The organism is Niveispirillum sp. GW835-FHT14G11 (assembly GCF_058793615.1).
The window spans coordinates 1-41,000 of the sequence record NZ_JBXAFZ010000031.1 but is presented as its reverse complement, the minus strand read 5'-3'; the positions used below and the strand labels follow the sequence as shown (position 1 = coordinate 41,000).

Here is a 41,000-nt window from a genome sequence, read left to right as displayed (position 1 = left end):
TTCGGCGAGAGGTTCACAAAGGCAATGAACGCCTGATTTCAAACCGCCCCGCTAAGCACGGAATTCCCGATAGTCCCCCCACTGCGTGTCCTCCACGTTGCCGCCCGATCGTCCAGGAAATTCCCTCGGCCCGCATGATCCCTGAAACAGGCTGCCCAACATGCCGGTCCAGAACAGGGCGCCATGGTACCAGGGTGAAATCCCGGCTGCGTTCGATCACCGCCACCTTATCGCCGGCCAGGGGAACGATACGGCGCAGCACACCCTCCACCAACTGGCCGGGACGCATCTCGACATAGCCGAGCCCTAACTCGTCGGATAGCTGCCTGACGACGCGCAGCAACTCCCGCCGCCGCAGGATTGCCAGCATATCCGCGCGATAGAAGGTTCCGCCCTGCTCTTCCCAGGCCAGGCCCTGCGCGATCAGCCACTGTCGGCGGCGGGCCTGTGCGTCACGGATGTCTCGTCCGAAACCCGCGTCCCGCACCAACTGGGGGTTGGCGGTCACCAGTTCGCGATCCAGCCAGGTCGCCCCGTCGGCGGCAACCTGTTGCTCCAGCGGCAGTGTGGACAGCATACGCACATTGACGGGGTTGAACCGGGCCTGGGCGCGCTCATAGCTGACAACGTGCTCCAGATGGTTCGGGGCGATGATCCAGGTGCCATCCGGTTCGCGGGTCACGGGATTCGTCAGCCGACGCATTGCCTCCAGCCGCCGGACATGGCTTTCCACGAAGGCCTCGCTGGCAGCGGAGTCGTGGCGCAGGTGAATGTCGATGCTGTACCGGCCCTGATTGGCCGCCGCGATCTCCAGGATGCGGCGGTCGATGGGGCGAGCTTCCAAGAGACGTGGCTCGATACGCAGGATACTGCCGACCGGTGTGGGCTCCGTCGCCTCCCCCTTGCCGATATCGACATAGTGGGTTCGGCCGTCCGTAGCGTCGATGATCAGATAGTGGCGATCATTTACCTCGTCCGACAGACCACGCGCAACGACGCGGCCAATGATGGGGCGGGCACCAGCGGCGCTGGGATCATGGATGATCAGATCGGCCGGCGCGCGTGCCAGATCCTGGGCCGCCATTTCCCGATGCATGGTCTTGATGATATCGCCACGCTCCCCCATCCGCCGCAGAGTGTTTTCCAGGTCGTCGGCCAGCCTCCACAGGCCGGCGCGGATTTCCGCCGCCAGACCCAGGCGCTCCAGCTTGCGCAGCCGGCCCATGCGCAAGGCCTGCTGGAAGGGATCATGGTCGGTCCCTGTCACCAGATGCTCCGAGGATTGATCCCGCAGCAGGCGGCGATCCAGGCTGGTGAGGCGTTCCTGCTCGACCTCTCGGCGCAGCTGGCCCTGCACCTCGGCATCGGTCTTCGGTCCAAGGTCCAGACTGACGATCTCGGCGGCACGCTCGCGCATACCCTTGGTCAGATATTCCCGGGCAATGATCAGATCCTTGCCGCAATCATCCTTGCCCCGGACGATGATGTGGCTGTGGGGATGGCCGGTATTGTGGTGATTGACGGCCACCCAATCCAGCTGCGTATCCAAATCCTGTTCCACCTGCGCCATCAGGCGGCGGACCAGGGGCTTCAAATCATCATACTGGTCGCCATCTTCCGCCGAGACGATGAAGCGGAACTGGTGACGGTCCCCTTCCGCCCGGTCCAGGAAGCGCTTGCCCTCTACCCGATCCTGATCGGCACCATAGAGCTGACCCGCCTGTCCCTCACGGGTGACGCCATCACGCTGGATATAGCGCAGATGGGCACGAGCACCAGCCATGCCTTTGCCGGCCAGCTTGACGATGCGGGATTTGATGATCACGCGGCGCTGCCGCCAGGCGGCGAACTGATCGCGCGATGCCAGTACGCGACCCACACCGGCACCCCGCCCGATCCGGCTGCCATCGAAGCGGGTCTTCCGCGCCCTGAAGCTGACCGGCCCGCCATTAGCCAGAACGGTCGCCGCCAGCACCCGGTTCAGGAAGCGCTTGCCGCGCCGGCCAGAAGCACTGCGCATCCGGCCCAGACGGGGCTGGAAATCATGATCGTCACCTAACATCGCAGCACCTCCCGATCCGAAGCTGAAAAGGGCATCTCGAGGCCATGGCGCCAGAATGGCACCGGCCCAGCCGCCGTGGCGCCACCGCGAAGCCCCAAAAAGGATGTGCAGACAGGGGGTTACGGGGGCGCTGGCGCCACCGCTTCATCTTGCCCTACAGCACCCCTGATCAGCACCCGCGCTTATCCACGCTCTTCTACGCCCTCGTGCTGGAAAGAATGGGAGCGACGGTCGGAGCCGCCGCTCCCGGATCAGCGCCGCCTATCGACCGATGGCACTCTGGAAGGCCATCTCGGCGGCGTCGCGCGTGGCATAGGCCCGCTGGCGGGTCATGGAATGCAGACGCTCATCGCCATCAACAACGCAGCTGGCGACGATGAATTCGCTGCGGAAATGGCTCAGGATGAGGATGCAGTGAAGGCCTTCTGCGCCATCATCATCGCCCATCCATTCGCCCAGATAATGCTCCTGGAAGCGGCCATCCCAGATGAATTCGGGACGTTCGGCACTGATGAAACGCTCGACATTGGCCATCAATCCGTCGCTGCCGAACTCGACGCGGACGTCATCGACCAAGGCAACAAAACGGTCGATTGCGGCCTGCGGATGCGTTGCAATGAAGGACATGGGAACCTCCCTGGCTGGCGTCCCCATCATCGAGGACGGAGTTCCCCCTCAGCCGGAGAGGCGGCGGTCAAGGACGCCGCAGGCGCCGCGGAGCGGGGCGCGGGGGAGCCGAATTGCACAGCAATTCGGGGGGACCGCGCATCCTTGACGGGCGCCTCGGCCTGGCTGATAGGATGGGCCTGACCGAGATGAGAGAACCCCACCCACGCCGGGCATCGGGGACCATCAATGTCGGTTCGATGGCCGGGAAATCGGCACGAACAGGCGCTTGTCCGCCGTGCCCAGGGGCACGAAGAGCCGTTGGATCTCGTGGCGCGCCGCCCCGACAATGTCCAACCTGCCCAGATAGGTGCTGGTTTCGACGGGCAGCGATACGCCATGGCGCAGGTGCGCCTCATAACGGCTGGGACCGGCATTATAGGCCGCGAACAGGCCGGGATAGCCGAAACGGTCCCGCATCTCGGCGAGATAGGCAGTACCCGCCAGGATATTGGCGGCGGGGTCGAACACATCGCCGACAATGCCGTGACGGTCGCGTATTTCCGCCCAGGTATCGGGCATCAGTTGCATCAGGCCCAACGCCCCCTTGGACGAAACGGCACCTGGATTTCCGCCGCTTTCCACCTTGATGACGGCCCTGATCCAGGCCGCCGGCAGATCGAAACGCCCGGCTGCCGCCACGATCTCCGCCTCGTAGGGCGACCGTTCGACCGCCAGGACGGGCGTCACCAGCACCATTGCCAGCAGCACGCCGCCCAATCTCAGCGCCGCCATAACGGCACCAGCCGGCCGATGACATGCACCGATGGGATCGGCCCGAAATAGCGCCCATCCAGGGAGCCTGCGGCCGACATCAACAGCAGGATTTCACCCGCCGACAGGTGGCGACATCCTTCCCACCAGGGGAGCGGGCGGCCCAAACTGTCGGTCTTCAGCCGCCGTGCAACCACATCCCCGTTGATCGACAATTCGTCGCCACGGGCACAAACCCCGTCCCCGCCGACGGCCGCGACCCCCTTGATCAGCGGCACGCCGCGCGGCAGGTAGCCCCGTCGGGCGGCCATATCGGCGATGGCATCGGGCGGGCGGACCAGGACCATGTCGCCAGTGCGTGAACGGGTTTCCGGCAGCACCAGGTAGAGGCCGACAGGGGCCGATGCGCTGCTGTTCCACACCAGGATTGGCGCCGGGCGGCCCAGGCTGGCGAAGCCCAGCGCCGCCAACCCGAGGCCCGCCAGGATCAGCACTTTGCGGCGCATGGCGCGCGGCAGACGACGCCTTCGCGATGGCCGACGGCCGGCTCTCGGGAGGCTGTTCATGACAAGCCCCCCTTGTCCGAGGTGCTGTCGCGACGCTCGCCCTGCGACCATGAATCCAAGTCATCGATATGATAGCGAACGTATCGCCCATGCTTGCGGAAGCGCGGCCCGTCGCCGGTCAGGCGCATCTTTTCCAGGGTCCGGTGCGACAGACCGACATAGAACGCAGCCTGCGCCGTGTTGAGAAAGGGGCTGCCCTTCCTGGCCTGGGCAGCCCGGTTCACCTCGTCTTCCATGCCAATCTCCATCAGCTCAAGCGGCGAATGTCGCCGCAGATGGACCGAGCATGTCGGTCCTGAGCGTGGTTGCGGACGCTCGAAAATCCACCCCCCTTGTTTTCGATCCCCCTGACGATGGACAGACGAAAGCCCCGTCCCGGGCGATCCCGGAACGGGGCTTTGGAAGGCGGATCAGCGGTCGCGGGCCTCCCAGAGAATGATGTGGGTGTGGCCCTCGTCGGCGGGCTGTTCCAGCTTGACCAGGCGGGCATAGAGTGCCGAGGGAGCGATCTCCGGCGCCTCCATCTTGAGGTTCAGGTAGGTCTGACCGCTGGATTTGGCCGTCTGGCTCCAGCCGGCACCGATCTCGTAGCGCTGACCACCGCCGGCATAGACGCGGTGGTCGGGAGCCTCCTCCGACAGCTTGTCCGTCGGCACGATGGCGAGATTGGTGGTGATGTTGAGGGTTTTGAGGACGCCGATGAAGCTGCCGTCATCGGTGCGGGTGAGGGTGCCTAGGGTGCGGGCCATGATCTGTCTCCGTCGCTGTTTCGCGGGACCATCCCCGCGATGTCCCCGGCGTCAGAGCCCGCGTGAGGCGCCCCACGCCACCCGAGCGTCAGCGACGGGCCGAAACGAGAGTGGAGGACCCGAGTGCTGGGAAAATTTGTCTCGCGAGGAATGCCGGCCCGCCCCGGATGGGGTGGGCCGGCAGGGGAAATTTTCTCAAGCCCCGAGGGTTGGCAAGGGCGCCGCGGGCTCTAGCCATCAGGAGGACAGCGGGGATTGGGCTGCGAAAGCAGGGTCTGAAGGAGACGGTAGCGCCAACCTTCTGCCCAACCACGATACGATGCGCGCCCCTCCGGACGGAACCAAGCCCGTTGTCAGCGTCAAGCCACTGCCCCACGGACAGCACCGCAAGGCTTGCACAATCCGGATTGCTGAGACGGGAAGCACCGATGATTGGCTGCCAAAAGGACGGCCAAAGCCGGAACGCCTGGACCTTGAACCCGATGGCGGGCGCGATGTCGGGCGCCAACCCATCGGCCCGCGTCAAAGCGGACTCCACGCCCGTCGGGATCAACCGACACGGGCTTCATCTGCACCCGTGAGCGATCATTGGGCGCAATGCGAACGTGGCGGATAGAGATGGCGCAGTCCACCTCCGTCTTTTGCAATTCCTACCGCCTCATCCGTGCATTAGTTTCGCGCCGCCCAATGACGAGGTTGATGATGGACAGCGACGTGAAATGCCCCGAGTGCGGGTCTGAACATGCATATCAGGACGGCAGCATCTGGGTTTGTCCGGAATGCGCCCACGAATGGAGCCAGCAAGCGACCGTTGGCGAGACCGGCGCACAGGAAGCGGATGGGCTTGGCACCATCCACGATGCCAATGGAAACGCGCTCGCCGATGGTGACAGCGTCACGGTCATCAAGGATCTGAAGGTCAAGGGATCATCTCTGGTCGTCAAAGGCGGAACCAAAGTGAAAAACATCCGCCTTGTGGACGGGGCCGATGGCCACAACATCGCCTGTAAGATCGATGGTATTGGCGCGATGAATTTGAAATCGGAGTTCGTGAAAAAGGCTTAAAAGGGCCGGGGGAACACCCGTCACCCCCCGAACCGCCACACCGGAATGCCCATCTTGCGGGCCTTGTCGGCCAGATTCTGTGAGATACCGGAGCCGGGGAAAGCCACCAGCCCGATGGGCAGCGCCTCCAGCAGCGTGTCATTGCGGCGGAACGGTGCTGCCTTCTTGTGGCGGGTCCAGTCAGGCTTGTAGACGATCTGCGGCACCTGCCGGTGATCCGCCCAGCAGGCGGCGATGCATTCGGCCCCCTTTGGGGTGCCACCATGCAGCAGCACCATGTCGGGGTGCTTGGCATGGACCTTGTCCAGGGCGGACCAGATGCGATCAACGTCGTTGAACTCAACGCCGCCGGCAAAAGCGATCTTGGTGCCGGGCGGTATCAGCATATTTGTGTCGGCGTAGCGGCGGGCGGCGATATGATCGCGGCTGTCGATCACCGCCGCCGTCAGGGTCCGGTGGCTCAATTGGGAGCCCTGGCGGGGGCGCCAGGTGGAGCCGGTCAGGGCCTCATACATCTCGGCGGCGGTGTCGCGGAAGAACTCGAAGGCGTTGCGGCGCTCAATCAGGCCAAGGCCCTCGGCCGTCAGCCGCTCCAGTTCGACGGAGCGGATTTCCGAACCATCCTGCTCATTCTGGCTGCGCTGCTGGGCCTGCTCATTGCTGTCCAGGTCGCGCTCCAGGCCGGCGATGCGGCGGTGGAAGATGTTGACGCAGGCCCATAGCAGGTCGCCCAGGTCGTCCTCCAGCCGGGTGCCGGTCAGCAGGCCGGCCAGGGTTTCCAGGCACGCCCCGATCTCGGCCCGGGCCTGCTCGGCATCGGGCAAGGGGCGCGGGTCTGGCTCATCCTGGAAAGGCCGATATCCGTAGAGCTGCAACGCTTCCAGCAGGTGAGCGGACGCGGCCGATGCGTTTGGCGTTTCATCATCGGGGGACAGGGAATGGGTGGTCAGGCGGGTCATGGCGGCCTCCTGGATCTCCGGTTGGCCGCGCCCTCCGCGGCCTTCACGGGGATCGCCGGCCAGGGCCTCAGGCTGGGTCCGCACCCGCTCTGCGGGCCGGAGCGGCAGCGGAGGATGGGGACCCGCGCTTTCTTGTCCCGCGAGGAGGCCGCCGTCGGGCGGCCGGGGAAGAAAGCAAGCGGGCCGCCATTGCGGACCCGGCCGGCCCTGGCAGATCCCCTCCCCCGAAGGCCGCGGGCGCGGTCCTGACCGCAGAACCACGGGTGCCGGCACCCTGCCGCCAGCCAGGTCCCTGCCCCTCCCCGATGAGGCTGACCATGGCCGGCGGTCGCCTGCTGCTATGGAAGGAAGCGCTCGGCATCTTCGGGATGGAGCTGCCCGACAAGCTGTTTCCGCAGCGCCGACAGGCCGTCGGCCAGCAGGTCGGTGTTGAAATCCTTGCGGTGTGGCCGCAGCGGCTGGATGTCGATGCCGGCGGCCTGGCCGCGCAGGACAAGCCGTTTCAGCGCCCGACTGCCGGCTGCGTCCTTGTCCTGGAGAACGTAGAGACGGCGCAGGTCAGGCGGGAACAGCAGGGCGGCGAGGTGGCCGGCAGACAGGGCAGCGACCAGCGGCAGGCCCGGCACGATCATGCGCATTGTCAACGTGGTTTCGATGCCTTCGCCCGCCGCCATGATGGCACCGGCCGCACCAAAGCGCACGCCGTTGCCCAGCAGGTTCCCCATGGACCGGCGGGGTTCGTCCAGCGCAACCTTGCCACCACCCGGCCCCAGCCAGGTACGGTGCAGGCCGGTCAGGTGACCATCATGATCGGTGACGGCGGCGATCAGGGCCGGCAGGCTGACACGGCCATGAGGCTCCCGCCGGTGGCAGTGCGGATGGAAGCGCAGGGCCGGCGCGGGCTGGGCCAGAATGATGCCACGTCCGGCCAGATAGCGCTCGGCCAAGGTGCCCGGCAACGGCCGGCTGGCCGCGAACAGGCGATGGCAGGCCTGGGGCGAACCGACGCCGGAAGGCACCACGTAGCTGCTGGCGGCGATGGGCAACGGCATGCGCAGGAAAGCTCGGGCCTCATCCATGGCCTCGCGGAGAGACAGGTTGCGGTTCAGGGCGATCAGGTCCAGCAGGTCGCCATGCTGGCCCGTGGCAGCGTCGGCCCACCGACCGGCCCGTAATCCTGTCAGGCGAACATAAAGGCTGCGGCCGGCATGGCCCTGCACATCGCCCACCTGCCAGTAGTTGCCCTGCCGACGGCCATTGGGCAGGAACTGACGGCACACCGCCTCGGCCTCCAGCGCGAGGCGATGTGCAAGGAGGCCGGCATCGCCCATGGTCAGGCACCGGCGCCATCCGGTCCGCCAGGGACATCCGGCGGAAGGTAAGCGTCGTAGGGATTGCCATCGGCGAGATGACCGAAGGGGGTCATGATGATACCGCGCCGATCTCGACCGACGGCACAGATCACGTAGCGGGGCTCGCCGGTGATGGCATCTTTGCATTCCATCAGCGCCAGATTGCCGTCCTGGGCGGCGCGCAGAAGCGTGCTGAAATTGGCGCGGGCATGGTCGGGTATTGCCATGATCCGTCTCCCGAAAAAAGAATGGCCCGGCGCTGAGGCCGGGCCAGGGGTGGAAGGTGAAGGTCGGATCATTCGGCGGCGATCGACTGTGCCACCTCTTGCGGGTCTTCCACCGGCGCCACGTTTTCCGGCTCGATATCGGCAGCCGGCTGTTTCACGGGGTCGGTTTCCCCTTCCGGTGCGGCCATCACCTGCCCCGGCGTGCGCAGCAGCGCGGGCAACCAGTTGCTGCCGGCCAGCATCAGTTCGGCCTGCACCGCCATGTCGGGCTTGCGGAGATGGTCGATCTGGCGGGCGGCAGCCTCGCCCTTGGCCTCGGTCACGGCTTCCAGGATGCGGGCCTTGGTGACGCGACCCAGATAGTTCAGCGCCGTCGGCGCCCAGCCCAAAGCCGCCATGTCGAGATGGACGGCACTCGCCAGCCGGTCGGCGTGATGCCGGCTCTCCGGCCCATACTCGCCGGACGATTGCACGGCATGCACCGTCTGGCCCACACAATGGGCGAACAGCGCCGCCCGGCTGTCGGCATCGAAGCCCACCAGCGTATCCCAGAGATCACGCGGGTCCTGGGGCAACTGCTCCACCCAGTTCGCGTGCCGGGCGTTAATGGACCGGGCCGGAATGCTGTCGGCCAGCACCGGAGGTTCCGCCATGAAACCCAGGCTGCGCGCCGTGATCTGCAGGCAGGAATTGGAGCTGCGATGGTAGAAGAGTTGGAGGCAGAGGACGTGCAAGACGGCGATGAAAGCCGTGTCCGGGTCCTGGGCCAGGGCATCGCGCAGGGCCAGGGTCCGATAGGCCGTCAGTTCCATCACCAGCCGTTCGGGCAGCGGCTTCAGCCCCTCGTCTTCCGGTTCGGGCTCCTGGCTGACGGAACCGCCGGTATGGGCGACATGGGCGGCGGCCGGGATGCGGGCACCCTCCGCATCGCCGCCCTCTTCGGCAGGATCAGCTTCCGGTGCCGCCGGCTCCTCGACGTGCGGTTCATCCTCCGGCCGGACATAGCCGCGTTCAACCCGCAGCAGCCCGTCCGACCCGATGCTGACATAGCAGCCGGCCCGCGCGATCTCTTCCGGATCATAGCGCACGGGCCGCTGTTCCAGCACGGCGATCTCGCCGGAAATGGCCGTCAGGCGCTGATCCACCTCCTCGGAGATTTCGCCATTATCATCATGCTCCTGGGCCAGCCGGTCATATTCATCCTGTAGCGCGGCGTAGCGGGCCTCCTCCTGCGCCGTGCGGGCGATCGCCTCGCCCCGCAAGCGGCGCTGGCCGGCGGCATGGCCGTAGAGGAAGTCGGTATCGACCTCCAGCCATTTCCAGCCCTCCTCCATCACCGTCTCGGCGGCCTTGGCCAGCTTATCCGCCGCCAACCGTTCCAGCAGCGGCACATCGCCCAGCCAGCCGCCATCATCGGGCGTGAACAGGTCGCGCATCACCGGCCCACCGGCGGCGACATAGGCATCCAGCCCCACGAACTGCGCCCGCTTGTCATGGGCCGGGATGCTGCCGGCCGTCAGTGCGCGGCGGATGTGATAGGGTTCCCGCTGCCAGGGCTGGGTCAGGGAGGCCCAAACCTGTTCCTGGTGTTCATGGTTGTTGCTGACGCTGAAAGCCATCACCATCTCCAGCGTCATGCCGTCCTCGGCATAGAGATCCAGCAGCTTCGGCGACACCGAGGCCAGGCGCAGCCGCTGCTTGACCACCGCCGTGGTGATGAAGAACCGGGCGGCAATGTCCTCCTCGCTCAACCCTTTCTCCCGCAGGGTCTGGAAGGTGCGGAACTGGTCGAGCGGGTGCAATGCCACGCGTTGCAGGTTCTCGGCCAAGCTGTCCTCCTCGCCCAGCCCTCCGGTACGGATAACGCAGGGAATGGGTGCGGTACGGGAAAGGCGCTTCTGCTTGACCAGCAGTTCCAGCGCCCGGTAGCGCCGGCCGCCCGGTGCCACTTCGTAGATGCCCGTCTCCTTGCCCTCGGCATCCAGCCGCGGACGGACGGGCAGGCCGTGCAGCAGCGTGCGGTTGGCGATGTCCTCGGCCAAGTCGGCGATGGACACGCCGGCCTTGACCTTGCGGACATTGGCCTGGGACAGAACCAGCTTGTTGAAGGGAATGTCCTGGGACCGGCTCAGGACGATCTTGGCGGTATTGGCAGCCATGGATTTTCTCCACGACGGGTCGGTGGAAGCCTCTCTCCCACCTGGCAGCCCGTCGCAAAGCCCCTGCCCTTCTCTGCCTCGAAACGCCCGGAGCCGCCCCCCGGCCACCGGTCAGGCCACCCGGTCCAGCAGCTTCTTGGCCCGCCCCTCCATCTCCAATCTGGCATCCTGGTGGGGTTTGTCGCGGGCCACGGCCGTAATGCCCTGCACGAAATCGAAGATGCTCGCCGGCTTGCGGCCCTCCTCGGCCAGTACCGTCTCGATGATCTTCGACGTCTCCGCCTTGGAGAAGCCGCGCTTGCGCAGGAATTCCGACCGGTCGTCATCATCGCGGGCAACAATTTGTTCCCGCGCCGCCTTGATGCCGTTGATGAAGGGCATGGGCGAGGAGTCGGCGAAACGTGTCAGCGCCGGTGCGGCCTCATGGGCAAAGCGGGAGGGGGCATATTTGGAATGCCGGATGGCAATCTCCTGGAAATCCTCGGCGCCCCAGATATTCCGATTCTGACACACAGCCCGCAGATAGAAGCTGGCCATGCCGAGGGTCTTGGCGCCCACCTCGCTGTTCCAGCAATAGAAGCCGCGGAAATAAAGATCCGGCGAACCGTCCGGCAGCCTTCCCGCCTCGATCGGATTCAGATCGTCAACGAGGAACAGAAAGACGTCCCTGTCGGAGGCGTACAGCGTCGTGGTGTCCCGCGTGATGTCCACACGCGGATTATAGACGCCCGTCGACCAGTCCAGCACACCCGGCACCTTCCAGCGCGTGTCGCCGGTGCCATTGCCGGCGATGCGCTGTACCGCCTCGACCAGTTCATGGTCGAAGATGCGGCCATAGTCCGGGCCGGTGACGGCGCGCAGTTCCGTCCGGCCGTCTTCGATTTCCAGGGTCTTGACCTGCTCACCCCGGTGCGAGGTCAGGCCATATTGCAGATTGATCCCGGCCAATGCCGCCGGCAATTGCCGCAGATAGGCGGCCGGCGCGCCCACCAGGCTGGAAAGCTGACCAAAGCTCCAATGCGTGGGCGCAACCGGCCTGTCACTGCCCGGGAGCAGCAGGGACAGTTTCTCGGGATTGTCGCTGTGGGCCTCCACGCGGATGTCGGCGCTGGGCAGGGTCCGGGTCCGGCTGCGCTCGGTCCGCGACCGGACGGCGGCGTAGAGATCCGACAGGGACAGGAAGCGTTCATCATCGGGCCGCGAGAACCATTCCGAGGACACACGGCCGATCCGCTGGCCACGGGTCACGTCCACCTTGTAGCCTCCGCTCCGGTCGGGGGCAGCGTCGAGGATTTCTGCTTGGGTCATGGCACATCATCTCCAGGACGGGCGCCGGAAGCCTCTCCTCCAGCCAAAGCCCGTCACCCGGAAATCCGTCCCATCTCTGACTCTCCACCCTTTCACCCCGCACACTTGTCGGTCGGTGTCGGTGGAACGAACCCGCCCCGCCACAGGCCCGAGGCCAGGAACCTTGCATTGTTCTCCCAATTGCTGAGGTCGTCCCGGCCGAACCGGCAGGCCAGGGCCCAGCCGCCACGGACCATCCGCTCCGATAGGGACGTGCCACCAACGAAGCAGTCGGACAGGTCGGCGCTGCCGGGATGAGGCCGACAATACACAGGCGTGCCGCTCACCAGTTCCCGCAAGCCCTGGGCGGCCTCCTGCCCGCAGGGCCAAGTTTTGCCCTTGCGGTCAACACAGTGCTGGTCGGGCAGCGGCGGCACGATGCCGGCCAGCCGGTGCCGGGAACCGGCGATCTCCAGAACACCTGCATCAATGACCCTCGCCGTTCCCTCCTGTTCGGCACGGCCCTTGGGCCATAGCGTGAGGGCGCTCGCGCCAATCCCGATCAGGATCAGCACCGGCAACGCGATCTTGAACAGTTTCATGGCAAAGCCTCCTTCAGATCAGGATGACGGTTTCAAAACCGACCGGCTGGCCTTCTTTCCGCCTCAGGGATCGGCTCACCCGTCCCGAGCCGGCCTCTGTCTCGTCCCCTCCGACCACTCACCTCCGCCCGGATAGCAGATCCCGGTATCCGCCCCGTATCAGCCTCTGGGTATGCAGGCGTAGATAGCCGGAGCGACCTGCCCAGTTCCCCCGTACCGTTGGCAGCGGTGGCAGCCATGGGGTTTTCTCCATGACGGGTGGTGAAAGCCTCGCTCCCGCCATGAAGCCCCCCGCCCTCCTCGGCCTCTTTGCCACGCGAACCGACCTCCACCTTTAGCCACGGCGCCCGGTCCAGCAGTCCATCACCCACGCCTCAGCTACAGGCGCATACTGGGCGGTTCAGATATGGATCGCATGGCCCAGCCCCTTCAGGGCGGCTTCATGGAAAGCTTCACCCAAGGTGGGATGGGCGTGGATGGTGCCGGCTATGTCCTCCAGCACCGCGCCCATCTCAACAGCCAGCCCGAAACCGGCCGCAAGTTCCGAGACGTACTGCCCAACCGCCTGGATGCCGAGGATGCGGTGATCGTCCTTTCGGGCGACGACGCGAACGAACCCGCCATACTGTCCGGCATCCACCGACAAGGTCCGGCCATTGGCCTGGAAAGGGAAGGTCGAGATGATGACATCCGCCTTGGTTGAAGCCTCTTCCGGCCCTAGGCCCACGCTGACAATTTCGGGTTCCGTAAAGCAGATGGCGGGAATGGCGGCGGGATCGAAATGGCGGCGCTTTCCAGCAATGATTTCCGCCACCATTTCCCCCTGTGCCGACGCCTTGTGCGCCAGCATCGGCTCCCCCACGAGATCACCGATGGCCCAGACGTTCCGCGTCGAGGTGGCGCAGCGATCGTCGACACGGATAAAACGACCCTCCAGCGCCACGGCCATCTCTTCCAGGCCCCAGCCCTCCAGCGCGGGCCGGCGGCCCACCGTCACCAATATCCTGTCGGCAGCCAACGACAGGGCTTCCCCCATCGCCGTCTCGATATCCAGCCCGCTTCCGTCTTTGGAAACACCAAGCGCACGGGCTCCCAGGTGCAGCACGACCCCATGTGCAGCCAACCAGCGACGGACCGGTTCCACCAGCCTATCGTCATAGATCGGCAGGATGCGGTCCTGCGCCTCCACGATGCTCACCTCCACGCCCAGTTTGCGTAGCGCGATGCCGAGTTCGAGCCCGATATAGCCGGCCCCGACGATGACGAGGCGACGGGGCAATTCCGGCAGGGACAGCACCTCTGTGGACGAGATGACAGGGCCACCGAACGGCAGGAACGGCAATTCCACGGGTACTGATCCCGTGGCGAGGATGACATGTTCGGCCTTGATGGTAAGGCTACCTTCGGCGGTGGCCACATGGCAGGTCTTGGCATCGGAGAACCGTCCCCAACCCTGCACGACCTTAACCTTGCCACGCCTCAGCAGCCCGGCCACGCCACCGTTCAACCGATCGACGATGCCATCCTTCCAACGCACGGTTTCGGTGAAGTCGAGTTGCGGCGGCGTGGCCAGACGGATGCCGAAACGCCCGCCCTGTGCCGCCCTGACCATCGCCCCGTATTGTCCGGCGGCATGGATCAGGGCCTTAGACGGAATGCAGCCTCGGATGAGACATGTGCCGCCCAGCCTGTCTGCTTCCACCAGCACCGTGTCGAGGCCCAGCTGCCCGCAGCGGACGGCCGCGACATAGCCGCCCGGTCCGCCGCCGATGACCAGCACCCTGGTCGTGAGAATGTCGGTCATGTGCGATCCATGAACAGAAGGGCCGGCCGTTCGATCAGGCGCTTCAGGCCCTGGATGAACCGAGCGGCGTCATAGCCATCAACGATGCGATGGTCGAAGGACGAGGAGACATTCATCATGCTCCGGACGGCGACACGACCCGCCCGGACCACCGGCCGCTCGACCAGCTTGTTGGGACCGATGATCGCCACCTCCGGATGGTTGATCACCGGGGTGGCCGAGATGCCGCCCAGGACACCCAGGCTGGTCAGGGTGATGGTGGAGCCTGTCAGTTCCTCCCGCTTGGCGCTGCCGTCGCGGGCGGCGGCGGTGATGCGTGCCAGCTCGCGGGCGCAATCCCACAGACCCAGCGCTTCGACATGGCGGACCACGGGCACCATCAGCCCGCCCGGGGTCTGGGTGGCGATGCCGACATGCACACCCTCATGGACATGCAGGATGCCAGCCTCGTCATCATATCGGGCGTTGATCTGCGCGAAGTCGGGCAGCAACCTCACCAGGGCCTGCATGAAGAAGGGCAGCAGGGTCAGCCGGGGCTGGTCGGCCCGGCGCGCTTCGTTTAATTCCTGGCGTAGCCCCTCCAATTCGGTGAGGTCGAATTCCTCGACATACCCGAAATGTGGGATGCGCTGCTTCGCTTCCTGCATCTTCTCGGCGATCCGGCGACGCAGGCCGATGATCCTGACCTCCGTCACACCGATGAGCCTGGCCGATGCCGGTGTCGGGCTAGCACCACCTTGACGGATATAAGTATCAAGGTCCTGGGGCGTGATGCGCCCGGCAGGCCCTGTTCCCGGTACGAACTGCAGGGGGATGCCCAACTCATGGGCCCGCCGGCGCGTGGACGGTGCAGCCAGCAGCGCGGCACCAGCAGGACGGTTGGCAGCAACCGGTTCCGGATTTCCCGAAACCTGGGGCGGCGGCACCGGTGCAGGTTCCGGTACCCGTACCGGTCGGGCCGACTCCGACGCAATGATGGGTCGTGCGGCATCCACATCGCCATCGACATCCAACTCGACCAGTACCGATCCCACTGGCACGCGTTGGCCAAGTCCGCCATGCACGACCAGAACGCGCCCCGCCACTGGCGAGGTCATCTCCACCGTGGCCTTGTCAGTCATCATGTCGACCAGCATCTGATCTTCGTCGACACAATCTCCGACCCGCACATGCCAGGCAACGATCTCGGCTTCGGCTACACCCTCTCCAATGTCGGGAAGGCGGAAAAGAAATTGTCCCATGATCAGGCCTCCAGTACGCGCCGCATGGCAGCGATCACCCGGGCCGGCCCAGGGAAGTAGTCCCATTCGAAAGCATGCGGATAGGGCGTGTCCCACCCGGCCACACGCTGGATGGGTGCTTGCAGGTGGTAGAAGCACCGTTCCTGCACCAGGGCCGACAGTTCGGCCCCAAAACCGGCATAACGCGATGCCTCGTGCACGATGACCAGCCGACCAGTCTTGCGCACCGATGCGACGATGCTGTCGATGTCGAGCGGTACGATGCTGCGCAGGTCGATCAATTCAGCGTCGATGCCGCTCTCCGTGATGGCGGATAGCGCCACATGCACCATGGTGCCGTATGCCAGCACGGTAACGTCCGAACCGGCGCGGATCGTCGCCGCCTTGCCCAGCGGGATGGTGTAGTGGCCCTCCGGCACCTCGCTGGCGGGATGCTTCGACCAGGGCTGGACCGGCTGGTCGTGACGTCCGTCGAACGGGCCGTTATAGATGCGCTTGGGTTCCAGGAAGATCACCGGATCATCGTCCTCGATGGCGGCGATCAGCAATCCCTTGGCATCGTGGGGCGTGGAGGGGATGACGGTCTTCAGGCCGGAAACATGGGCGAAGATCGCTTCGGGGCTGGAACTGTGGGTCTGCCCGCCGAAGATGCCACCGCCATAGGGGGAGCGCACGGTGATGGGTGACCAGAATTCCCCGCCGGACCGGTATCGCAGCCGCGCCGCCTCCGACACAAGCTGATCATAGGCCGGCAAGATGTAGTCGGCGAACTGGATTTCCACGACGGGCCGTAGGCCGTAAGCGCCCATGCCGATGGCCGTGGCGACGATGCCGCCCTCAGATATGGGTGCATCGAAGCAGCGGGTCAGGCCGTGCTTGGCCATCAGCCCGTCGGTGGCGCGGAACACGCCGCCGAAATAGCCCACATCCTCGCCGAAGATCAGCACGTCCGGATCGCGGGCCAGCATGGTGTCGAGGGCGGAGTTGATCGCCTGGATCATGTTCATCACAGCCATGGTCAGACCCCCAGTTCCTGCCGCTGCTCGATGAGCCGCCAGTCGGGCGCCTTGTAGACACCTTCGAACATTTCCCGCTTGCTGGGCGGGTTGACACCCAGCGTGCCCACCGCCTCGCCGGCCTTGGCGGCGGCACGCACCACCTCCTCAATTCCGTCTCCAGGACCGCGTGCCGGGCATCGGACCATTCGCCAAGGCCGATCAGATGTTCCTTCAGTCGGGTGATCGGATCGCCCAGTGGCCAATGGGCCGCCTCGTCGGGCGGCCGGTACTTGGTCGGGTCATCGCCGGTGGAATGGCCGGCGGCGCGATAGGTCACGAACTCGATCAGCGTGGCGCCGTGGTTGCCGCGCGCCCGCTCCGCCGCCCATTGCGTCGCCGCATAGACGGCCAGGAAATCATTGCCGTCGACCCGCAGGCCCGGCAGGCCATAGCCCAGGGCGCGGGCGGCGAATGTCGTCTCCTCGCCGCCAGCAATCCCCTGGAAGGTGGAGATCGCCCATTGATTGTTGGTGACACAGAGGATGACGGGGGCGTGATAGACGGCGGCAAAGGTCAGCGCTTCATGGAAATCGCCCTCCGCCGTGGTGCCCTCGCCAATGTAGGAGATGGCAATCCTGTCGTCCCCCTTATAGGCCGACGCCATCGCCCAGCCCACGGCATGGCCGAAACGGCTGCCGACATTGCCAGATAGTGAATAGAAGCCGTAGGCCCTTGCCGAATAAAGGATGGGGAGTTGCCGCCCCTTCAGCGGATCGGCGGCATTGGAGAATATCTGGTTGACCAGGTCGATCAGCGGATATTCCCGCGCCATCAAGTAGCTGAGGATGCGGTACGTGGGAAAGCACATGTCGTCCCGGCCCAGCGCCATGGACGGTGCCGCCCCCAGCGCCTCCTCCCCCGTCGATTTCATGAAAAACGAGGTCTTGCCCTGGCGATGCGCCTGGAACATGCGCTCATCGAACTGTCGGGTCAGCAGCATGACCCGCAGGCCCCGGCGCAGGGTTTCCGGATCAAGGCGGGGGTCCCAGGACCCGACGGCCCGACCCGCATCATCCAGGACGCGCACCAGCCCGAACGGCATGTCCCGTATCTCCGCCTCCTCGGCCAGGACATCCGGTCGGCGGGTTTCGCCGGCGCCGGGCAGCGACAGGTTGCTGAAATCCGGTCGGTCGCCCGGCCGAGCGCGCGGTACGGGCACATGCAGCTTCAACGGCGGCCGGTTCGGCGCTTCCGCATGATGCACATGCCCGTCGGCCGCCCCGGCCGAAGGAGGAGAGGCAATCATATTCGTATATTCTCCGATTTTAATCGATCTTATGCGATTGACATGCATAAATCTTCGATGATTCATGATGGATGTCAAGAACGGATGCATGCCGTGAAAGCGAAAGCCGGGCAGCGTCGCGGGACAAGGGAGAATGTGGGATGCAGATGAACAGGGTAGTGGTGACGGCCGGTGCTTCCGGCATCGGCCTGGCGACGGTGCGGCGTTTCCGTGCGGCCGGTGCGCGTGTTGCGATCTGCGATATCAGCCAGACTGCAATCGATGGGGCCATCGCGGAATGTCCCGATCTTGTCGGGCGCGTGGTCGATGTAGCCGACGAAAGCCAGGTGATGGCCTTCATCGCGGAGGTCGAGCAATTGTTCGGTGGCATCGACACGGTCGTCAACAATGCGGGCATCGCCGGCGCACAGGCTGCGATAGAGGAGACGGAAGCCGAGGCCTGGAAACGGTCGTTCGACGTGAACGTCCATGGGGCCTTCTATCTGATCAAGGCCGTCACCCCCTTCATGCGGCAACGGGGAGCTGGCGCCATCGTCAATATCTCCACAGGCTCGGTGACGACGCTACCGCGCGGCCGGGCCGACTACATCGCCTCGAAATGGGCGCTGGAGGGGTTGACGCGGGCCGCCGCCCGGGAACTGGGGCCGGCCGGCATCCGGGTCAACGCCATCCGCCCGGGCTTCGTGGACAGCGCGCGCATGCGCGGCATTCTGACGGCGAAGGGGCAGGCGGAAGGCAAGACGCTCCAGGAGGTGGAAGCCGTCTTCCTGGACTATATCTCCATGCGGACCAAGGTCCAACCCGACGAGATCGGCGACATGGCCGTGTTCCTCGGCTCGCCGGCGGCACGGCATGTGACCGGACAGATCATTTCCGTCGATGGCAATATCGAGTGGGAGGCATGATGTCCGGCAAATCCACGCGCGGACGCCTCTTCCGGCTCGGCCCGCACCGTCCCCTGCTGGCGAACGACGTCTTCATCGCTCCCGGAACCTATATCGTCGGCGATGTCGAAATCGGTGCCGGGGCCAGCATCTGGTTCAACTGCGCGATACGCGGGGATGTGGCGCCAATCCGGATCGGCGCGCGCAGCAATATACAGGACGGCTCCGTGATCCACGCCGATCCCGGACAGCCGACCATTATTGGATCCGATGTCCTGGTCGGCCACATGGCGCTCATCCATGGATGCACCATCCATGACCGGGGCTTCGTCGGCATGGGGGCCATCGTGATGTCGGGCGCGGTGATCGAAAGCGACGGCATGCTGGCGGCCGGTGCCATGCTGACCGGAGGAAAGACAATCCTGTCGGGCCAGCTCTGGTCCGGCCGGCCGGCGAAATATCTGCGGGACCTGAATGAGGAGGAGATCGCGGGCCTGCGCGAGGGCAGCGCCCACTACCACCGCAATGCCCGCCATTTCCGGGAGAACATGTATATGGCGTCGTAGTCCACGGCGGCAGGCCCTGGCTGCATCGTGGCAACCAGGGCCTCGCTTGGTCCCCCGATTCCATTTACAGCACCGGTTCCGCACCGAAAATATGGGCGACCATGTCGGGCGAATAGTTCTGCCAATAGGCGCTGTCCAGATATTGCCGGATGCGGAACACCTTGCCCGCCCTCAGGAAGAATATCTTCAGGACGCGCGTGCTGAACAGACTGTCGGGCCTGATGATCGAGGTGCCGCTCAGCGTTTCCTCGATGACCACGCGGTTTTCCTCCGCCGTAATGCTGGTGACCTCGTGCTTCAACCCGCCAGGGAAGATATCCGCCTCCCGCAAGCACGCCGTCGCCACCTCTTCCCTTCCATGCAGCGACCGCCCCAGGATCGGGGTGTTCACCAGATCGACCTCGTTCGACACCATCACGTTGTCGGACAGGGCGTCGAGCATGGGGGGCGTGCCCCACCCATCGATCATGCCTGACACCAGTGCCTTGTTCGCTGCGGTCTCGTCCGTGGCCGCGAAGGAGCTGGGCTGTCCCAGGTCCATGGCCGGCGTGCGGAACAGCCAGCTCGATCCCCAGGCGAAATTGGCGGCGGCATCGTTACCGGCGCAGCCGTTGAGGAACGCTTTGGTGAATTCCGCGATCTGCGACCCGAAGGAGACCAGATAGGCCGTGTCGGTATATTCGCGGACCGCAACGACCTTGCCGTTCCTGAAATCGAAAATCTTGACGCTGTGGAAATTATGCTCGGTGTCCCGCCGGAAGATGTTCCGGCCACCATGCGTCAGATACTCGCAGACCACGCGATCGCCCTCGGCCGTGATGCTTTTCAGCGCCCGCGTGTTGCCATCGGGATAGACGGCCTTCAGCGCCTCGCCGGTCAGCCGGTTCTGCTCCAGAAACGACATGCCGGTCCGGCGGTCGATCTTCTCCTCCCCCGGTGCCATCTGGCCACGGATGGGCGCCACCTTGTAATCGACCATGTGGCCGAACTGGTAGTCGGGTTCGTAGAACCCGTAGGCCGTCTCGCAGAACAGGTCGTCCATCAGCAGCCGGGCAATGTGCTTGTTCTCTTCCACTGCCATATCTGTCTTCCTCCCTGGCATTGCCGTGTTCCTTCACCGTCGAGTGCCAGCGGCCACCTGGAATGGCCGCTGGCATTGTCGCCGGGTCACATCCCCGCCGAAAATCCCTCATCGATGAGGACGGTCGATCCGTGCATCGCCCGCGCCTCGTCGCTGAGCAGATAAAGGGCCAAACTGGCGATGTCGTCGGGATCGGAATAGACATTGCCGCTGGGTGTGCGCGCGGTCATAGCATCCAGCATCGGCTTGAACGACGGGTCGGTACGGATGTTCTGGTTGATCGGCGTGGCAGTGTTCCCCGGCGCGATGGCGTTGATGTTGATGCCAGCCGGCGCCAGTTCCAGCGCCAATGCCCGCGTCATCATCGACACGCCCGCCTTCGTCGCGCAATAGAGCGAATAGCCGGTCACGCCTAGCAGGGCCGCCACCGACGCGATGTTCACGATCTTGCCGTGCCCTTGCGCCTTCATATGCGGGACGGCGGCATTGATGGCGTTGAACGGCCCCTTCAGGTTGATATCGATGATGCGGGCCACATCGGCCTCCGCGGCCTCGCCGATGGGCGTGGGGAAAAACACGCCCGCACAATTGACCAGGATATCGAGATGGCCTTCGGCCTCGACGATATGGTCGATCACCGCCGCGATCTCGGCTGCGTTGCGGACGTCCGCCGCGTGGCCCGCCGCGCGACCGCCCGCAGCGATAATGCGATCAGCCACCTGCTGTGCCTTCGCCCGGTCGCTGCTGGCCACCAGCGCCACGCCAGCACCTTCTGCCGCCAGGCGCTCGCCGATGCGCGCACCGATACCCTGCGACCCACCCGTCACCAATGCGATCTTTCCTGCGAACCTCACGACACCCTCCCATTCATATCAGCGGATATAATGGTAGATGATAGCGGGATTCCGGGATAAAACCAGATGAATCATCGAAGATTCTGCAGTTCAGTCTCATGCTGGGCCGAACCAGGGTTGACGCCCGGGTCATGATATACGAAGATATTGGCATATAAGCCGAACATCGCTGCTTATATCGCGCCTAATACCGAATATATAGCGCAACCCGCTGCCGCCGAAATCGGTCGGATGAGCGCATCATCTCGAAAACCACACATCGCAGGAGGATTCAAGGCTATGGATCGACGGACATTTCTCGCCACGTCAGGAACCGCCCTGGCAGCCATCGCACCTGCGGCGGCGATGGCGCAATCCCAGGGAAAGGGCGAGGGCGGCGACCGCATCTTCGTCCTGATCGAAATCCAGGCCGTGCCCGGCATGGAGGACAAGATTCGTCAGACCTTCGTCCACACGATCCAGACTTCGCACAAGCCGGGCATTCTCAGCGCGCAGATCTTCGAACATTTCGGCGAGCCTGGCCGGTTCTATAGCTTGCAGGAATGGGAGAGCGAAGCGGCCTTCCGCGAACACATGAGCGGCAGCCGCGAAGGACTGGACAGCCATATGCCGATGCTCAAGGGCCACCCGTCGCTGACCATCCTGAAGCATCTGGGCTGAAGTCCACACATCCCGGGTCAGGGCCAGCCTGACCCGGGATGTGTGCGAAACCCGTCACGCACCACTGGAGGACCGGCGCTTGCGGCGGCCCTTGACCATCTTGGCCTCGGCGTCCCGAACCAGCCCGATCGACCATTCCGCGTGGAAGCGCATAATCACCGCCGCTGCGGCACCGTCGCCCGCCAGCACCGCCTCATGCATGCGCCGGTAGTTGCCGACATACCCGTCGATATTGCCCTGCACGTCGATCAGGTCGGCCAAGTAGCGGTCCCAATAAGGGGTGCCCAGCCGTTCCAGCGCCATGCTGACATAGGGATTGCCGCCGATTTCGTTGGCCGCGAAGTGCCAGGCATTGAGCCGCAGCAGTAGCTCGATCGGCGGCACGTTCCCCGCCCCCTCGCGGATCAGATTGAACCGTTCGATCAGCGGTGCCGGATCGGCACCCTCCGCGATGGCCCTGGCAGCCAGGCTGACCCCGACGCTGCTGATGGACTCCAGCACCCGCCACAGGTCGCAGACCTCTTCCGGCGTCATCGGCCGGATGATGGCGCCCCGATCGGGTAGCAGCTCCAGCACCCCGCGCCCGGAAAGAACGCTCAGCGCCTCGCGCACCGGCGCGGCACTCAGCTGTAGGGCAGCGGCGATCCGCGCAGCATTCACCCGTCCGCCGGGCACCAGACGCCCGGCATCCATTTCAGCCAGGATGTGGTCGAGGACACGCTCGGTGGCCGGAATCCGCCGCTCGCCATCGCGGGAAGCCTCCCCGCCCTCGGCTTTCTCACCGGCTTTTGACAGCACCATGTTCCCTTGCCTCCCCTGCATTCATGGCCGGCGCACTAAAGCACTTATCTGCGAAGTTGTGAAGCCGGACGCCCAAATTAGGACTTGACGGGCCCAAAATCATCGAACATTCTCGATATTAACAGCGATCAATCCTCACAAAAAGCACTTTTCTCCGACGATCATAACAGGGAGATCGGACGGGGAAGGCAGATGGGGCGCTGTCGGGCAGGCCGCCGGACCGGTCGCTCAATCGAAGAAAGCAGGGAGCCGGGCGGACGCCCGCAATTCCAAGGCCAGAAGGGTAAATGGCATGAACAGGCAATTGTTGGCTTTTGCCTTGGCGGGATCGTCCGCCTTGGCGTTCACGGCCTCCGCGGCCGCCCAGAACAGTTCAATCGCGAGCCAGCCGGGGACCGACAGCAGCATCGCGCTGGAGGAGATCGTCGTCACCGCGACGAAGCGGCTGGAGCGTCTTCAGGATGTTCCCTTCGCCATCTCGGCGGTGACGGCCGATACGCTGACCCGGCAGGGCGAGGTCAAGCTGGCCGATATCAGTGCGCGCGTGCCCGGATTGCAGATCAGCGACCAGTCGGTCACCAGCAAGCAATCCTCCATTGTCATCCGCGGCCTGTCCGGTGCCGGCAACGGCAACCCGACGGCCGCGATCTATCTGGACGATGCGCCGCTGAATGCCAGCACCTATTTCGGCAATGGCATCGGCGTGCCGGACCTTGATCCCGGCGATCTGGCCCGCATCGAGGTCCTGAAGGGACCGCAGGGCACGCTCTATGGCGCTACCAGCCTAGGCGGCCTGGTGAAATACATCACCCGCGCCCCGGACTATGATGAATATTCCGCCCGCGTGGAGGCAAGCGCCACCAGCGTCGAGGAAGGCGAATGGGGCTATGCGTTGCGTGGCCGCATCAACGCCCCCCTGGCCGATAACGCGGCCATCACCGCCAGCGGCTTCCGGCGGTGGGATGCGGGCTATATCGACGATCCCAGCCGGGGCCGCTCCAACATCAATGGCGGCGACCAGTATGGCGGCCGCCTGGCCCTGGGCATGGAGCCGGCGGAGAATGTGCAGGTCACTATCGCCGCCATCCACCAACGCCAGAAGACGGACGGCTCGGGCACCATCTATCTCAACCTCGCCACCGGTATGCCTGTCGGCGGCGACCTGGAACAGAGCATCATTCCCGGCGGCGGGGGCAGCGATGCACGCTCGACCATCGTGACCGGCGTGGCGAAGATCGATTTCGACGATTTCAGTGTCACCTCCGCCAGCAGCTATATTTCCCGCCAGTTCAATTTCGCCAGCGACCTGTCCAACCTGCTGGGTCCGGCCCTGCCGGCCGGCACCGGCGGACTGTATCGGTCGCAGACGCGCAACGAGAAGGCGACACAGGAATTGCGGGTCAGTTCCAGCTCGGGAACGGACTTCATCGGCTGGCAGGCGGGTCTCTTCTACACGTCGGAGGACAATGAGCTTCACCAGAATATCGATCTGGTGCTGCCCGCCACGGGCGCTTCCATCCCTGTCCAGCCCGTCATCACGAAGATCGACCTGCCGTCGGACTACAAGGAGATTGCGGGTTCGGGCACGGTGACCCTGCGCTTCACACCGGAGTTCGATGTCGAAGGCGGTGCCCGCTACAGCCACAACAAGCAGAATTCCGTGCAGACAGTACAGCGCGGTACGACGATCTCCGCCATTCCGGGAGACTCTTCGGAAGGCAAAACGACCTTCTCGTTGAACGCGCGCTACCGTCCGTCGCGCGACCTGACGCTTTATTCGCGCATCGCCAGCGGCTTCCGCCCCGGCGGACCCAATGTTGGCCAATCGGGCGACAAGGCGACCTATGGATCGGACAGCGTCATCAGCTACGAGGCTGGCGCCAAAGGCGCCACGCTGGACGGGCTGCTCACCTTCGATCTGTCGGCCTTCTATGTCGACTGGTCGAACATCCAGCTGCAGGGCAACGACCCCGTGACGGGCATCCAATATTTCAGCAATGCCGGCAAGGCCCGCAGCAAGGGGCTGGAGGGCGCCATCGTACTGACGCCAGTGGAAGGCCTCAGCATCGACGCCAACCTCGCCTATACGGATGCCTACCTCATCGATCCGTTCACATTGGTCGGCACCTATGCGCTGGCCCATTCGCCGCTGCCCTTCTCGCCCAAATGGGCCTGGCATGCGGGTGCCGAATACGGGTTCGACCTTGATGCCGACTGGCGGGCGCGGGCCGGCGCCGCCTTTCGCCACGTCGGCAAGCGCGCCAGTTTCTACGAGACGACGGCCGCCATCCCGCGGGTGATGCTGCCCTCCTACGACAGTGTGGATTTCACCCTGGGCGTGGAGAAGGAGACGGTCGAGGTGAACCTCTTTCTGCGCAATGCCTTCGACAAGCGGGCCATCGTCAGCACAGGCCAAGCGTTCAGGACCCTAAGGCTCGCGGCGGTCAACCAGCCGCGCACCTTCGGCATCTCGGTCACAGGCAAATTCTAAAGCAGCGCCTGCCGGATCACCACGGCCAAGGCGCACCAAAAACGAACAGGGACAAAAGAGGGCAGCACGATGAAGAAGAATATGATCAGGCCGGCTGGCATCCTGCTGACGGCAACGATGCTGACGCCATGGCCGGCGTCGGCCCAGTCGACGGGATCCGCGACGCCACAGGCCGAAAGCGCCAGCCAGGAATTGCTGGGCGAGATCGTGGTGACGGCACAGAAACGTGCGGAAGTGCTGCGCAGTGTGCCGCTCGCCATCTCCGCCATTTCCAGCGAGGGGCTGGAGACACGCGGCATCGCCACTATCAACGACCTGGGCCGCCAGGCGCCCGGCCTATCGATGGCGGAACGGCAGAACCATGTTCCCAACGTGGTTCTGCGCGGCGTGGGCTCCTACGGCTTCGTCGAGGGTGTGGGCTTCTATGTCGATGACGTCCAGAACTACACCGACAAGACCATGCGCCTGGAAGACCTGGAGCGGGTCGAAATCCTGAAGGGACCGCAAGGCACCCTGTTCGGCGGCAGCAGCCTGGGCGGTGCCGTCCGCTACATCTCCAAACGCCCGACCTTCGACACGTCCATGGAGTTCAAGGGCGATCTTTCCCTCTCCAACTCCTACCAGAGCGCCTACGCCAACGCGAATGCGCCCGTCAGCGACGTCGTGGCGATGCGCGTTTCGGGTTACCGGACGCATGACGAGGGCTTCAACAAGGACGACAACCTGAAGAGCTCGACCAGCGAGATGCGAGAATACGGGCTGCGCGGCCAGGTGCTGTACGAACCCAGCGAGGATTTCTCGGCCCTGCTGACCGCGCGCTACCGGAACTTCGACGGGGCCTATGCCGGCTATTCCCGGCAGAACAGCATCGACGAGGTCCACACCCACACGTCGTTGTCTTTCAAGCCCAACTACAAGACGGAGACCTACGGGTTCGTGGGCCAGGTCAACTATGATTTCGGCGCTGCGGAGCTGACCTCGCTCAGTTCCTATACGCACCAGAAGACCGACTACATCGTTGATGGCGACTATACGGCCACCCCTGCCGTGAAGGGCCAGGCCGATGGCCGTCCGGGTGAGGTCCTTACCCAGGAACTGCGCCTGACATCGGAGAAGGGGGAGCGCTTCGACTGGATCGGCGGCCTCTATGCCTCGCTGCGCCGCAATGTCGGCAATCAGGTCTCGCCGCTTTCCATCACCGCCGGGCCGGCCTTCATCAATCCCTACACCGACCAGTCGAGCCGGCATGTCGACTATGCCGGCTTCGGCAGCGCCAACCTCTATATGGGTGATTTCACCCTGACAGGCGGCGCCCGCCTGATGCGCACCATCTACAAGCAGCATTCCCTGGTCGTGAAGGGCGCCCCGGTGACCGCCGGCAGCCGCCTGACCGTGGCGGATACCGTGGTGCTGCCCAAGGCCTCGCTCTCCTACACGACCGAGGGCAACACGCTGCTATACGCCACGGTCGCGCAAGGGTACGAGCCGGGCAAGGTCGATGCCTCCGAACGCCCGCCCGTGCCGTACAAGCCTGAGACCGACTGGACCTACGAACTGGGCGTCAAGGGCGACCTGGGCCGGGATTTCTATTACGAGCTTTCCGCCTTCTATATCGACAGCAGCGACCGCCAGGGCGAAAGCATCATCTTCACGCCCGGCGCCACGGTGGCCAGCAAGCGCATCACCAATATCGGCCCCGCTCGCAGCCTGGGGGCAGAGGCCGTAGCACGCTGGCAGCCCGTGGAAGATCTCAACCTGGAGGCCTCGCTTTCCTACCTGGATGCGGAATGGACCGGGAACGCCACCTTCAATCGTGTCGCGCTGAAAGGCCGGCAAATCCCCAACGCGTCGCGCTGGAGCGCCAATTTCGCCGCCACCTATTCGGTGCCGGTGTCGGAAGAGCTGGAACTGGGACTGCATGCCGACGCGGCCTACAAGGGCAGCTTCCCGTGGCAGTTGACCTATGATCCGGTCTCCAACCGCAATCCCGGATATTGGCTGGTCAATGCCCGTGTCTCGTTAGGCACGATCTCCGATGCGTGGGAGCTTTCCGCGCGCGTCGATAACGTCTTCAACGAGCACTACTTCACCGAATTCTTCCCGCAGCAGCTGGGAGCACAGGCCGCCGACGGCAGCTGCGTGGGATGCCATCTCGCCGCGACGGGGGGCTTGCGCCGTGTCGTCGTCTCGATGGGCCTGAAGTTCTGACGTCTCCCTCCCTGGAGCCGTCCCCCGGGGCGGCTCCTCTTTTTTCAAAGCCAAGGACGGGTACAATGACCATCGCCTTCGATGTCATCGATGTGCATCAGCACCTGGAATGCGGGCTGGGATTGAAAGGCGCGCTGGATTTCGGCGGCACCGCCGCTCCCGCCGTGGAAGAGGACGAGCCTGAGTTCAAGCTGCGCATGTCGGTGATGGCATCGGGCAACATGAGTTCGGCGGTCATCATCGCCGGGAACATGTATCTGCGGCCCAACGGCCTGGCTGACACGGCCGCAGTCAACAACCAGATCGCCGCCTATCGCGACCGCGCCCCCGGCCGGCTGCACGGTGTGGGGCTGGTGGAGCCGATCTACGGCCCCGCCGGCTATGCCGAGGTCAGGCGCTGCAAGGAGGAACTGGGCCTCATCGGCATCGGCTTCCATAACGGCATGCAATGCGTGCCCATCGACAGCCCGTTGATGTTCAAGCTGATCGAGAAGATCGGCGAGGCGGGGATGGTGCCCTTCATCCATTCGCTGGGCAACGAGATGGAGTCCATCTGGCAGGTGGACCTGCTGGCTAAGTCCTTCCCGGACCTGCCCATGATCATCCTGGATGTCTTCCACGACATCGCCCAGGTCAAGTCGCTGCCCGACATCGCCGAACGCCGGCCCAATCTCTATTTCGACCTGTCCATGTCGATCAGCTTCGACTTCATGGGCAAGCCGCAGGTGCGCAGAGTGGGTGCCGACCGTTTCGTCTTCGGTTCCAATTTCTATTCCCTGCCCGTCATGACCAGGCCGATCGGCCGCCCGTTGGAACAGATCCTGGAGTCCGACCTGTCGGACGTTGAGAAGGCGGCGATCCTGGGCGGGAATGCCAGGCGCATCCTGGGTCTTTGACAGGCCGGAGCGTTCACCCGAACCTTTCTTTCAAGGAAACAGAAATGGCTCAGCAAGAGCAGCAGGCCGGGGCCGCGGCACCGGCGGGCGACTGGACTTGGCGGTCGGAATCCTACGCGTGGTGGGTCGTGGTGGTGCTGACCGTGGGCATGGCGCTGTCCGTCATCGACCGGCTGATCCTGGCAATGCTGGTGGAGCCGATCAAGGCCGACCTTGCCATCAACGACACCCAGATCAGCCTGCTGCACGGTCTGGCCTTCACCCTGCTCTACGTCGTCATGGGTGTGCCGCTGGGCTGGCTGGTCGACCGCTGGAGCCGCCGAGCCATCGCGGGGCTCAGCGTCCTGGGCTGGAGCATCGCCACCAGCCTCTGCGGCCTGGCCGGCAATTTCAGCCAGTTGTTCCTGGCCAGGGTCGGTGTGGGCGTGGGCGAGGCTGGCATGTCGCCGGCCGCCTTCTCGCTGATCAGCGATTATCTCGCCCCCGAACGCCGTGCCCGCGGCCTGCTCGCCCTGACGCTGGGCGCCTCGCTGGGCGGTGGCCTGGCCCTGGTCTTCGGCGGCGGGCTCCTGCACCTGCTGGGGGATAGGGGCGCGATCGACCTGCCCGTGCTCGGGTCGGTCCGGAACTGGCAGGTGGTGTTCCTGGCCCTGGGCCTGCTGGGCATCGTCTATTCGCTGGTCTTCCTGACCGTGCGGGAGCCGGTGCGGCAGGAGCGTCTGGCCACCCGCAAGCTGACGACGCGGGACACCAGTACCTATATCTGGTCGCGCCGCTCGGTCCTGCTCCATCATTTCTTCGGCGTCGGGACCTCGGCACTGGTCCTCATGGCGATGAACCTGTGGGTTCCCAGTTTCCTTATCCGTACCCTGGGCTGGGAGCGGGTGACGGTCGGGGTCAGCTATGGCGCCTGCCTGCTGTCGGCCAGCATCACCGGCATCTTCATCGCCGGCGGCGTGACGTCGCGTCTGCTGAAGGCCGGCCGGCGTGATGCTGCCCTGAAGGTCGCCTTCTGGTCGGTCATCGCCGCCATGCCGCCCTTGCTGGTGGCCCCTTTCATGACATCGCCCTGGCTGGTGCTGCCGCTGCTGTTCGTCGGCCTGATCTGCGTGACCATGCCGGCGGCATTGGGGCCCGTGTTCCTGCAGGGCGTGTGCGCGAACGAGGTGCGGGGCCAGGTGATCGCCGTCTATCTGCTGGTCGTGGCCCTGATCGGGAATGTTGTCGGTCCCCTGACGGTGGCCAGCATCACCGACTATGTCGTCCGCGACCCAACCAAGATCTACATCTCCCTGTTCATCGTCGTCCTGGTGTTCCTGCCCCTGTCGGCAATCACCCTGGCGCGCGCCGGCCGGAGCTATGCCCGCCTGTCCGGCGCCTCCGACCTGTCCTCCATTCAAAGCGGAGCCGAATGATGAGTGCCGAACTGAACAAGCGCATCGTCAAGCTGATGCTGGAAGACCTGTTCTGCGAAGCGGCCTACCCGTATTACGGCGAGGTGTCCCACTTCGAAGGCCACATGATCGACTATTCGATCTCGCCCCTGCATGGCAAGGCGGCGGCCAAGGCCAGCAAGGACGGGACCGCCCCGCACCAGACCGCCGACCTGCGCACCCTGCAGCGGCGTGCCGAGAAAGGCATCGTGATGATCTATCCCGACGGCAATTGCCGGGCGGTCAAGAGCATCACGGCCGAAGGCAACCGGGTCGTGGCGGAATATTTCGTCCATGGCGGTCGCACGCTGTTCCGCCAGGACCGGGAGCATAATTTCCATTGCGTCAAGGTCTTTGAATTCGACAAGGAATGGGTCGTCAACCTGCGCGAATATATCGACTCCGCCTATATGGCCGATTTCGCCGGGCAGATGCATGAGGCGTTCGGCGCACGGATCAAGGAAGGCGCCATGGCCGGTGCCGACGACAGTCTTGCCGCCGAACGCTATTCCTGGGGCGCCAGCTGGCTGCTCAAGACCCCCTGGGCCGATATCGGCCAGGACCGGATCAAGGTCGCCCCGGCGGAAGTGGAAGAGAACAAGCGGGCCGCCCGGACGCTGGTCGAGCAATGGGGCAGCCCGGCGATGTACGACCTGCTGGCCGATCATGTGCTGTTCTCCAACGAGATCGACCTGGAAACCATGCCCGTGCTGGGCCGGATGCTGCAGGACAAGCAGAGCCTGGTGGACCTGTGCGAGCGCACGCGCAAGGCCTTCCCCGGCGGGCTGAAACGGGAAATCCGCAAGATCACGGCCGAGGAAAACCGCGTCTGTATCGAGGATACGATCAGCGGCCGCTCCATCGTCCGCCCCGATCAGGAATTCTCCATGCGCACGCTCAAGATCTGCGTGCTGCGCCACGGCAAGGTCTTCCGCATCCGCCAGTATATCGACAGCGGATACTGCCGCGCCTTTTCCCCGGACCTGATCGGATACCTGTTCGGCGCGCAGGAAGCCCTGCCCGCCGCGTAGGTCAGGCCCGAGCCGGCATTGAGCCCCGACGCATCCTGTCGCCATCGCGCGCCGGGGCTTGGCGACGCTCGACCTGACCTACGGAAAATCACAAGCCTTCCACGAGGATGAAATGCGGAAATCGGACAAAGTCATCATCACCTGCGCCATCACCGGTTCCATCCATACGCCGAGCATGTCGCCCTATCTGCCGGTTACCGCCGACGAAATCACCGAGCAGTCGATCGGGGCGGCGGAGGCCGGCGCCGCCATCCTGCATCTGCATGCCCGCGATCCAAACACGGGCCGTCCCAGCCAGGACCCCGACCTGTTCATGGATTTCCTGCCGCGCATCAAGCAGGCGACGGGTGCCGTCCTCAACATCACGACGGGCGGCGGGCTGGGCATGACGCTGGAACAGCGCATGGCGCCCGCCAAACGCATCCGTGCCGAAGTGGCCAGCCTCAACATGGGCTCGATGAATTTCGGCGCCTGGGAACTGGCCGGCCGCCGGCAGGAATGGAAGCATGACTGGGAGCCGCAATACCTGGCCCAGACCTACGACCTGATCTATCCCAACACCTTCCAGATGATCGACAAGGTCATTACGGAGCTGGGCGACGCGAACGGCACGAAGTTCGAGTTCGAGTGCTACGACGTGGGCCATCTCTACAACCTGGCCTATTTCGTCGAGAAGGGCCGTGTGAAGCCGCCGTTCCTCGTCCAATGCATCCTGGGCATCCGTGGCGGCATCGGCGCCGACCTGGAAAACCTGCAGCATATGGTGCGCATCGCCGACAAGCTGTTCGGGGACGATTACTACCTTTCCTGTATCGCCACGGGCCGGGCGCAGATGCCTTTCCTCACCCAGTCCGCCCTGCTGGGCGGCAATGTGCGGGTGGGGCTGGAGGACAGCCTCTATATCGGCCGCGGCCAATTGGCCCGCAACAGCGCCGAACAGGTCCACAAGGTCCGCCGCATCATCGAGGAACTGGGCCTGGCCATCGCCACCCCCGACGAAGCGCGGCAGATGCTGGACCTGAAGGGCGGCGACACGGTCGCCTGCTGACGCGCACCCCCACGGCATCTCCCGGCATTTTCATTTCGAGGAAACCAAATGCGGCTTGCAACCGATACGGGCGGCACCTTCACCGACCTTGTGGTCGAACATGATGATGGGCTGATCGCGCTGTTCAAGGCCTCCACCGTGCCCAGCGACCCCGTCCGGGGCGTGCTGGATGCGCTGGCCCTGGCGGCCGACGCGCAGGGCGAAAGCCTGGCCCAATTCCTGGGCCGCGCCGACATGTTCATCCATGGCACGACCCACGCCATCAACGCCATCATCACCGGCAACACGGCGAAGACGGCACTGTTCGTCACGCAAGGCCATCGGGACATCCTGACCCTGCGCGAAGGTGGCCGCGCCGAACCCTTCAACCATGATGATCCCTATCCCAGGCCCTATATCCCCCGCGCCCTGACCTTCGCCATTCCCGAACGCCTGCTCCATGATGGCTCGGTCCATCGGCCGCTTGATGAGGAGGCGGTGCTGGCCGCCATCGGGCGGCTGAAGGAAGAAGGCGTGCAGGCAGTGGCCGTCTGCCTGCTTTGGTCGATCGTCAATCCGGCGCATGAGCTGCGCGTCGGCGCGCTTTTGGCCGAACATGCGCCCGACATCCAGGTGACGCTGTCGCATCAGCTGAACCCAACGCCGCGCGAATATCGCCGCGCCTGCTCCGCCGCCATCGATGCCAGCCTGAAGCCGCTGATGACCCGTTACATTGCAGGCCTGAAGGGTCGGCTGGCCGATGCGGGCTTCCAGGGGCGCGTGCTGGTCCTGACCTCGCGCGGCGGGATGCTGGATGCTGACGAGGTCGCCCGCACGCCCGTCCAGGTGATCAATTCCGGCCCGTCCGTGGCGCCGGTGGCGGGGCGCCATTATGCCCTGGCCGAAGGTGCGGCCACGGCCATCGTCGCCGATACCGGCGGCACCACCTATGATGTCGGGCTGATCCGCCAGGGCGAGATTCCGGTGACGCGGGAAATGTGGATCGGTAAGCCCCTGAACGGCCATCTGGTCGGCTTTCCCGCCGTGGACATGAAAAGCGTGGGGGCCGGTGGCGGATCGATCGCCTGGGTCGACGCGGGCGGCATGCTGCATGTCGGTCCGCAAAGTGCGGGCGCCCAGCCGGGTCCCGCCTGCTATGGCCGGGGCGGGACCAAGGCCACGGTCTCCGACGCCGCCCTGGTCCTGGGCTTCATCGATCCGGACTTCTTCCTGGGCGGTTCCATCAAACTTGATCTGACCGCCGCACGCGACGCCATCACCCGCGACGTGGCCGGACCGCTGGGCTTCGACGTGGAACAGGCCGCCGCCGCCATCATCGAGCTGGTCACCGAGAACATGGTGCAGGCCATTGTCGACATCACGGTGGCCCAGGGCGTGGACCCGGCCGATGCCGTCCTGATCGGCGGCGGCGGTGCCGCCGGCCTGAATTCGCTCTACATCGCCCGGCGGCTGGGCGTGGACAGGCTGCTGGTGCCGGAGACGGGTGCCACGCTGAGTGCCGCCGGCGCCCTGCTCTCCGACCTGACCGCCCAATATGCGGAGGTCGCCTTCGCCAGCACGCGCGGCGATGACTGGAGCGGCGTCAATGCCGCCCTGTCGCGCCTGCGCCGGCAATGCCAGGCCTTTGCCGATGGTCCGGGGGCGGGGGCGGTGGAAGCCCGGATATCCGCCGTCGCCGAAGCACGGTACGAGAACCAGGTCTGGGAGATCGACATCCCCATCGATATTGACGGCATCCACGACCGCGCCGGCATCGACCGGTTCCGTCGCCTGTTCGACGCGCAGCACAAGACGCTGTTCACCGTCGATGATCCATCGTCGCATGTAGAGATCGTGGCGCTCAGGGCCGACATAAGCTGCCGGCTGACCGCGCGCAACGCCTTCCGGTTGCCACCCGTCGGCGGGCAAGTCGAACGGGGCAGCCGCCGCGTCACTTTCCCCGGCCATGGCCCGGTCGACACACCCGTCCGGCGGCTCGACGCCCTGCCGGAGGGAAGGGAGTACCAGGGGCCTGCGATCCTGGAATCCCCCTTCACGACGGTCGTTATCGACCCCGCCGCCCGCTATGTCCGTCAACCTTCCGGCAGCCTGGTGATCCATCCATGACCGACACGATCCGCTTCGATGGCGCCCGCCTGGCCATCCTCGCCAACCGCCTCTCCGGCATCGCCCGCAAGATGTCGAACACTCTGCTGCGCACGGGCCGGTCGGGTGTGCTCAACCGCGCCAAGGACTTTTCCTGTTGCATCGTCACGGCGTCGGGCGACCTGCTGACCACGGCCGACAGCCTGCCCATCCATGTCCTGTCCGGCCCTGACCTGATGGCCCGGTCGATGACCGCCTTCCACCCGATCCTGCGCCGGGGCGATGCCTTCATCCACAACTCGCCCTATCACGGCTGTTCCCACGCGGCCGACCAGACCATCCTGGTTCCCGTGATCGATGATGACGGCGTCCATCGCTTCACCGTCGTTGCCAAGGCCCACCAGGCCGATATCGGCAATTCGGTGCCCACGACCTATATGGGCGATGCGCGGGACGTCTATCATGAAGGGGCGCTGATCTTCCCCTGCGTTTCCATCCAGCGCGACTATGCCGACATCGATGATGTGCTGCGCATGTGCGAGATGCGCATCCGCGTGCCCCAGCAATGGCGCGGCGACTATCTTGCGGCCCTGGGTGCCGCCCGCATCGGCGAGCGGGAACTGCTGGCGCTGGGTGCGTCCATGGGCTGGGACGAGCTGGCGGCCTTCGCGGCAGCCTGGTTCGACTATTCGGAAAGCCGCATGGTCGCCGCCATCCGGGCATTGCCGGCCGGCCATGTCAGTGCCCAATCGACCCACGACCCGTTCCCCGGCACACCGGCCGAGGGCGTGACGATCCGGTCCACGATCACCGTCGATCCCGCCGCTGCCCGCATCACCGTCGATCTGACCGACAACCCGGATTGCATGCCCTGCGGGCTCAACCTTTCCGAGGCCTGCGCGCGGACGGCGGCCCTGATCGGCGTCTTCAATTCCGTCGATCCCCAGGTGCCCAAGAATGCCGGCGCCTTCCGGCGCATCGATGTCCGGCTGCGGGAAAACTGCATCGTGGGCATCCCGCGCCACCCGACAAGCTGTTCCGCCGCCACCACCAACATCGCCGACCGCGTCGCCAACGCCACCCAGCATGCTTTCGCGGAACTGGTGGAGGGTGCCGGCCTGGCCGAGGTGGGGGCCGTCATCGCGCCCTCCACAGGCGTGGTCTCGGGCCGCGACCCGCGCACGGGCCTGGATTATGTCAACCAGCTGTTCCTGGGCATGACCGGCGGGGCCGCGGGGCCCAGGGGCGATGCCTGGCTGACCACCGCGCATGTCGGCAATGCCGGCCTCTCCTGCGTCGACGGGGTCGAACTGGACGAGCTTTATCACCCGATCGTGGTGGAGCGGCGTGAACTGATCCCCGATACGGAAGGGGCCGGGCGCCATGTCGGCGCGCAGGCCATCCTGGTCGAATATGGCCCGACCCGTGCCGCCATGGAGATCGGCTATGTCGCCGACGGCCACCACAACCCGCCGCTGGGTGCGCGCGGCGGGCTGCCCGGCGGCCGTGCCGACCAACGGTTGCGCCGGCGCGACGGCACGGAGGAACAGCTCGCCCCCTGCGCCATGGTCCGGCTGGAGCCGGGGGAAATCATCGTGTCGGTCGGCACGGGCGGCGGCGGCTACGGCCCACCCCGGGAACGCGATCCGGACGCCGTGGCCCTGATGGTCCGGGAAGGACTGCTGACCACCGAACGCGCACTGGATGTCTATGGCATCGCCATCGAGAACGGAAAGGCGCTCCGCCGGGATGCGATGGCGTGAACAGCAAAGCCCCCCTCAAATTCGATATCCTGCCCAGCAGCAGCCCAATCGCCGCGGCCAAACGCACGGCCCTGCTGGAAAATCCCGGCTTCGGGCGGGTTTTCACCGACCATATGGCGATGATCCGCTATGTGGAAGGTCCCGGTTGGCACAATGCGGAGGTGAAGGCCCGCACGCCTCTCACCCTCGATCCCGCCTGTTCCGTCCTGCACTATGCACAGGAAATCTTCGAAGGGTTGAAGGCATACAGGACCGACGGTGACGGGATCACCCTTTTCCGGCCGGAGGCGAACGCGGCGCGATTCAACCGCTCCGCCGCGCGCATGGCGATGCCCCTGTTGCCGGAAAGCCTGTTCATTGAGGCGATCGAGCAACTGGTGAAGATCGACCGGGACTGGATTCCCGGCGGTGAAGGCAGCCTCTATCTGCGACCGTTCATGTTCGCCAGCGAGACGTTCCTGGGCGTGAAGCCTTCTTCCGAATACCTGTTCCTGGTCATCGCGTCGGCCGTCGGCCCCTATTTCAAGGCCGGGAAGGAGGCGGTGACCGTCTGGGTCTCCACGGACTTCTCGCGCGCCGCCCCCGGCGGGACCGGCGCCGCCAAGTGCGGCGGCAATTATGCGGCAAGCCTGCTGGCCCAGGCACAGGCCAGCGCCCATGGCTGCGACCAGGTGGTCTTCCTGGATGCGGCCGAGCGGCGCCATGTCGAGGAACTGGGCGGCATGAACATCTTCTTCGTGTTCGATGACGGCTCCCTGCTGACGCCACCGCTTGGCACCATCCTGCCGGGCATCACTCGGGATTCGATCATCACACTGGCACGCGACCAGGGGATCACGGTCCGGGAGGAACAGTATGATTTCCAGCAGTGGCAACGCGATGCAGCCAGCGGGCGGCTGCGGGAAGCTTTCGCTTGCGGAACCGCGGCTGTCGTCACGCCCATCGGCCAGGTCCGCAGCGAAGCCGGCAACTTCACCATTGGTGCCAACGGCTCTTATCCGGTGACGCGGGAACTGCGCCGGCAACTCACCGGCATCCAGCGCGGCACCCTCCTGGACAAGCGAGGCTGGGTGCACAGGATTCCCTGACGAGGCATCGGTTGGACATGAATGATTGGACGGTGACATGAACAAGCTTTACCCGACCGCCGCGGCGGCCCTTGACGGGCTTCTGCGCGACGGTCTGCTGATTGCCTGCGGCGGCTTCGGCCTTTGCGGCATCCCCGAGCGCCTGCTCGATGCCGTGCGCGACAGTGGCGCCACCGGCCTCACCTTCGCCAGCAACAATGCCGGCATCGACAATGAGGGCATCGGCAAGCTGTTGCGCAGCCGGCAGGTGCGGAAGATGATCGCCTCCTATGTCGGCGAGAACAAGGAGTTCGAGCGGCAATATCTGTCGGGCGAGCTTGAGGTCGAATTCTGTCCCCAGGGAACGCTGGCGGAGCGGATGCGGGCCGGCGGTGCCGGCATTCCCGGCTTCTACACGAAGACCGGCGTCGGCACCCTGGTCGCCGAGGGCAAGGAGGTGAAGGCCTTCGCCGGCCAGGAATATATCCTGGAGCAGGGCATCTTCGCCGATATCAGCCTGGTGAAGGCCTGGAAGGCGGACATGACGGGCAATGCGATCTTCCGCAAGACCGCCCGCAACTTCAATGTCCCTGCCGCTACCTGCGGCAAGGTCTGCGTGATCGAGGTGGAGGAGGTGGTGCCGGCGGGATCGCTCGACCCCGACGCCATCCACCTGCCCGGTGTCTATGTCCAGCGCATGGTCGTCGGCGCGCCCTACGACAAGAAGATCGAGTTCCGCACCGTGCGTGAGAGGGAGGCCGCCTGATGCCCTGGACCAGAGATGAAATGGCCGCCCGCGCCGCGCGGGAATTGCAGGATGGCTTCTATGTCAATCTCGGCATCGGCATTCCCACGCTGGTGGCCAACCATGTGCCCCGCGACATCACGGTCACCTTGCAGTCGGAGAACGGCATGCTGGGCATCGGGCCCTTCCCCTATGCCGATGACATCGACCCCGACCTGATCAATGCCGGCAAGCAGACGATCAGCGAGCTGCCCCACTCAGCCTATTTCGACAGCGCGCAGAGCTTCGCCATGATCCGCGGCGGTCATATCGATGTCGCCGTGCTGGGCGCGATGGAAGTGGCGGAGAATGGCGACATCGCCAATTGGATGATTCCTGGCAGGATGGTCAAGGGTATGGGCGGCGCCATGGACCTAGTCGCTGGCGTCAAGAGGATCATCGTCATCATGGAGCATAATGCCAAGGACGGCGGCGCGAAATTCATCCCCGCCTGCACCCTGCCGCTGACCGGCCGGAATGTGGTCGACATGATCGTCACCGACCTTGCCGTCTTCCAGCGGTCCGACCACCGCTCGCCCTTCCACCTGCTCGAACTGGCGACAGGGGTTACGGTTGAGGATGTGCGGGCACGGACGACGGGGCATTTCCTGATGCCGGGATCATCAGCCGTTTAGCACCGGCAACGCAGTCTTGATCAGCTTCATGGCAAAGCCCCCCTCTCGTCAGGGGTTCCAAACCGAAGGTCGGGTACTCTCCTACCCTGGCTCCCGTCGCTACACCCATCGGCCTCCGCCTCTCGCCCGAAGCCGATCACACCAACAGTTCCCTGTACCCGTCCTGCACAAGCCGCGTCCCGTCCCGTACCAGCCGCTGAACCCGCAGACGCAGGTGATCCGACGCCCGCGACCATTCCGCGGCGGTGCGCTTTTCCCCGAACAGGACAGCGGCAATTTCCCGGTGACTTGCCCCGGCAGCGACGGCATCGACCGTCCGCAGCTTATCGATCCAGCGTCCGGCCTGCGGCTCCGGCGGATACAGGCTACGCGGTAGCCGACCCAGCCGGTGGCACAAACATAACCGCCTCAGGGCAAGAACCTTCTGCTCCATATCACGCATCCCGTTAAGCGTGCAGCGGAACTGGACCGGCCCCTCTAGCACGCTGCCTTCAGTCACCTGAAGCTGCAGATGCCGGCTGCCATCGGTCAGCAGCAGATGCTCCCCACCCTGGGGTGGCCTGACGATGGTTGCGATATCCCTGACGGCGGCCAGATCGAACAGGTCGTCCCGTCTTGTGGTCCTATCCGGTGGTTCGGCGACAACGTTGATCACCGACGAACAGGCGTCGGGGTGCCAATAGACCTTTGGATCACCCGTTACGTCGGCGAAACATCACCCCCCAGAGGCATTCGGGTGCATCAGAATGCAGTTGCATCACCACCCGATCAACGCAGGTTAGAAGAGTGCTGGATTTCAGGGCTGCCCTGAAATCGGTATTCCGCCGCAGCCGCTGCCAAGCCCAGCCGGTCCGATCCAGGTTCCGCAAAGGGGAATAGCCGCCCGCATCTTGCCAGTCTGGCACGGACAAAACGGCGTCGATAAGGCTCTTGTTCTGCATGGGTATGCCACCTCCCATCAGGTCACGCCGGACATGGATACGGCGACCGACAAATCGCCACCATCCGGAACGCTGGCGGCATCGATTATTATCGATAGATGATACCCAGGGAACTTTCGGGCGAACACCATAGCTGTCGAGGCAGCGCCAAATTATTCAGCCCAAATGTGGAGATTTTAAATTTAAATTAGATCTAAAATAAAATACCCCTAAATAGTTCATGGCTCCCCATATCATACGCATTCTGGCCGTATTGCACTCTCCGCACCGCATATCATTTCTGAATTTAATACAAAATACATCAACGGAAACTCAGGCACAGATGACCGCTTGTCAGTACAAGAGGGTTCTCATGAATAATTACAGCTTCATTGATTTCCTGACTGACACATTACCAACAGGCATCATCTCCCTGCGCTGCATCCGACGCGATGGCTTCGCCATTGGGCGATATCTCCTTGACGAGTGCCCCGGCGCAAGGCTCGGCTCACCCCACCTCACTCTGGTGCAGCACGAGGGGGAGCCGTTTACCTTGCATTGGCAACCCTTGGATCACCGTTATCCCACCCGCCATCACGCCCAACGAGGACAAATCCATCTTTCGCCACCGGATTGCATTTTCAATGTCGCCTGGCCGGGCCGACAGCAAGTTTTTCTTGTGGCCATGGGCGTGGATTTCGTCACCAGATCGGTCGCACTCGACGGCCCCGACAAGTTGGCCGGCATGCAGGCCCTCCTTGATATAAGGGATATGGGCATCGCCAACATTCTGGATATTCTCAAGGAAGCACTGGGGCAATCGGAGCAAGGCGCGTCTCTGACCTTTGCCTGCGCCCTATTGGCGAGCCGCCTGTGCGAAACATTCGGCGGCAAACCGTCGCGGCCCACCATCAGCGGCGGGCTTGGCATTTCACGGCAGCGTCGGGTGCTTTCCTATATTGAGGCGCATCTGCACGAAGAGCTGACGTTGGAGCGTCTGGCCGCTGAGGTCGACTTGAGCCCGAACCAATTCGGTCGGGCGTTCCGAACTAGCCTGGATGCATCGCCTTTACGTTATGTGGCACAGCGTCGGATCCATCGGGCAAAGGCGATGCTGCTCGATCCTGGTAAATCCATCACCGATATCGCCATGGCACTGGGCTTCGCCACGCCCAGCCACTTCACGGACAGCTTTCACAAGGCTACCGGGGTGACGCCATCGCAGTGGCGGCGGGACCGCCGGTAACCTGCTCCATGCTGGCAATCCGCTGATAATGGTTCCCGACGTATGGGACGGTTGGCCCCTGTAGACCACCAATTGGCCAGCCGCGCCCAATCATGCCGCCTATGCTGCCAGACCATAAGCCCATGGCCGCAAGGCCAGCTTCTGGAGCCTCGCCAAGTGAGCGGCAAGGGCGTGACCTACGCCCATTTTCACTCTCTGTTGTTACCTATATGTTACCTGCGGGATGTGTGGTAGGTTGGATCCAGAACGACAAAAGCCGTTGATCTCTTTTGGAGATCAACGGCTTAGCCATGGATGCGGGGGCTCGATTTGACCGACGTTACAACAACCTTACTGCGCTGATTTGATTGACATATTTTATATAGGCTCACCGACGCTCTGGCAAGGCTTACGCCTCCTTTGGGGCCGTTTGCAGACCGGCAGCATTTGGATAGCCGGATAGGCAAAGCGGACAATCGTTCGAGATTCATCAGCAGCCACCAAAATCAAGTTCTCGGTCATTCGCGGCAGCTTGGCGAGTTCAGTCCCGCTCAGACGTGTCAACCGACCAACCAACTAGCTACATGCGCTCCTGATTGCGTTCAACCAGCAGCTCCAGGATGTCCAGGTCACTGGCATCCGAAGAAAGATGAAAATCCTCAAGTAGCAGCATGTCGATCTGCCGCATCAGCGGATGGTCGCGCAATGATCGCTCACCGCGCCTGAACTTCTCGGTGTCCGTCGTCGAAACAAATGGGACGGTTGGATGATTTTGTGAGTGGAGGTTCTGGCTCGTTGCGGGTTGATGTTA

General features: G+C 64.4%; 38 protein-coding genes. 16 read left to right on the top strand and 22 right to left on the bottom strand.

Translation table 11 applies throughout. The annotated features are described in order from the left end of the window. Positions 1-13: 13 nt before the first annotated feature. The 6 genes from rlxS to AC1Q7F_RS31450 form a co-directional block, all read right to left on the bottom strand. Positions 14-2,062 carry a relaxase/mobilization nuclease RlxS gene (gene rlxS, locus AC1Q7F_RS31475; protein ID WP_492512496.1) on the bottom strand — a complete coding sequence of 683 codons (2,049 nt, stop codon included), beginning with the start codon at positions 2,060-2,062 and terminating at the stop codon, positions 14-16. Between the two features lie 261 nt (positions 2,063-2,323). Further along, positions 2,324-2,689 (bottom strand): hypothetical protein, encoded by a 366-nt coding sequence (locus tag AC1Q7F_RS31470; RefSeq protein WP_492512495.1) that lies wholly within the window; start codon positions 2,687-2,689, stop codon positions 2,324-2,326. Positions 2,690-2,914: 225 nt separating this feature from the next. Next, on the bottom strand, positions 2,915-3,463 hold the full coding sequence (locus AC1Q7F_RS31465; protein WP_492512494.1) for a lytic transglycosylase domain-containing protein: 549 nt from the start codon (positions 3,461-3,463) through the stop codon (positions 2,915-2,917). Next, positions 3,451-3,948: a S26 family signal peptidase gene (locus tag AC1Q7F_RS31460; protein ID WP_492512493.1), complete on the bottom strand. Its 498-nt coding sequence runs from the start codon at positions 3,946-3,948 to the stop codon at positions 3,451-3,453. Before AC1Q7F_RS31460 ends, AC1Q7F_RS31465 begins: the two co-directional genes overlap by 13 nt. 56 nt (positions 3,949-4,004) lie before the next feature. Beyond that, positions 4,005-4,244: a helix-turn-helix transcriptional regulator gene (locus tag AC1Q7F_RS31455; RefSeq protein ID WP_444734697.1), complete on the bottom strand. Its 240-nt coding sequence runs from the start codon at positions 4,242-4,244 to the stop codon at positions 4,005-4,007. A gap of 174 nt (positions 4,245-4,418) precedes the next feature. Further along, the gene (locus AC1Q7F_RS31450; protein WP_444734696.1) at positions 4,419-4,757 is read right to left on the bottom strand and encodes a DUF736 domain-containing protein; all 339 of its coding nucleotides are present in this window, start codon (positions 4,755-4,757) and stop codon (positions 4,419-4,421) included. A 702-nt stretch (positions 4,758-5,459) separates the two neighbouring features. Between AC1Q7F_RS31450 and AC1Q7F_RS31445 the strand changes: the two genes are divergently transcribed. Then, complete coding sequence (locus AC1Q7F_RS31445; RefSeq protein ID WP_488946507.1) at positions 5,460-5,822, top strand: zinc ribbon domain-containing protein YjdM; 363 nt, start codon at positions 5,460-5,462, stop codon at positions 5,820-5,822. Between the two features lie 20 nt (positions 5,823-5,842). Here the strand turns inward: AC1Q7F_RS31445 and AC1Q7F_RS31440 are convergent, their stop codons facing one another. The 10 genes from AC1Q7F_RS31440 to AC1Q7F_RS31395 all read right to left on the bottom strand — a co-directional run bounded on the left by AC1Q7F_RS31440 (position 5,843) and on the right by AC1Q7F_RS31395 (position 17,757). Then, positions 5,843-6,781 (bottom strand): DUF2493 domain-containing protein, encoded by a 939-nt coding sequence (locus tag AC1Q7F_RS31440; RefSeq protein ID WP_492512492.1) that lies wholly within the window; start codon positions 6,779-6,781, stop codon positions 5,843-5,845. 338 nt (positions 6,782-7,119) lie between these two features. Continuing rightward, complete coding sequence (locus AC1Q7F_RS31435; RefSeq protein ID WP_492512491.1) at positions 7,120-8,112, bottom strand: DUF7146 domain-containing protein; 993 nt, start codon at positions 8,110-8,112, stop codon at positions 7,120-7,122. Between the two features lie 2 nt (positions 8,113-8,114). Then, the gene (locus tag AC1Q7F_RS31430) at positions 8,115-8,360 is read right to left on the bottom strand and encodes a DUF6117 family protein (protein ID WP_492512490.1); all 246 of its coding nucleotides are present in this window, start codon (positions 8,358-8,360) and stop codon (positions 8,115-8,117) included. 68 nt (positions 8,361-8,428) lie between these two features. Beyond that, positions 8,429-10,519: a ParB/RepB/Spo0J family partition protein gene (locus AC1Q7F_RS31425; RefSeq protein WP_492512489.1), complete on the bottom strand. Its 2,091-nt coding sequence runs from the start codon at positions 10,517-10,519 to the stop codon at positions 8,429-8,431. Positions 10,520-10,630: 111 nt separating this feature from the next. Continuing rightward, a complete protein-coding gene (locus AC1Q7F_RS31420) occupies positions 10,631-11,827 on the bottom strand; it encodes a DUF932 domain-containing protein (protein WP_492512488.1) in 1,197 nt (398 codons plus the stop codon). 92 nt (positions 11,828-11,919) lie between these two features. After that, entirely contained in the window at positions 11,920-12,408 is a 489-nt protein-coding gene (locus AC1Q7F_RS31415; RefSeq protein ID WP_492512487.1) for a thermonuclease family protein, read from the bottom strand. A 400-nt stretch (positions 12,409-12,808) separates the two neighbouring features. Beyond that, positions 12,809-14,212 carry a dihydrolipoyl dehydrogenase gene (gene lpdA, locus AC1Q7F_RS31410; protein WP_492512486.1) on the bottom strand — a complete coding sequence of 468 codons (1,404 nt, stop codon included), beginning with the start codon at positions 14,210-14,212 and terminating at the stop codon, positions 12,809-12,811. After that, complete coding sequence (locus AC1Q7F_RS31405) at positions 14,209-15,453, bottom strand: dihydrolipoamide acetyltransferase family protein (RefSeq protein ID WP_492512485.1); 1,245 nt, start codon at positions 15,451-15,453, stop codon at positions 14,209-14,211. Before AC1Q7F_RS31405 ends, lpdA begins: the two co-directional genes overlap by 4 nt. A 2-nt stretch (positions 15,454-15,455) precedes the next feature. Beyond that, positions 15,456-16,400: an alpha-ketoacid dehydrogenase subunit beta gene (locus tag AC1Q7F_RS31400; RefSeq protein WP_492512497.1), complete on the bottom strand. Its 945-nt coding sequence runs from the start codon at positions 16,398-16,400 to the stop codon at positions 15,456-15,458. After that, complete coding sequence (locus AC1Q7F_RS31395; protein WP_492512484.1) at positions 16,291-17,757, bottom strand: thiamine pyrophosphate-dependent enzyme; 1,467 nt, start codon at positions 17,755-17,757, stop codon at positions 16,291-16,293. Before AC1Q7F_RS31395 ends, AC1Q7F_RS31400 begins: the two co-directional genes overlap by 110 nt. A gap of 140 nt (positions 17,758-17,897) precedes the next feature. On the opposite strand from AC1Q7F_RS31395, the gene AC1Q7F_RS31390 reads away from it, so the two are divergent. Then, on the top strand, positions 17,898-18,662 hold the full coding sequence (locus AC1Q7F_RS31390; RefSeq protein ID WP_492512483.1) for an SDR family oxidoreductase: 765 nt from the start codon (positions 17,898-17,900) through the stop codon (positions 18,660-18,662). Further along, entirely contained in the window at positions 18,662-19,207 is a 546-nt protein-coding gene (locus tag AC1Q7F_RS31385) for a gamma carbonic anhydrase family protein (protein WP_492512482.1), read from the top strand. Before AC1Q7F_RS31390 ends, AC1Q7F_RS31385 begins: the two co-directional genes overlap by 1 nt. Before the next feature lie 64 nt (positions 19,208-19,271). On the opposite strand, the gene AC1Q7F_RS31380 is transcribed toward AC1Q7F_RS31385, so the two are convergent. Together AC1Q7F_RS31380 and AC1Q7F_RS31375 are read right to left on the bottom strand one after the other, a co-directional pair. Next, positions 19,272-20,288, bottom strand: coding sequence for a nuclear transport factor 2 family protein (locus AC1Q7F_RS31380; RefSeq protein WP_492512481.1), 1,017 nt, complete (start codon positions 20,286-20,288; stop codon positions 19,272-19,274). 86 nt (positions 20,289-20,374) lie between these two features. Then, positions 20,375-21,142, bottom strand: coding sequence for an SDR family NAD(P)-dependent oxidoreductase (locus AC1Q7F_RS31375; RefSeq protein WP_492512480.1), 768 nt, complete (start codon positions 21,140-21,142; stop codon positions 20,375-20,377). 231 nt (positions 21,143-21,373) lie between these two features. Here AC1Q7F_RS31375 and AC1Q7F_RS31370 point away from each other — a divergent pair, with 231 nt between their 5' ends. After that, a complete protein-coding gene (locus tag AC1Q7F_RS31370; protein WP_488949292.1) occupies positions 21,374-21,802 on the top strand; it encodes a putative quinol monooxygenase in 429 nt (142 codons plus the stop codon). A 54-nt stretch (positions 21,803-21,856) separates the two neighbouring features. Here the strand turns inward: AC1Q7F_RS31370 and AC1Q7F_RS31365 are convergent, their stop codons facing one another. Continuing rightward, complete coding sequence (locus tag AC1Q7F_RS31365) at positions 21,857-22,603, bottom strand: GntR family transcriptional regulator (protein WP_492512479.1); 747 nt, start codon at positions 22,601-22,603, stop codon at positions 21,857-21,859. Positions 22,604-22,895: 292 nt separating this feature from the next. Between AC1Q7F_RS31365 and AC1Q7F_RS31360 the strand changes: the two genes are divergently transcribed. The 11 genes from AC1Q7F_RS31360 to AC1Q7F_RS31310 all read left to right on the top strand — a co-directional run bounded on the left by AC1Q7F_RS31360 (position 22,896) and on the right by AC1Q7F_RS31310 (position 38,044). Continuing rightward, positions 22,896-25,094 (top strand): TonB-dependent receptor, encoded by a 2,199-nt coding sequence (locus AC1Q7F_RS31360; RefSeq protein ID WP_492512478.1) that lies wholly within the window; start codon positions 22,896-22,898, stop codon positions 25,092-25,094. A 69-nt stretch (positions 25,095-25,163) separates the two neighbouring features. After that, entirely contained in the window at positions 25,164-27,302 is a 2,139-nt protein-coding gene (locus tag AC1Q7F_RS31355; protein ID WP_492512477.1) for a TonB-dependent receptor, read from the top strand. Positions 27,303-27,367: 65 nt separating this feature from the next. Then, complete coding sequence (locus AC1Q7F_RS31350; protein ID WP_488949296.1) at positions 27,368-28,198, top strand: amidohydrolase family protein; 831 nt, start codon at positions 27,368-27,370, stop codon at positions 28,196-28,198. Between the two features lie 44 nt (positions 28,199-28,242). Continuing rightward, entirely contained in the window at positions 28,243-29,613 is a 1,371-nt protein-coding gene (locus AC1Q7F_RS31345; RefSeq protein ID WP_492512476.1) for an MFS transporter, read from the top strand. Then, the gene (locus AC1Q7F_RS31340) at positions 29,613-30,662 is read left to right on the top strand and encodes a hypothetical protein (RefSeq protein WP_492512475.1); all 1,050 of its coding nucleotides are present in this window, start codon (positions 29,613-29,615) and stop codon (positions 30,660-30,662) included. The genes AC1Q7F_RS31345 and AC1Q7F_RS31340 overlap by 1 nt, the downstream gene beginning before the upstream one ends. Before the next feature lie 112 nt (positions 30,663-30,774). Then, the gene (kce, locus tag AC1Q7F_RS31335) at positions 30,775-31,710 is read left to right on the top strand and encodes a 3,5-dioxohexanoate:acetyl-CoA acetone transferase (RefSeq protein WP_488949300.1); all 936 of its coding nucleotides are present in this window, start codon (positions 30,775-30,777) and stop codon (positions 31,708-31,710) included. A 48-nt stretch (positions 31,711-31,758) separates the two neighbouring features. Then, on the top strand, positions 31,759-33,816 hold the full coding sequence (locus tag AC1Q7F_RS31330; protein ID WP_492512474.1) for a hydantoinase/oxoprolinase family protein: 2,058 nt from the start codon (positions 31,759-31,761) through the stop codon (positions 33,814-33,816). Then, positions 33,813-35,558 carry a hydantoinase B/oxoprolinase family protein gene (locus AC1Q7F_RS31325; protein WP_492512473.1) on the top strand — a complete coding sequence of 582 codons (1,746 nt, stop codon included), beginning with the start codon at positions 33,813-33,815 and terminating at the stop codon, positions 35,556-35,558. Before AC1Q7F_RS31330 ends, AC1Q7F_RS31325 begins: the two co-directional genes overlap by 4 nt. After that, positions 35,555-36,646: a branched-chain amino acid aminotransferase gene (locus tag AC1Q7F_RS31320; protein WP_492512472.1), complete on the top strand. Its 1,092-nt coding sequence runs from the start codon at positions 35,555-35,557 to the stop codon at positions 36,644-36,646. Before AC1Q7F_RS31325 ends, AC1Q7F_RS31320 begins: the two co-directional genes overlap by 4 nt. 37 nt (positions 36,647-36,683) lie before the next feature. Beyond that, positions 36,684-37,391 carry a CoA transferase subunit A gene (locus tag AC1Q7F_RS31315; RefSeq protein ID WP_488949304.1) on the top strand — a complete coding sequence of 236 codons (708 nt, stop codon included), beginning with the start codon at positions 36,684-36,686 and terminating at the stop codon, positions 37,389-37,391. Then, positions 37,391-38,044, top strand: a complete 654-nt coding sequence (locus tag AC1Q7F_RS31310; RefSeq protein ID WP_492512471.1) for a 3-oxoacid CoA-transferase subunit B — start codon at positions 37,391-37,393, stop codon at positions 38,042-38,044. Before AC1Q7F_RS31315 ends, AC1Q7F_RS31310 begins: the two co-directional genes overlap by 1 nt. Before the next feature lie 136 nt (positions 38,045-38,180). On the opposite strand, the gene AC1Q7F_RS31305 is transcribed toward AC1Q7F_RS31310, so the two are convergent. Beyond that, positions 38,181-38,699: a DUF2285 domain-containing protein gene (locus tag AC1Q7F_RS31305; RefSeq protein WP_488949306.1), complete on the bottom strand. Its 519-nt coding sequence runs from the start codon at positions 38,697-38,699 to the stop codon at positions 38,181-38,183. 37 nt (positions 38,700-38,736) lie between these two features. Then, the gene (locus tag AC1Q7F_RS31300; RefSeq protein WP_488949307.1) at positions 38,737-38,985 is read right to left on the bottom strand and encodes a transcriptional regulator domain-containing protein; all 249 of its coding nucleotides are present in this window, start codon (positions 38,983-38,985) and stop codon (positions 38,737-38,739) included. 352 nt (positions 38,986-39,337) lie between these two features. Here AC1Q7F_RS31300 and AC1Q7F_RS31295 point away from each other — a divergent pair, with 352 nt between their 5' ends. Further along, entirely contained in the window at positions 39,338-40,210 is an 873-nt protein-coding gene (locus AC1Q7F_RS31295; RefSeq protein ID WP_492512470.1) for a helix-turn-helix domain-containing protein, read from the top strand. A gap of 559 nt (positions 40,211-40,769) precedes the next feature. Here AC1Q7F_RS31295 and AC1Q7F_RS31290 read toward each other — a convergent pair. Continuing rightward, a complete protein-coding gene (locus AC1Q7F_RS31290) occupies positions 40,770-40,895 on the bottom strand; it encodes a hypothetical protein (protein WP_492512469.1) in 126 nt (41 codons plus the stop codon). Between the last annotated feature and the right edge of the window lie 105 nt (positions 40,896-41,000).

Excerpts from the sequence above, each read along its gene's own strand:
- AC1Q7F_RS31460 (WP_492512493.1), bottom strand. The coding sequence starts at position 3,948 with ATGCGCCGCAAAGTGCTGATCCTGGCGGGCCTCGGGTTGGCGGCGCTG.
- AC1Q7F_RS31455 (WP_444734697.1), bottom strand. The coding sequence starts at position 4,244 with ATGGAAGACGAGGTGAACCGGGCTGCCCAGGCCAGGAAGGGCAGCCCC.
- AC1Q7F_RS31325 (WP_492512473.1), top strand. The coding sequence starts at position 33,813 with ATGACCGACACGATCCGCTTCGATGGCGCCCGCCTGGCCATCCTCGCC.
- AC1Q7F_RS31315 (WP_488949304.1), top strand. The coding sequence starts at position 36,684 with ATGAACAAGCTTTACCCGACCGCCGCGGCGGCCCTTGACGGGCTTCTG.
- lpdA (WP_492512486.1), bottom strand. The coding sequence starts at position 14,212 with ATGACCGACATTCTCACGACCAGGGTGCTGGTCATCGGCGGCGGACCG.
- AC1Q7F_RS31425 (WP_492512489.1), bottom strand. The coding sequence starts at position 10,519 with ATGGCTGCCAATACCGCCAAGATCGTCCTGAGCCGGTCCCAGGACATT.
- AC1Q7F_RS31300 (WP_488949307.1), bottom strand. The coding sequence starts at position 38,985 with ATGCAGAACAAGAGCCTTATCGACGCCGTTTTGTCCGTGCCAGACTGG.
- AC1Q7F_RS31465 (WP_492512494.1), bottom strand. The coding sequence starts at position 3,463 with ATGGCGGCGCTGAGATTGGGCGGCGTGCTGCTGGCAATGGTGCTGGTG.
- AC1Q7F_RS31385 (WP_492512482.1), top strand. The coding sequence starts at position 18,662 with ATGTCCGGCAAATCCACGCGCGGACGCCTCTTCCGGCTCGGCCCGCAC.
- AC1Q7F_RS31345 (WP_492512476.1), top strand. The coding sequence starts at position 28,243 with ATGGCTCAGCAAGAGCAGCAGGCCGGGGCCGCGGCACCGGCGGGCGAC.
- AC1Q7F_RS31420 (WP_492512488.1), bottom strand. The coding sequence starts at position 11,827 with ATGACCCAAGCAGAAATCCTCGACGCTGCCCCCGACCGGAGCGGAGGC.
- AC1Q7F_RS31415 (WP_492512487.1), bottom strand. The coding sequence starts at position 12,408 with ATGAAACTGTTCAAGATCGCGTTGCCGGTGCTGATCCTGATCGGGATT.
- AC1Q7F_RS31310 (WP_492512471.1), top strand. The coding sequence starts at position 37,391 with ATGCCCTGGACCAGAGATGAAATGGCCGCCCGCGCCGCGCGGGAATTG.
- AC1Q7F_RS31365 (WP_492512479.1), bottom strand. The coding sequence starts at position 22,603 with ATGGTGCTGTCAAAAGCCGGTGAGAAAGCCGAGGGCGGGGAGGCTTCC.
- AC1Q7F_RS31435 (WP_492512491.1), bottom strand. The coding sequence starts at position 8,112 with ATGGGCGATGCCGGCCTCCTTGCACATCGCCTCGCGCTGGAGGCCGAG.
- AC1Q7F_RS31370 (WP_488949292.1), top strand. The coding sequence starts at position 21,374 with ATGAGCGCATCATCTCGAAAACCACACATCGCAGGAGGATTCAAGGCT.
- AC1Q7F_RS31295 (WP_492512470.1), top strand. The coding sequence starts at position 39,338 with ATGAATAATTACAGCTTCATTGATTTCCTGACTGACACATTACCAACA.
- AC1Q7F_RS31340 (WP_492512475.1), top strand. The coding sequence starts at position 29,613 with ATGAGTGCCGAACTGAACAAGCGCATCGTCAAGCTGATGCTGGAAGAC.
- AC1Q7F_RS31350 (WP_488949296.1), top strand. The coding sequence starts at position 27,368 with ATGACCATCGCCTTCGATGTCATCGATGTGCATCAGCACCTGGAATGC.
- AC1Q7F_RS31360 (WP_492512478.1), top strand. The coding sequence starts at position 22,896 with ATGAACAGGCAATTGTTGGCTTTTGCCTTGGCGGGATCGTCCGCCTTG.
- AC1Q7F_RS31430 (WP_492512490.1), bottom strand. The coding sequence starts at position 8,360 with ATGGCAATACCCGACCATGCCCGCGCCAATTTCAGCACGCTTCTGCGC.
- AC1Q7F_RS31330 (WP_492512474.1), top strand. The coding sequence starts at position 31,759 with ATGCGGCTTGCAACCGATACGGGCGGCACCTTCACCGACCTTGTGGTC.
- AC1Q7F_RS31450 (WP_444734696.1), bottom strand. The coding sequence starts at position 4,757 with ATGGCCCGCACCCTAGGCACCCTCACCCGCACCGATGACGGCAGCTTC.
- AC1Q7F_RS31405 (WP_492512485.1), bottom strand. The coding sequence starts at position 15,453 with ATGGGACAATTTCTTTTCCGCCTTCCCGACATTGGAGAGGGTGTAGCC.
- rlxS (WP_492512496.1), bottom strand. The coding sequence starts at position 2,062 with ATGTTAGGTGACGATCATGATTTCCAGCCCCGTCTGGGCCGGATGCGC.
- AC1Q7F_RS31380 (WP_492512481.1), bottom strand. The coding sequence starts at position 20,288 with ATGGCAGTGGAAGAGAACAAGCACATTGCCCGGCTGCTGATGGACGAC.
- AC1Q7F_RS31470 (WP_492512495.1), bottom strand. The coding sequence starts at position 2,689 with ATGTCCTTCATTGCAACGCATCCGCAGGCCGCAATCGACCGTTTTGTT.
- AC1Q7F_RS31445 (WP_488946507.1), top strand. The coding sequence starts at position 5,460 with ATGGACAGCGACGTGAAATGCCCCGAGTGCGGGTCTGAACATGCATAT.
- AC1Q7F_RS31395 (WP_492512484.1), bottom strand. The coding sequence starts at position 17,757 with ATGATTGCCTCTCCTCCTTCGGCCGGGGCGGCCGACGGGCATGTGCAT.
- kce (WP_488949300.1), top strand. The coding sequence starts at position 30,775 with ATGCGGAAATCGGACAAAGTCATCATCACCTGCGCCATCACCGGTTCC.
- AC1Q7F_RS31390 (WP_492512483.1), top strand. The coding sequence starts at position 17,898 with ATGCAGATGAACAGGGTAGTGGTGACGGCCGGTGCTTCCGGCATCGGC.
- AC1Q7F_RS31440 (WP_492512492.1), bottom strand. The coding sequence starts at position 6,781 with ATGACCCGCCTGACCACCCATTCCCTGTCCCCCGATGATGAAACGCCA.
- AC1Q7F_RS31355 (WP_492512477.1), top strand. The coding sequence starts at position 25,164 with ATGAAGAAGAATATGATCAGGCCGGCTGGCATCCTGCTGACGGCAACG.